Below are 57,671 nucleotides of genomic sequence, written 5' to 3' on the forward strand. Positions count from 1 at the left end.
GCCATTTTGCGGTCGGTGAGGTCCCGGGTGATCTTGGCAAACCCCAATAGATTGCCTGCCGGGTCGCGAATCGGATCGATCACCACATGGCACCAGAAGTGTGTTCCGTCCTTGCGAACCCGCCAGCCTTCACCCTCGAACCGTCCTTCGCGAATCGCCGTATCCAGCGCGCGTTGGGGCAGACCGGCACTGCGGTCTTCTTCGGTATAAAAGCGCGAAAAATGCTGTCCGAGGATCTCCTTCTCCTCATACCCCTTGAAACGTTTGGCGCCAGCGTTCCAGCTGGTGATGATGCCATCGGGGTCAATCATGTAGATCGCATAGTCCACCACGGCATCAATCAGCAGGCGAAAGCGCATTTCCTCGATGGCGTTGGTTTTGGACTGGTTATCACTCATCGATCACACCCGTGACTGTTGTTTTGCGAAGTATGCGTCAAACCGTGGGTTTGGTAAGCCAGAAAACGGTTGTGCACTGGAGCATAGCGCTCACTCCACCTATTCTCGATGCCAAACGCCATTTCTGGCGGTTCCAAGGCGCCCCGATGATCCTGATTCTGTTGCCCACTTCCGACTACGATCCCACTGAGAGCAGTGTTGCGTGGCAGGCCATGCGTCAGGCCGGCATCGAGGTGCGCTTTGCGTCGCCCGAGGGATTGCCCGCCTACGCCGATTCGCGTCTGGTGGACATCGGTTTCGGCCTGTTGAACCCGCTGCTGATGACGCGCAAGGCCGACCTTGCCAGCTACGCCCGGATGATCGAAGCCCCCTCCTTTCGCCGACCGCTGAACTATGACGATGTGGACCCCGGCGAGTTCCAAGGACTGCTGATTCCCGGCGGGCATGCCAAGGGCATGCGCAGCCTGCTGGAGTCCGAGCAGGCGCGACGGATCGCCCTGCACTTTTTCAAGACAGACAAACCCGTGGCAGCGGTCTGCCACGGCGTACTGTTGCTTGCCCGAACCCTCGACCCCGATACCGGGCGTTCGGTGTTGCAGGGGCGCAAGGTCACCGCCCTGGTCGCCAACACCATGGAGCTGCCTGCCTGGGCAATCACCGCCGCCTGGCTCGGACGCTACTACCGGACCTATACCCAAACCGTCGAAGCGGAAGTCACGGCCGCCCTGTCCAGCCCGACGGATTTCCTGCGCGGGCCCGTCCTCGCGGTGCGTGATTCGGCGGACCAGCCACAACGCGGGTTCGTCGTCCGTGATGGCCTGTTGTTGACCGCGCGCTGGCCGGGAGACTGTCATCGCTTTGCCGCCGAGTGGGTTCGCCTGCTTACCGGTTCACGTATTTGACGATGTAGGCGTACAGGTCGTTGTAAACGAAGTCAGGAACAACCTGGGCGTAAGTCTGGGTGTTGAGTAACGCCAGGTGGCATTCTTTAACTATCTCGTCACGCTCACTCAGGGTGTGGACATGATTATTGATGATGCTTTCATAGGCGCTGTATGCCGTTGGCGTCGTAGAGGGCGTCAAGCAAGCGGTTGTGGTGTAGGTGATATGAGCACGCGAGACGCGTTCCTTCAGCGCCCCGAACCCGCGTTCATACACCGTGATTTGTGAACGATCGACCGCCTTCGAGGCGGTTTCGAAGGCCAGGATCACCGCTTGCTCATTCCTCATGGAGCTCACCAGTGTCGATCGCGTGACAAACCTTTCCAGTTCGCGGTTTTCCAGGCTTTTAAAGGCTCTTTTGATGCACGAAACGTGAGCGAACTCCAGCGTGCAGCCAACGATATGCGTTTCGAACTGATAGCCGGCCGCCGTCGCGAGTGGTGGAAATGCCGCGAAATCGATGCTGTCGAACGCACACTCCATGATGATGTTGTATTTGAGTGTGAAGGCTTCGGTGAAGATTTTGGCGCAAAGCTCTCGTACGAAAGCTTCGGTATGTTCATAGGCATGCAGCACGCCGAGCTTGATCATCTCTGCGTATTGAGGATGTTTCTGCCGGTATTCGGGCAGGTAGAGACGGACATACTTGTCGTAGCGCCTGGTCGGCAGGAGTGTGTTTTCCAGCAGGAAGGTTTTACCCGAGCCTTGAAGCCCGGCAACCACCAGGATTTTCGGCGTTTCCTCGGCCGTGATACCGCGGAACAGCGTGGTTTTGATGGCATTGAACGCGGCGCTGACTTGTTCAGTGGTGTAGGTGTAGTTAGGTGCGGAGGACATGCCTTGATTTCCTTATCAAAGAGCCGGCTGAAATTGATTGCCTGCCCTTTGAATAAAGCGCTGTTTCACCGCTTGTTCAAATACGTCTGTCTTTCAAGATATGTACCTGTTTTAAAAGGTAAATAATCCTACGCACCAGAAGCCCAATGCGCCTGTTCGACCGACCACCAACGCGGCAGCAAGTGCTTGACCTTGCTGTCGCCGAACCGGTCATCGATCAACATCACCACCCCTTGATCCTGCTGAGTGCGGATCACCCTTCCTGCCGCCTGCACGACTTTCTGTACGCCGGGATACAAGTAGGTGTAGTCATAACCGGCGCCGAAAATCGCCGCCATTCGATGCTTCATCTGTTCGTTGACCGGATTGAGTTGCGCCAGCCCCAGGGTGGCAATGAATGCACCGATCAGGCGTGCGCCGGGCAAGTCGATGCCTTCACCGAACGCTCCGCCGAGCACTGCAAATCCGACGCCCTGGCTGTGCACGGTGAACTGGTCGAGAAAGGCTTGGCGTTGCCCTTCCGCCATGCCCCTGGACTGCGACCACAAAGTGATCTGCGGATGTCGCTCGGCCAGTAACTGCGCCACTTGCTGCAAATAATCGAAGCTGCTGAAAAATGCCAGGTAGTTGCCGGGGCGTTGGCTGAATTGGCGGGCGATGAGTTCGACAATCGGTTCGAGGGACGCCTGGCGATGGATGAATCGGGTCGATATCTGACTGACGATGTGCACTTTCAACTGGTCGGCATGGAACGGCGATTCGACATCAATCCACACTGTATCCGGCGGCGTACCCAGCAGGTCCGCGTAATAATGCCGAGGGCTCAGCGTCGCCGAAAACAGCACGGTGCTGCGCGCAGCCTTCAGGCGTGGGCGGATGAAACCGGCCGGCACCACGTTGCGCAGGCACAGTTGCGACAGGTTTTGTTTGCGTTCGAGGTCGCGCTTGCTGATGTCGAACAGGAACTGTTCATCGAAGAGTTCGGCCACCCGGCAAAACTGCAGCATGTCGAAGTAAAAACTCTGTAGGGCGCTGTCCAGGCCTTGGGGATGATCGTTGAGGTAATCGCCGATGCTCGCGCTGCATGACGACAGCGCCTGGAGAAGTTTTTCCGGTGCCTTGTCGTAGGCCTGATACGGCGCCAATTGCAGATTATGCAGGGCATTCCACTCACGATTGACCCGCTGCAACGGTTTTTTCAGGGCGTCCGGTGCGGTTTTTCGTACCCCGCTGAGGGTCGACTGATCGAGCGTGGCGCTGTACATCTGCCGGCCGCGTTCCACCAGGTTGTGCGCCTCATCCACCAACACCGCGACTTTCCAGTTATTGGCCTGAGACAAGCCGAACAGCAACGCACTGAAATCGAAATAGTAGTTGTAGTCGGCGACCACCACATCGGCCCAGCGGGCCATTTCCTGGCTCAGGTAATACGGACAGACCTCATGCGCCAGTGCCACTCGGCGCAAGGCGTCCTGATTCAGCAGGCTGAGTTCGCTGGCGGTCTGGCGGGCGGCCGGCAAACGGTCGTAAAAGCCCTGGGCCAACGGGCAGGATTCACCGTGACAGGCTTTGTCCGGGTGCTCGCAGGCCTTGTCCCGGGCGATCATCTCCAGCACCCGCAGCGGCGGCGCATCGGCGCTCTCCAGGATGACTTGCGCGGCATCCAGCGCCAGTTTGCGCCCCGGCGTTTTCGCCGTCAGAAAGAACACTTTGTCCAACTGCTGCGGAGCCAGGGCCTTGAGCATCGGAAACAGCGTGCCCACGGTCTTGCCGATGCCGGTTGGCGCCTGAGCCATCAGGCAACGACCGGTGCTGACCGCCTTGAACACCGATTCCGCCAGGTGCCGTTGCCCCGGACGAAAGTCAGCATGGGGAAACGCCAATTGCTGCGCCGCGTGATTGCGTGCTTCGCGATGGGCCATCTCCTGCTCGGCCCACAGCAGGAACAGCCCGCAATGATGCTCGAAGAACGACTGCAGCTCTCCGGCGCTGAAGGCCTCGACCAGGCAGGTTTCCTTTTCGCTGACAATGTCGAAGTACACCAGCGCCAGATTGATCTGCGCCAGTTCCAGCTTCTGGCACATCAGCCATCCGTAGACCTTCGCTTGCGCCCAGTGCAACTGCCGGTGGTTGGGCGGTTGCTTGCTCAGGTCGCCGCGATAGGTTTTGACTTCTTCCAGGCAGTTTTGCGCCGGGTCGTAGCCGTCCGCCCTGCCCTTGACCTTCAAGGTTTTATACAGGCCTTCGAGGGCGACTTCGCTTTGATAGCCCTCGCTTCGGCGCGAGGCGACAGTGCGGTGCCCGACGATGCCTTCCAGCGCAGTTGGCGACGGCGTGAAACGCAGATCGAGGTCGCCGACCTTGGCGGTGAATTCACACAGCGCCCGCACCGCAATGCTGTAACTCAAGCGCTCTGCTCCGCCCATTGCACGTAGCAGACGGCGATTGGCATCTGGTGTTCGTGACAGAACTCCAGCCAGCGCAATTGGTTGTCTTGCAGGCGATCGCCGGGGCCTTTGACTTCGATCATGCGGTAGGTCTTGTGCTGCGGCCAGAACTGGATCAGGTCGGGCATCCCGGCCCGGTTGGCCTTGATGTCCAGCAACAGGCGATTGAACCAGTGCTTGAGGTGTTCGGCGGGCAGGCAGTCAAGCGCCTGATCCAGCAGTTCTTCGCTCAGCGCGCCCCAGAATACAAAGGGTGACTGCACGCCCCACTTGGCGACGTAACGCTCACGGATGGTCTGGCTATAACGCCCGTCATCGAGTTCGGCGAGACAGGCCTGAAACACCTCCGCCCGACGTGCATGGAAGTCTTCGTTGAGCAGGTCCACCGGCCCGCGCTGGAACGGGTGGAAAAACGCCCCCGGCAACGGCGCAAAGATCGCCGGCCAGCACAACAGGCCGAACAGCGAGTTGATCAGACTGTTCTCGACGTAATGCACCGGCGCCGAATCCTCCGCCAGGTGCGCCTGAACATGAAATTCGACCGACAGCGCCGGATCGGTCCTGGGCAAGTGCAGGTCCAGGCGCAGCATTTCCCGGGGAGATGGCCGCTTCATTGCCGGGCCGCCCAGTTTGCGCCGCAACCTGGGCAACACACGCAGCACATGCTGATGCTCGGTGGCGCTTTCCGGCGATTGCTCCGCGTGCGTGGCCAGATGCAGGGCCAACTGATATTCACCACAGCGTTCGAGCACACGAATAAGACGCACCCGAGCGCCGGGGTAGGCGCAATCGCGATAAATCGACAGCGCCGTGGAGAAATCCGTCATGCGTTCACAATGCTGACCAATCTGGAACAGCAACTTGCCCCGGCGTCTTTGCAGCCAAGGGTTGTCGAGTTGCACCTCGTTGATCTGCTCGACAATGTCCGCCACCTCTTCACCGGCCTCGAAACGTTGCTGGCAGTGGTGCAGAAACAGGCAGGCGTCCACGTCTTCACGGCTGCGCAAGCCCCGGGATTCGGCGCAGAATTCGACTTTCTCGTAGGTAAAGATGCCGAGATCGGCCAGCACGAACTCCGACCAGTCCTGATAAAGGTTGCCGAAGAACATCAGCCGCAAGCGGTCGCACAGGTCCAAGATGGTCAGCGTGAACAGCCGGTCGTTCAGTTGCGGGCACCATTGCGCGAAGCTCTGCGACTCGCAGAACTGCTCGCTCAGGGTCGCCAGCCATTCGGTCTTCTTGCCTTTGGGTTGATCGATGGCGGCACCGAAGCAGTGAAGAATCTCGGCCTTGAGCAGAACGTCGAACAGTTCCTCGATCTGTAGCGGCGATTGCGCAGAAATCCAGCCTGCCGCCAGCAATGGCTCGGCAGCACTGGCAATGTCGCCAATCTCGACGTAACTCAATTTGCCGGCCCTGAAATGCAGGCCCTTGCGCATCACCATCCTGACCAGCAGCGCCCGGGACTCGCGGGGTTGCCGACGAAAATCGCGGATGAAGGCTTGCTCCTCGACGCTCAGCACGTCGGCATAACGATGCTCAAGCCAATCAAGCACTTGCATGAAGTTGTTCAAGTAATAGAACGGGTCGTCGAGAGGATTTTCAGTCACAGGAAAAAAGGGCCATGGCGAGCGAGTACTGGTTATGCGTACAGATACCAGTTACAGCGCGTTCGGTGCAAACGGAAAAGGATAAGCGGCGGCGCTATTTGGCTATTTTCAGGTGGCCATCGAACTTTCTGCCGTTCCACGGCACCAACCGGCATAGCGGCTTTTTTCACGCACTTGAGAGGTGGGTATGAATATCAAGACTCTGGGTTTGCCTTTGGCAGCGGCAGCCTTCCTGGCACTGGCCGGTTGCTCCACGCCAACGGTGGTGACGCTGCAGAACGGCACCCAGTATTTGACCGAGGATATGCCGAAAACCAAGACCAAGGACGGGTTTTACGAGTTTGAGGATATTTCCGGCGCGAAGGTGAAGGTCAATGCCAAAGATGTGGCCACGGTCCGCGAGGAAGACTGAGAACCTCATTATCGTTCTTCGCGGGCAAGCCTCGCTCCTACAGGGTTGTGCGATGTGAGGCTTGCCCGCGAAGAGGCCGAAAATCTACGGCATCCACGGCGTACTGTTATCGCAGGAGATGAACTTCCCTCCCCGCCTCCTCAGTTCTTCATGAATCTTCTGGCAGCGCTCGTAATCCTGCTGCATCGCGTGGTCGATGCTGATGTTGCCTGTCATCTCCGGCTGCTTTTCCCCCGAGCGAAATGTCACAAAAGGCTCTTCGGCTGGAGCTGGAAACGGCTTTTTTCTACCTGCGGGTCTGCGGGTTCCGACGGTGCCGGTGTGGGCAGTTGATCTGGCGTCATGCCATAGCGGCTCAAAATCGAGCTATGAGGCAACTCCGCGGCGGCACTTCCTGATAACAGGGCCAGCGCCAAACCGATGAGGTGCTTCTTGCTGTTACTCACGTTACGTAATCTCCTGATCCAGTACTCAATCCTGTTGTTGCAAGGTATTGGAGTCCGCAGGTGACTGTCGGGTCACGTGCTCAGGCAGGTTTACCGCGTTATTGTTCTTCGCGGGCAAGCCTCGCTCCTACAGGGTTGTGCGATTCCTTGTAGGAGCGAGGCTTGACCGCGAAGAGGCCCTTACCGGCGCCACATTACCCTCAGGCGATGACGATCCCGGCGCCAGACAAACTGTCCAGCCCAACCCCCACCAACGTCACCGAATCCCCGCCAAACGTCAGCACCGTATCCTGCCCCACCGTCGTGGCATGAGCCCGATAGTCATCATTCGGCGCGACCCCCTGAACCCCGAGGAATACCAGCTTGTCGTTTGCCTGATACCCCACCACCCGGTCCTGACCAAACGCACCGCTGAACAGGAACGTATCAATCCCGCCCCCCGATTCCATCAGGTCATTCCCCGCCCCGCCCACAAACACATCGTTGCCCTGGCCGCCGATCAAATGATCGTTGCCGTCCAGACCGAACAACCAATCGCCCGTCGTATGCGCCTTGAGCGTATCGGCCCCCGTGCCGCCCTTCACCGATGACGCGTATGACGTCAGGTTGTTGCCGACGGCAAGTCCATTGGCCGTCACGCTGTGTGTCACATCATCCTTGAACAGCCCCCACAAGAACCCCGGTTCCTTGGTGACAATACTGCCGATGTCTCGGGTGATGCTGATACCGCCATTGGTGTCACGAACATAGAGGGTGCCGGCGCCGTCATTGGCAAAGTCGACATTCTTCACCGACTGCTGCAAGTCCAGCACGTTGTTGCCATTGCCTCCCAGCAGGATGTTGTAGCCGCCGCCGTCACGGAAGGTGTCGTTACCGTCACGCCCCTCCAGGTAGTCGTTACCCTTGCCACCCTGAATCAGGTCGTTACCGTCGCTGCCGATGATGAAGGTACTGCCCTTGTGGGTCTCGGCGTTGCGATTGAGGTCCTGAACCCAGGTATTGGCGCGTGCCGGGTCCGAGAGATTGGCGACGACGATCGTCGAGTCCTTGCTGGTGAGGTCGTAGAACTTCGATTCGATCACCCGGTTCATGCCGTCGCCATAGGCGGTCGGCAAGTGCGAGATCCAGGTCGGGATGTTGAGGATGGAGAACGGCAACACATTCCATGCGGTCGAGGCGTAGTGATCGTTGAAGCTGACGATGTTATCGGTCGCCGAGGCCTTGGCGGCATCGTGCACACCCACCGACGACAGGTTGAAGGATGAACCGTCGAGGGCCCGAAACACCGGGTCGTTTTCATAGCCGACATTGAGCACTTTGTCGGTGCTGCTCTGGGTCGGGGACGCGTAGGCGATGTAGTTGGAATCCTGGTAGAACCCGGACCACTTCTCCGCGCTCAAGTCCGCCAGGCTGTTGACCGCCAGCCCGCCGAGGCTGTGGCCGCTGACCAGCACGTTTTTGCCCGACAGGCCATTGGCCTGGGCAAATGCCATGACGTCGCCGAGCAGATTGCCGAAGGCTTCGCCCACATAGTTTTTCGCATAATCCTTGGGACCTAGCGCCGCCAGCAGATCGTTGATCACATCGCCGATGGAATCGCCGATCAAGATTTCCCGCGGGCCGCTGGTGCCGCGAAAGGCGATGCCGATTTCGCTGAGATGGCCTTGAGCATCGTACTTGCCGAGGATTTCGACCTGCGCGCTGGTGTACCCGGCCTTCTCGCCGAAGAACGTTCCGCGGACGTCGACCTTGCCGTCATAACCCAGTTGCGAGGCCGTGATGGGCGTCCAGCCGGCTTTTTGCACGGCCTCCAGGGCGGCTTTTTCCGAATCGGGGTTCCAGGGAATGCCGGGGATCACGCCTTGAGAGTCGGTGCCGCCCAGCAGCGCGGTAACCAAAGTCGCCGGCAAGCCCAGGCCGAAGCCGTTGTGCTGGTAGCCGGTGGCAAAGCCATTGTCGAGGTTGTGATAGGAATACAGCGTGATCGCCATAGCGTCGGTGAATAACGCTTTGGAATCGGCTGTGCCGAAGTTTTTGTAGTCATACACACCCATTGGTATTGCCTCTCTTTTGTTGGAATTGTCAGAGATAGCTCACAACCAGGACGCCTCATTCACGAGGCGCCCCAGAGCATTTAGTGCATGCAGCCTTTACGCAAACGTGATGCCTGACGCCGACAGGCTGTCCAGTCCTACTCCCACCAGGGTGACGGCAAAATCGCCCACTTTCAGCACCGTGTCATGGCCCGACTGCGAAGCGTGTTGCTTGTAGTCATACCCCTGCCCCGCGCCCTGAACGCCGAGGAACACCAGCTTGTCGTTGCCCTGGTAGCCATTGATCGCGTCGAAACCGAAGGCGCCGCTGAACAGGAAAGTGTTGTGGCCTCCCGAGGCCTGCATCAGGTCGTTGCCCGCGCCACCGACGAGGGTCACCTGGCTTTTGTCGCTGCGCAGCAGGTCGTCGCCGGCATGACCGAACAACCAATCGCCGTCGACGCTGGCCGCCAGTGTGTTGCCGTAGGCGTCACCGTTGAGCGAGTGGTTGTAGTGGGTCAATTCACTGCCGTTGAGCAAGCCATTGGCGGTGACGCTGTAAGTCACCTCCTTGCTGCCCCACCATGAACCCGACTCCTTGCTCACCAGCGAGCCGATGTCGCGGGTCATGCTGATGCCACCATAGGCATCGCGCACGTACAGGGTGCCGTCGCCGTCGTTGGCAAAACTGAAGTTCTGCAACGGCTTCTGCAATTCGAAGGTGTTGCTGCCCTTGCCGCCCAGCAGAAGGTTGTAGCCGCCGTCGTCGCGCAAGCGGTCGTTACCGTCGCGACCTTCGATGAAGTCATTGCCGGCACCGCCCTTGAGCAAGTCGTCGCTGTCGGTGCCAATGATGAAGGTGCTGCCGGTGTGGGGTTCGCCGCTGCGTCCGAGGTCCTCGACCCAGGTGGTGCCCCGGGACGACTCCGCCAGGTTGGAGACGATCAGCGTTGAGTCCTTGTCGGTGAGGTCGTAGAACCGCGAGTCGATCACCCGGTTCAAACCGTCGGCATAGCCCAACGAGCCATGGGCTGACCAGTTCAGCGGATTGAGGATGCTGAACGGCACCAGGTTCTGCGCGGTGGACGCGTACTGGTCGTTGAAGTTGACGATGTTGTTGGTCGCCGAATCCTGATGACCGTCGTGCTTGCCCAAGGACCCACTGCTGAACGTGGTGCCGTCGAGCACCCGGAACACCGGGTCGTTCTCGTAGCCGATGTTCAACACGTTGTTGCCGGTGGCGCTCTGGGTCGGTGAGGCGAACGCGATGTAGTTGGCGTCCTTGTAGAAGCCGCCCCAGTTGTTGCCGCTCAACTCGGCGAGGCTGTTGACCCCCAACCCGCCGAGGCTATGGCCGCTGACCATGACATCCCTGGCGCTCAGGCCATGGGCGATGGAAAACGCGGCAACGTCCTTGAGCAAGTTGTCAAAGGCGTTTTTCGCGTAATTCGTCGCGTAATCCACCGGGCCGACGGCGGCCAGCAGGTTGTTCTTCATGTCGCCGAAGGTGTCGCTGTACCCCAGGCCTCCGGTGCCCCGGAAGGCAATGCCGATACCGATCAGCTTACCCGCCGTGTCGTACTTGCCGAGCACTTCGGCTTCGGCGCTGGTGAAGCCGTCCTTCTCACCATAGAACGTGCCCTGAGCACCGACCTTGCCTTGATAACCCAGTTGCTTGGCGCCAATTGGCGCCCACGCGGTGGCCGGCAGCGGCTGACCGGTTGGCGTGTACGCATACAGCGTCAGGGCGATGGCGTCGCTGTACAGCGCCTTGCCGTCAGCATTTTTGTAATCAAACAGTCCCATGTTGTTTGCTTCCTTTGCGTTAAATCAGAACTGCCAGTCGAGTGTCAGACCTACACCGTGGTCTTTTTCGTTGGAGCCCAGCAGTCCGTTGTAATCCAGGCTCACACGCACATCCTTGGCCACCGCCAGACCGGCGCGCGCACCAATGACGGCGGCGTTACGATCCAGGGACACGCTCTGCACGCTGAACCCGGTATTGCCGTTGGCGAAGGCCAGGTGGTCTTCGGAACGGGTGTTGCTCAGGTTGTGCTGCCAGCCCAGGGTGCCGGACAGTTCCAGTTGCTGTTTGTCCGACAGGGCAATGGCTTTGCTCGCCCGCACACCGAGGGTCGAGAGCACGGCGTCGCGGTTGTCTTCGCCCCCCTTGAGCGCGGCGGCATCGCCTTTCTCGGTGAAGCTGTCGCGGTTGAGGTGCACGTAAGCCAGGTTGGCAAACGGTTCCAGGGCCAGCGGTTGCAGGTCCAGGCGATACGCGGCTTCGGTAAACAGCTGGGCGGTGGACGCATCGCGTTTGGATTTCTGTTTGCCGCTGACGTCACCGAATTGCAGGTCACGTTTCACATCGATGCGATGCCAGCTATAAGCGCCGCCGACACTCAAGCGCAGTGCATCGATTTCATGGCCCAGGTAGGCGCCCAAGTGGTAGCTGTCGACCGAGGCCGACGAATGCGTGCCATCGCCCATGCTCAACGAGCTGTCGCTATACCCGGTGACGAAACCGAGCCGCGTATCTTCAGTGATGAGACCGTCGACACCGGCCAGCAAGCCGCCGATGGAGCTGGTGGAACTGGCGTTGTCATGCCCGCCGTCGCTCTTGCCCCAGGCGCCGAGGACTTTGACCCAGGCATTGCTGCGGTCATCGGTGGGTGCCGCGGCATCGAACAGATCACGCTCACGCAGGCGTTCGCCGACGGCATCGCGCAGGTAACGGCTGTCGTTGATCAGCAACGTGCCGATCGCCGGATGAATCTCACCGGACAGTTGCTGGAAGGCTTGTTGCGCGACGGCAGCGGTCGGCGACAGCAACAGGGTTTCATAGAGCGGATTGCCCGCGCCCAGTTGCTCGGCAGCGGCAGCGACGGCACGTTGGTTCGGGGTCTGGCCGACGCTGGCGAAGGACGCGGCGTTGCGCTCTACCGCCAGTTGGATGCCAGTAGCCGAGTAATCGAGCGCGCCGCCGATGAACAGGTAGTTCGGCAGGACTGCGCCAAACCGCCCTTCGATGCCGCCAGCTGCTTGCAGGATGTTGTATTGATTGCCAAGCAGCGATTGCACGTCGCTGGTGGTCAGCAAGGTCGGGCTGTTTTCCAGGGACAGGCTGACAGTCGCGCCTTCGATCACCGCTTTACCGCCCGCGATGATCTGGTCGCTGCTGGTCGGCGACAATTCCACGGCGTAGGTCGAGCCCGGCTCGAACGTCACGTCACCCGCGACCTGCAAGGTGCCGATGGAATTGCCGGGGGCCACGGTGCCGCCGCTTTTCGCGGTCAATGCGCCGATGCGGCCGTTACCGCCGAGGATTCCGCTGTCGTTGACGGTGACCGTCGAGAGCAGCGAGCCGTTGATCGCCAATCGCCCCTGATTGACCAGCGTCGGGCCGGCGTAAGTGTTGGCGCCGGTCAGCACCAGCGTGCCGATGCCCTGCTTGGTCAGGCCGCCGTGGCCGGAAATGTCGTTGCGCCAGACGTCCCGGCCACACTGCACGTCATTACAGACGCGCTCGGTCGGTTTGCCCGCATCGATAATCGCGCCGATGCCGGGCAAGTCCGCGACAAACTGGCTGGAGCCGTAGGCGCCCTGGATGCGGAACTCCTCGGGTATGTCTTGCTCGGTGACCAACATCGCCGGGCCATCGATGCCTTTGCGCAGGTTGATCATGCCCCAGCCATACAGCGCGTCGACACCCGGTGCGCCCATGTCGGTGGCCGTGGTGCGCAGCACGCTGGCAACCTGGGCGCCAGTCATGTACGGGAAGCGTTCCATCAGCACCGCCACCGCGCCCGCGACGTGCGGCGCCGCCATGGATGTGCCGTTTTTGTTGGCGTAGCCGATGGTCATGTTATCGGCATTGGTGCCGCCGATGACTGCGCTGAAGATCTTGCTGCCCGGTGCCGACACGCAGAAACTCGCGGTGTAGCCGCAACGCGACGAGAAGGTGCTGATGTTGTAGAGGTCCGGGCTGTTGAGGTCCGGGTTCTTCTGCAAGGCCGCGACGGTCATCCAGTTCGGTGCGATTTCGGGGACGAAATAACCGAGGCCTGCAATGGCGTCCGGGTTGTTGAGGTTGTAGTCGTTGCCGGCGGCGAAGATTGTCACGATGCCGCTGCGAGCGGCCGCGATCGCACCGTCATAGGCACCGCCCTGGCGCGTGCCGAGGATGGGCTGGATCTGATTGAATTGCAGTTGCGCGTCCTGCACGGTGAAGTGCGGATACGCCGGGTCGCGGCCCCCCAGGTCGAAGCGATCGGTGATGCCAATGCCCCAACTGTTGTTGATGATCCGCGCCCCGCTGGCGATCAATGCATCCCAACCGGCCTTGTACACCGCGCCGTCGTTGCCGAGAATGATCCCGTCTTCGGGGCCCGGGTCGCCGTTGTCGGCACTGATGATTTGCGCGTTGTACGCCACGCCGTGCATTGGATTGCCGTCACGGCTGCCCGCCGCGATCCCGCCGACGTGAGTGCCGTGGGAGCCGAGCTTGCCGTCGTAGCCGACCGAGGGCGAACCGTCATACACAAACGCATCGCCGGCTTTGACCGGGATGTACGGGTCGGTGTATTCGCGGATGCCGCGGGTGACCAGCGTGACGACCTTGTTGGCACCGGAAAACTCCGGATGCTGGGCGTAAACCGGTTGATCGAAGATCCCCAGTTTCACGCCTTTGCCGCTGTAACCGGCGGCGTAGGCATCCTGGGCATTGATGGCGCCCAGGCCCCAGTCAGCGTTGAACTCAGCGCTGCGCCAACTGTTGGGATCGCCTGCTTTGCCGCTTTCCACGTAGGGCACTGCTTGTGCGGTGCCTACTGAAGCCAGCGCACAAAGCAGGGCTCGGTTGAGTGCTTTCAAGGCGAATAAGTTGTTGTTCTTAACTTTCATACAGCGACCATCCTTAGTTGTCTTGCCAAAATCCCTGTGGCGAGGGGGCTTGTCGGAACGCCGCATCGTCCCGTTCGGCTGCGCAGCAGTCGCGAGCCCGGCTGATGCGTTTTGTCTGCCAAATCACCGCTGCCTGTTTTGGGGCGGCTTCGCCACCCAGCGGGAGCAAGCTCCCTCGCCACATTTAATGTTTGCCACGTTTTTTGTTCGTGTTTTTAAAACTGCCAATTGAGGCTCAGCCCTACGCCGTGGCTCTTCTCGCGGCTGGCCAGTTGGCCGGTGTAATCGAGGTTCACGCGAATGTCCCGGCTCAGGGCCAGGCTGGCATGCGCGCCTACCAGCGCCGCGTCACGCACCATTGGCGCCCCTTCTACCGAGAACGCCGTGCTGCCGCTGGCAAATGCCAGATGTTCTTCAGCATCGGTATTACTCAGGTTGTGCTGCCAGCCGAGACTGCCGCTCAGGTCTAGTTGCTGCTGGCCGGACAGATTCACCGTTTTCAATGCGCGCACACCCAGGGTGCTGAGCACCGCATCCCGCGTGTCGCCAGTGCTTTTCAGTGCAGCGCCATCACCTTTCTCGGTGAAACCCTCGGTGTCGAGGTGCACGTAGGCCAGGTTGGCGAAGGGTTCGAGCGCGAGCGGTTGCAGATTCAGGCGATACGCCGCTTCACCGAACACTTGAGTGGTGCCGGCATCGACCTTGGCTTTCTGCTTCGCGCTGACGTCGCCGTATTGCAGGTCACGTTTCACGTCGGCACGATGCCAGCTGTAGGCACCGCCGGCACTCAAGCGCCAGGCGCCCAGTTCGCGGCCGGCGTATGCACCCAAGTGATAGCTGTCGACCTTGGCCGATGAATGCGTGCCCGAGCCCATGCTCACCGAACTGTCGCTGTAACCCGTGACCAGGCCTATCCGGGTTTGCTCGTCGATCGCGCCATCGACACCGGCAAGCATGCCGCCGATCGAGGTGGTGTAACCGGCGGTGTCATGGCGGTCATCGGTCTTGCCCCAGGCCCCAAGCGCCTTGATCCAGCCATTGCTTTGCGCGCCTTTGGCGTCAACCAGTCGCCCACCGATTGCATCGCGCAGGTATCGACTGTCGTTGATCAGCACCGAACCCAACGCCGGGTAGATTTCCCCCGACAACTGCTGGAACGCCTGCTGTGCGGACGTCGCGGTGGGCGACAGCAACAGGCTTTCGTACACCGCATTCCCCGCCCCAAGCCCTTCCACGGCGGAAGCGACGGCGCGTTGGTTCGGCGTCTGGCCGACGCTGGCGAACGTCGTGTCGTTACGCTCCACGCTCAGTTGAATACCGGTGGCGGCGTAATCGAGGCTGCCGCCGATGAACAGATAGTTGGGCAACACCGCACCGAACTGACCTTGAATGCCGCCGGCCGCTTGCAGGATGTTGTATTGCTGACCGAGCAGGCTTTGCACTTGTTGAGTGCTGAGCAAGGTCGGGCTGTTTTCCAGTGACAGACTGACCGTCGCACCGCTGACCGTGGCCGTGCCGCTCGCAACGATCCGGTCGCTGTCGGTCGGAGACAGCTCCACCGCGTAAGTCGAGCCGGGCGCAAACGTGACGTCGCCGGCGACCTGCAAGGTGCCAATGGAATTGCCCGGCGCGACGGCAGCGCCGCGATTGGCCGTCAGATCCCCGACTCGTCCTGAACCGCCCAGCGTGCCGCCGTCATTGACGGTCACGCTGGATGCCAACGAACCGTTGACCGACAGCAGGCCGCCATTGACCGTGGTTGGCCCGCGATAACTATTGTCACCAGTCAGCATCAAGCGTCCGGCTCCTGACTTGATCAGGCTGCCTTCGTAGACCCGAGTGGTGGCGGCAAGATCGCGGGCCATGCCGACGGCGTAATCCGTCTGATCCTGCTGACTGGCACCGGCCGGTACGCCATTCTCCCAGCCCTTGGTCCTCAACGTCTGTTGCCAGGCACTGCGTTCGGCCGCGTCTTCACTCTGCCGCTGGATCAGCGCGTTGTCCGAGATGTCGTTGCTCCAGACATCGCTCTGCCCTGCCCCCAGATTGGCGTCGAAGCGCCCGAGCAATTGCCCCGGCCCGTGCATCGCCCGTTCGAGGTTGGCCACGCCCCAGCCGACGCGGGTGTTCGGCGCCTGGGTGACGGAACCGTCGAGTTGGGTGGCGGTGGTTAACAGGGTTTCCAGCGCCTGCTGGTTGGTCATATACGGATAGCGTTCCATCACCAGCGCCAGCGCGCCGGTGGCATGCGGCGCGGACATGGACGTGCCGGACTTGATCGCATAACCGGCGTCGGGAATGGTGCTGTCGATCTTCGCACCGGGGGTGGTGATGCACCAATACTTGGCGATTCCGCACTGGTTGTACTTTTGCTGGTTACTTTGATCCAACCCCGACACCGCCAGCCAGTGGCCTTCCAGGTCCGGCTGGAAGTAAGGCAAGGCTGAACGCACGCTGGCATTGGGGTAACCGCTGTTACCGGCGCTGAACACATTGATCACACCGCGACGGGAAACGTCAGCCGCCGCATCGAGCCAGGTGCCTTTGTTCCAGTGCTGGGCGTAGGCGGCGTGCAGATCGTCGAGGGTGCGATAGCTGACGTCCGGTGGCTGGCTGCCCCAACTGTTATTGATCGCCCGCACACCGGCGTCGGCCAAGGCGTTATAGACCGCTTTGAAGTAGCGCGGATCCGGATTGGGGCCGAACAGAAAACTGTCGTTCTTGTTGGTATTGCCGACGTAGACCTGCGCGTTGTACGCCACACCGTGCATGCCGGTGCCATCGCGGGAGGCGCCAATGGTGCCGGCGACGTGGGTGCCGTGGGAGTCGTTGTTGGCGTTGAGGGTGCCGTCGACATTGAACAGTGAGCCGTCGACGTAGCTGCCGCTGGCCAGTACCGCGTGGTAACGGTCGGTGGCGAATTCGGGATGGGCTGCATCGAAGCCTGAATCGAGTTCGCCGATTTTCACACCCTTGCCGGTGATGCCAGCGGAGTAGGCCTGGTCGGCCTGCATGCGGGCCAGTCCCCAGTCCCGCTGAAATTCTACCGAGCGCCAACTGGCCGCATCGCCCAGGGTGCCGTTTTCCTGATAAAGCGCCTGGGCCGAGCCTGGCGCTACTGAAATCCAGAGCAATAACGTGCCGACCGACATCGGCTTGTTCTGTACGTCCATGTCAACTTCTCGCTTTTTTGGCGTTTTTAGAATTCTGGTTGCCCACTAGGGGCTGCAACGCAACAGGTCAAATCATTGAGATCTCGGGCCTTGACCGAATGCCTCGTCCACCTTGGCCAGATCCTGCTCATTCAAGGTCCCGGCGTAGTAATGCAACTTGGTCCAGGCCATCAGGTAGTCATACCTTGCCTGAGCCAAATCCCGGCGGGTGGTAAATAGTTGTTGTTCGGCATTCAACGCATCCAGGTTCACCCGCTCACCGCCCAAGATGCTTTGCTTGGTCGAAACCACCAGCAATTCCGCCGATTTCAGGGCTTTCTGATAAGCGCGCAACTTGTTCACCCCCGACAGGCAGGCACTGAATTGCCGACGCAGCTCGATCAGGGTTTCCCGGGTCTTGCCGTCCAGTTCGTACTCGGCCTGTTCCATGGTGCGGCTGGCCTGACGGGTCGACGCCGACACCCCGCCGCCGGCGTACAACGGCACGCTGACTTCAATGCCGATGGTGTTGGTGTCGTAACGCTGGTTGTAGGTGTTGCCGCTTTCCGATTCGTTCTGGCGCACCGAAGCGTAGGCACTGACTTTCGGCAGGTGTCCGGCGCGGTTGCGTTCGACTTCATACCGCGCGACTTCCACCGCCTGACGCTGGGAGGCCAGGTTCGGGTTGTTGGCCACGGCCATCTCGTGCCAGGTGTCGTAGTTGGCCGGCAGCAGGCTGAAGGTCTGGAAGTTCTGGTCCAGCGGCGCCAGATCGGTGATGTCGACGGCCGGCACGCCAATCAGCGCGCCCAGTTCGCGCAAGGACGCGTCCTGCTCGTTGCGTGCCTCGATTTCCTCGGCGGTCGCCAGTTCGTAGCGAGACTCGGCCTCAAGAATATCGGTGCGCGTGCCCTCGCCCTGGCGGAACATCTGCTCGTTCTGCTGGAACTGCTGTTCGAAGGCCTTCTTCTTCGCCAGCGCGATGTCGATCTGATCCTGGGCGAACAGCGCATTGGTGTAGTTTTCCAGCACACGAACCAGCAATTCCTGGCTCTTGCCGCGGAACGCTTCGTCGGCAAACAGCGACTGCGCCACGCCTTTGCGATACCCCGCGTAGGCTTCGTAATCGAGCAACGGCTGTTGCAGGGTCAGGTTCGAGCCGTAGCTGCCGTAGTTGCGGTCCTCGGTGAAGTCCGGCCGACCTTCATTGATTTGGGTGACCTTGGAGGTGTTGCGCCCCTTGTTGTAGGTGTAACCGAGCCTGGGCAACAACCCGGCCCGGCCTATGATGCGGTTTTCAAGGCCGGCATCGCGTTCCTTCATGGCGCCAAGGAATACCGGGTCATTGCGCAACGCTTGCTCGTAGATATCGAAAGGCCCCATGGCGGCCATCGCACCGTTGCACGTCAGCAACGCCAGGGTGGCTGTGAGCATTGAAAGCTTATTCATACAGCCGAACATCCTTATTCCTCGGTCAACGCGGAGCCTGCCCGGTCGAGCAGCGGTTTGAACAAATAGTTGAGGAGTGAACGTTCACCGGTGCGCACGAACATTTCCGCCGGCATGCCGGGCTTGATCACCAGCCCGTTGAGTTTTTCCATGGCCTGATCGCTGACGCTGCTGCGCAGCACGTAGTACGGCGCGCCGGTTTTCTCGTCGACCATCTGGTCGGCGGAAATCAGGCTGACTTCGCCGGGTACGCGCGGTGTACGGCTCTGGTTGAACGCGGTGAACAAAATGTCCACCGGCAAGTGGGTGCCGACCTTGTCGATCAGGTTGATCGGCAAGTGCCCTTCCACTTCCAGGCGGGTGCCTTGCGGCACGATCTCCAGCAAGGTGTCGCCCTGGCGGACCACCGCACCTTCGGTGTGCACCCCAAGGTTGACCGCGATGCCGTCGGCGGTGGCGATGATCTCGCTGTGTTGCAGATCAAACCCGGCGGAAGTCAGCTGCTCTTCCAGGGTCACGCTTTTGAGTTGCGCATCGGCCAGTTGCGTGCGGACTTCTTTCTGGTATTCCTCGATGTGCTGTTGCAGCTTCAGGCGCGACTCGAGGATGCCCTGCTCGACCCGGCCGCTTTCGCCGCTGTTTTCCGCCAATTGCTGCTGCACCTGCGACAGCTGCCGCTGGAACTCCATCAAGCGATTGCGCGGGATGTAGCCGTTGTCTGCCAGGGGCTGAAGGTTACTCAGTTGTTGCTGCAAGGAGCTGGCCTGAGCCGTCAGATCGGTACGCGCGCGGCGCATGCCGGCCAATTGCGCGCTGGCGCCTTCGATGTTGGCGCGCAGCCCCGCCTGCTCGCGGGAAAACGCTTCGCGGCGGCTGCTGAACAACTGCCGCTGGCCTTCGAGGACCAGCGCCAGGCGTGGGTCGGGATCGTTGCTCAGTTCCGCGGGGAAATTCACCTGCTTGAGGTTGTCCCGCTCGCTCTGCCAACGCGCCAGGCTGGCCCAGGCCATGCGGTATTGCGCTTGCAGCGATTGCACATCGGCCGCGACCTGGGTCTGGTCGAGCTGGAACAGCGGTTGGCCCTGCTTTACCACCTGGCCTTCGCTCACCAGGATCCGGCTGACCACGCCGTTGCTCATCGATTGCACGGCCTTGCGCTTGCCCGAGACCACGACTGTGCCTTGCACCGGGATTCCTTGGTCGAGCGGCGCGAGGCTGGCCCAGGTGAAGAAACTGCCAGCACCGACAATCGCCAGAATCCAGCCCATGCGGGAGAAGAAACGTGCATCACGCTCAGGGCGTTCGGCGATGTAATCGTGTTCCATCGTCGCTTCGTTTTCAGTGTTCATGCGAGCGCTGGTCATACACCCGAATTCCTTGTCGTAGGCTGATACTGGCGACTCATGCTGAGCCCGCCCGGTGCTTGCGCCGGTTTTTCACGTTGCTGTTCCTGGGCGCCGGAGAGTGCCTTGAGCACTTCCTGGCTGGGGCCAAAGGCCTGTAAACGACCGTCGTTGAGCACCAGCAACTTGTCAGCCTGAGCCAGCGCCGAGGAACGATGGGTCACCAGAATCACGCTCGTGCCCTGAGCCTTCATTTGCGCGATGGCGCCGGCCAGCGCCGCTTCGCCCACGGTGTCGAGGTTGGAATTGGGCTCATCGAGCACCACCAGGCTTGGCTTGCCGTACAGCGCGCGGGCCAACGCCACCCGTTGCTTCTGGCCGCCAGACAAGCCACTGCCGTCCTCGCCCAGCACCGTGTCGTAGCCCTGCGGCATGCGCAGGATCAGTTCATGGACGCCCGCCTGTTGCGCCGCTTCGACAACTTTTTGCGGATCCGCTTCGCGAAACCGGGCGATGTTTTCCGCGATGCTGCCGCTGAACAATTCGATGTCCTGGGGCAAGTAGCCGATGTAGGGACCCAGATCGTCTCGGTTCCAGCGATGGATGTCCGCGCCATCAAGCCGCACCGTGCCGCCAAGGGTTGGCCAGACGCCAACCAGCACCCGGGCCAGGGTCGACTTGCCGGAGCCGGAGGCGCCAAGTACGCCCAACACTTCGCCGGCACTCAGGCTGAAATTGACCATGTGCAGGGTCGCCGCGCGTTGCCCCGGAGGGCCGGCGCTGACTTGTTCGAAGGTGATCTGCCCCTTCGGCGCCGGCAGCGCCATGGCTTCGTCACTCGGTGGAAAGGCTTGCAGCAGCGAATCAAGACGACGATAAGCGAGCTTGGCGCCGCTCCACTGTTTCCACACCGCGATCAGCTGATCGATGGGGCTCAGGACGCGGCCCATCAGAATGGAACCGGCGATCATCATTCCGGCGGTCATATCGCCCTTGATCACCAGTAACGCGCCGAGGCCCAGGACCAGGGATTGCAGGCACAGCCGCAAGGTTTTGCTCAGGGAGCTGATGATGGCGCCGGTGTCGCTGGCCTGATTTTGCAGGCCGAGAAAACGCGAATGCACTTGGAACCAGCGCTTGCGCAACACGCCGAGCATGCCCATCGCCTGGATGGTTTCGGCATTGTGCAGATGACTGGTGGCCAGTTGGCTGGACTTCTGGGAAAACCCGGCGGCTTCGCCCAAGGGCTTTTTGGTCATTGCCTCGTTCAGACACGCGAGGCCGATGAGCACCAGCGCGCCCACGGTCGCGAACACACCGAGCCAGACGTTGAACAGGTAGATCACGAAGAGGTAGACCGGAAACCACGGCGCGTCGAAGAAGGCAAACAGCGCAGGACCGGTGACGAATTGGCGAATATGGGTCAGATCGCCAAGGGACTGACCGGCGTTGCCCTCGCCCTTGAGCAGGTTGCGCTCGAACGCGGCCTGATACACCCGCAGGTTGAAACGGCGCTCCAGCTGGCTGCCGATGCGGATGACGATGAAGCTGCGCACGATCTCGAGCAACCCGATGAAGGCGAAAAATCCGACCACCATCAGCGACAACATGGCCAGGGTGGTTTCGTTTTGCGAAGACAGCACGCGGTCGTAGACCTGGAGCATGTAAATCGACGGGACCAGCATCAATACGTTAATTAACGCGGTGAAACAACCGACGCTGATCAGGATGCTTTTATAGTCGCCCAGTGCCTTGAATAACGGAGCGGTGGCTGGGGCCTTCGCCATCTTCATTGATTTTTCCTGAGATGATATTCCTCGCCCTGTTTTGGCGGGGTTTCAATTAACTGTCCGCACACGGGGCGAGACATTCTTTGCCAGTCAGTGCTTACAAATGAATAACAACTTTTTATGCTTTATAAAAAAGCCTGGTTATTGATCTGTCGCTTATAACGGCAACTACGGGCTTTATATCCAACACTTGCGTCGGTCGGCACTTTGCGCTTATGGCGCAACGCGCTGGAGCGTAATGACCAGACCCGACTTCAACGTGCGTTGATAAAGCCCTTCATGCTGTCGGCTGAATAACACGATTCTTGAGCCTTCTTTGCCGGTGATTGCGATGCCGTCCGGTTCCGGGAACCATCCAACCGCAGTGTCTTGCAGCCAGGCGCCGAGGCAGTCAGCGCCCTCGCCCAAGGTCTGGTTCGCTACAAGCTCAATGACGCAAACGTTCGATGGCTTGTCCTGCAACGCCTGAGACTCAGGCGAATCCGCTTTAGCCGTCAGGGTGGCCTGCCATTTCCCGGCGAGTTCCGAGGGGTCCGCTAATTTCAGGCTGCTTGCCATGGCTACATCTCCAAGAAACATCATCAGCGTCGCCAACAGCCACGCGGTCGTTCTGTAGGTAAACGCGTTATGGGTCATAGGACTTTCAACTCCAACGTGTAGCCTTACGCACAGTGCACATCGATGCAAGGACAGAGCGCGGCGCATCAAGCGTCGCGCTCCTATTAGCCTTGTATCAGGCCACGATGTCCGAGAACGCCGCCTGGCCAACGGTGCTGACCAGGAAATCAGCCACGCCATGCCCGGAGAAGTCCACTGCCAACTGGCTATTACCGCCCGAAGAGGTCAACACGGCATCGCCTGCCGCACCGGTGAACGAATTCACGAAGTGCAGGCCCGCGCCTTTGGTGATGGCGGTCAGGTCGATCTTGTCCAGGCCGCTGACAAAATCGAGGATCTGGTCGGCTACACCCGGCTTGGAGTCACTGCTGGCCGCGAACACAAAAGTGTCCGAGCCGGTACCGCCCCACAGCTTGTCCGCACCGCCCGCGCCGAAGAGGATGTCGTTGCCGGCACCGCCCTTCAGCTCGTTGGACACGCCATTACCAATCAGCAGGTCGTTACCCGAACCGCCAATCGCGTTCTCGATGGTTGCACCCTTGGCAATGGAAACGTTGCCAACCATGCCGCCAACATCGGAGAACGAGGCCTCATTGAGGTTGATCTTCTGGTTCTGGGTAAACCCGGAGAAGTCCAGCGTGTCTTTGCCGCCCGCATCCCACACCGAGAACACGACCTTGTCCGACGACGAAGACGCGCTCAGGAAATCGCGACCGGCATTGGAGTTGAAACCGTAGGTGGTGTCACCGGTGCGGGTGGTGGTGTTGGCACCGTAGAGCTTCTGGATGGCGGCAATATCGTCCAGCAACGGACCGGACGCATAGGCTTCGACGCCGGCCTTGCTGAAGTTCTGGTCGGTATTGCTTTCACTCCAGTAGCTCATGAGGCTGTAGCCGCGGGTGTCTTCCGCGTAGGTCGCGTCGTTGTAAGTCGGCGCGCCTTCACCGGCGTTGTAGTCGCCGGGGTGGGCCAGACCCAGACTGTGACCGATTTCGTGGGTCAGGGTCTGACGCCCGTAGTTGTTCAGGTCCGGTGTCTTGTTTGGCGTGTAGCTGCTGTTGGTCAGGTACCAGGAAGTACCGTCATAACCGGCACCGGTGCCAGGCAGGTAAGCGAATGCCGCTGCGCCGTCCTGGCCGCCGCTGTAGTTGCCGAAGGTCATGTGACCGTCGCCGCCCGTGGCCTTATCGGTAAAAGTGACTTTGGCCACATCGGCCCAGGATTGCATGGCGAGCACGGCCTGGGCTTTCTGCTGGGCGCTGAACTGACTGAAACCGGAAATCCCGTGTTTGTTCATGGTGCTCGACGACGCCGAGGTCAGGAACGTGTAGGTCAGTTCGATTTTGCCGCTGCCGTCCTTGTCCTGGTAGGCAGCGCCGTCGCGCAGCAATTGCGTCGCTGCCTCGTCGACGGAGTAGGACGGTTTGCCATTGACCGTGAGATTGCCACCCCGGTCATACTGATGGCTGAAGCTGTCGATCTGGTTGTACGCGGAACTGGGCGCAGCCAATGATTGCAATGGCGAAAAGGCCTGTTCGGCAAGATCAATAGCGTTGTTCTTAACTTTCGACATAAACACACTTCCTTGTTTAGCAATGGAACAGTTTTTGTCAGATAGCGACAATCTCTGGCGAGATCGTCCTATCACTCGCCCAATGAAGGCGAAAGAAAACTGACACAATTCGAAATCGAACGTCTACATTTTTTTTGACGTCAAATTGTTCTGCCCCGGCAAGTACCCGGAAACAATGCCTGCGCTGTCGAAATATAGTTTTTAGTTGAGGGTTTCGGACTAATTGTCTGACAATTGCGTATTTAAATATTAAATAGAGGTAAGTTGTTTTTTGTCGAGAGCGTCTCACTTTTCCGTGACTTGTTAATTTAAGTGCCAGGGCAATGCCATCAGCCAAATCAAACGCCCGATGAGGGGTAGTCAGCCGCGATGACTTCCAGGCGAACAGGAGCCAATGGTGAACACGTTGCGTGTTCACCATTGCATTTACCCACCGCCATCACTGCTTTCTAAACCTCATCAACAACGGACAAGACCGTTTCTCGACTGTCCAGAATCCCCAGTTGCTGGAGGATGTCATTGATGCCCCCCCATAGGCCGAGATCCTCAGGTGTCGGGGCTTCGACCAAGATACGACGCAAGCTCAGGTTGGCCTTCAACCTGCCATAGGCGATTTCATCGGACTGGGCGCCTTTATCGATGATTCGCTTGGCAGCGAGGTTAATCTCTCCTTCAACGTAAGCTTGCAAAGCTGATTTGTTCATCGCGATTCTCCTTTGCAGACGTTATGTCTGTGCCGGAAACGCTACAAAGGATTTTGCCAGCCATCTACTGTCAGAATTTACAGGTCCAGACGATCAATGACGCGATTGAGTTATGGCCTCAACTCCCCGTCCGAATCTTGTTCCACACCCTCGTCCGAATCCGGTCGATATTCAGCGGCATCGCCTCCAGGGCGAACAGCTTGCCCATCATTTCCGGGCTCGGATAAACCTTAGTGTCATTCTTGATGGCCGGGTCGATCAGGCTGTCGGCCTGCTGGTTGCCGTTGGCGTAGTGAACATAGTTACTGATGCTGGCCATGACGCCCGGGCGCAGCAGGTAGTTCATGAACGCGTAGCCGGCATTTTCGTCCGGGGCGTCGGCGGGCATGGCGACCATGTCGAACCAGATCGCGGCACCTTCCTTGGGAATGGCGTAGCCGATGTCGATACCGTTCTTGGCTTCTTTGGCACGGTTTTCGGCCTGCAGGATGTCGCCGGAGAAGCCGACGGCCACGCAGATGTCTCCGTTGGCCAGGTCGCTGGTGTATTTGGATGAGTGGAAATAGCTGACGTAGGGCCGGACTTTCATCAGCAGCGCTTCAGCTTTTTTGTAGTCTTCCGGGTTCTTGCTGTGATGCGGCAGCCCGAGGTAATTCAGCGCGGCCGGCAGCAGTTCGGGGCCGTTGTCGAGGATGGCGACGCCGCACTTTTGCAGCTTGGCCATGTTCTCGGGCTTGAAGATCAGGTCCCAGGAGTCCACTGGCGCGTTGTCGCCCAGCACGGCCTTGACCTTGGCGATGTTGTAGCCGATACCGGTGCTGCCCCACAGGTATGGGAAACCGTGTTCGTTACCCGGGTCGTTGGTCTGCAATGCCGTGAGCAATACCGGGTTGAGGTTCTTCCAGTTCGGCAGCTGGTTCTTGTCGAGCTTCTTCAGCGCCCCGCCCTGAATCTGCCGTGCCATAAAGTGGTTGGACGGGAATACCACGTCGTACCCGGATTTTCCGGTCATCAGCTTGCCGTCCAGGGTTTCGTTGCTGTCGTAGACGTCGTAGCTGAAGGCGATGCCGGTTTCTTTCTGGAAGTTTTTGGTGGTATCCGGCGCGATGTAGTCCGACCAGTTATAGATCTTGACGGTCTCGGCGGCATGGCTGAGGGACGCGACAAGCGCAAGGGGTGCCAGGGTCAGTGTCTTTCGGATCATGAGTCGATTCCTGTATGGGCCGTTTTTTTTGTTGGAGCGCTATTGGCAGGCAATCAAAGGATCAAAAATCAAAAAATCAAAAAATCAAAACGTAGGTCTTGCGCACGGTTTCCTGGATATCCCAGATGCCGAGGCTGTTGGCCGGCAACATCAGTGCGTCGCCGGCTTCGATGTAGAGGGTTTCACCGTCGTCCGGGGTGAACGTGCAGCGCCCCTGGATGAAGTGACAGAATTCCTGGGCAACGATCTGCCGACGCCAGCGGCCGGGCGTGCATTCCCAGACGCCGGTTTCGACGCCATCGTCGCGCTCGACGCTGGTGGTCGAAGCCACCGCCACCGGTGTTCCCAACGGCACGGCGACGGGGTTCGACTCCTCCAGTTCCAGTGTTGCGGTGTTCTTGAATTGCGTGATGCCCATGGGAGTACCTGTCGATTGAGCCTATAGATGTAGAACGCGGTGTTTACTGCATGAAACCTTCCATGAACCCCGCCACCTTGCTCGCCAGTTTCCGGCGCCAAGGGGCTGTCGCCGGGTTGGCCAGGGTCTGGTCTTCGTGGACGAAGCTGCGGATGATCGCGTTGTAACCCAGCCAGCGGCAGGGCTCTGGCTCCCAGGCCCGGAGCGTGTCCAGACCGCCTTGAGGCATGACCCAAGGCTGGTGAACCAGTTCGGTATCGCGCTCAAGAATCAGATCCGCCAGGGTTCGGCCGCCCAGGTTGCTGGCGCCGACGCCCTCGCCGCCATAACCGCCGGACAAGGCAATGCCGCTGGCCTGATCGCAGAGCATGTGCGGCTTGAAGTGCCGGGACATGCCCAGGTTGCCGCCCCATGCGTGGGTAATCTGCACGTTCTTGAGTTGCGGGAAGAGTTCGCTGAACAGGTAGCGCCGCAACTCCACTTCGCTGGTGGTCAGGTCAAAGTCATGGCGCAATTTTCCGGCAAACTGGTAGCCGCCCCGGGCGCCGAACACCAGGCGGTTGTCGGCCGTACGCTGGCCGTAGGTGACCTGTCGACTGCTTTCGCTGAACGCCTGGCCGCGGCTCAGGCCGATTTCGTCCCAGGTCGCGGCAGACAATGGTTCGGTGGCGACAATCAGGCTTTGTACCGGTAACTGATAACGGCCGAGGGGTGGCAACGTGACCGAATAACCTTCTACCGCCGGCACGGTCCAGCGGCTGCGGACCTGAGCCTTTGCCGTGCGCAAACTCCCCGACTGCCACTGCGTGACCGCGCTGTTTTCGTAGATTTTGACACCCATGCGCTCGACCGTTTCTGCCAGGCCTCGCACCAACTTTGCCGGGTGAATGGTCGCAACGTGCGGTGCATAGATACCGCCATAAGGCTTCGCCACTCTGATCTGTTGCGTCAGTTGCTCCGGGCTGAGCCAGCGGTAATCGCTTTCGGTCAGGCCTTGGCGGTAAAGCTTGTCCAGATAGTCGCGCAGGCTGGTTTCCTGCTCGGGATAACGCGCGGCACAGTACAACACCCCGCCTTTGCGATAATCGCAGTCGATGCCCTCCCGTTCGATGACAATCTCGACTTCATCAGGAATGCTGTGCAGCAGATCGAAAGAGGCCCGACGTTGGTCTGGCGGCAAACCCGCCAACAGACGGTCCTCGCCCAGCAAGTTACCCATCAGCCAGCCGCCGTTGCGGCCCGACGCGCCAAAACCGGCGGTTTGCGCTTCGACGATGGCAATGTCCAGGCCTGGCGCCAGGCGCTTGAGGTAATACGCGGTCCAGAGCCCGGTGTAGCCCGCACCGATGATGGCCACGTCGACGTCCAGGTCATGTTCCAGCGCAGGACGCGCCAGCAACGGCTCGTCGAGTTGATCCATCCACAAACTGATAGTGCGCCACGCCGACATGCCAGACTCCGCCACTCAAACTTTGATGGCGTCGATCCTAGTGCGTGACCTCAGGGGCTGTCGTGCGCGCGTGCACGCAAAGAAATTTGTTTGACGTAAGCCTTGGGCGACAGCCCTGTGTGCTGGCGAAAACAACTGTAGAACGCCGACAAGGAGTTGAAGCCGGCGGCAAACGCCAGCTCATCAATGCGCAGCGGTGGCATGGCGGCGTCCAGCGCCGCGAGTAAATGCTGCAGCCGCGCCTGATTGACATAGCGATAGAAGCTCTGGCCCAACACTTGATTCAGCAGATAGGAAATCTGATTGCGGCTGTACCCGCACTCCTGCGCCACCCGTTGCAGATCGAGCTCGGGATCCAGATAAGGCTGCTGGCGCTGGAAATACTGTTGCAGGTCCTCAGCCATGAAACTCAGCTGGCGCGGTGAAAGCCCAAGTCGGCTGGCGGCCGGGCGCGAATTCGTAGCGGTGTTGCGTCGGGGTTGTTCGCGCACCAGTGACGCGTATTCGTTGACTCGCCAGATCAACCCGTCGCGCACCGTGATCGCTTCACTGGAACGGAACGACACCAGCCCTTCGCCGCCGCGCAAGGTCATCTGGTACTGGATGAACGCAGTGTTGCCGTCCAGCCGTATGCGATCGGAATGCTCCAGCGCTTCGTCCGGGTTACGCGGCATGCTGCCGCGCACGTACTCACGCAACTCATCCAGGCCCATGACCCGGTTCTGGAAAAAGTCGTTGTACTGAATGTCCGGGTGATAAAGCGCCATCACACCGTCCAGATCCCGGTGTTTCCAGCACAGGTGGTAGCGCATGACCGTCTCGCCCGTGGCCTTTGTTTGCAGCGGGCCATCATCATCGGCGTGCATAAGGGACTCGACGAAAAAAGCCGAGCTTGCCGAAGTTCGGCCGCGGCTTCAATGACCACGCCTGATGGCCGGTAACGCCGAGCAAGGCCCGGCACGTGATCCATATCAAAAAAACGGTAGCAATCGCCAAACGGACTGAAAAAAATCACATGGTTTTCACATCCGGGTGCTACTTTTAAAGGCAGTCACCGGTTGAGCCATTGAAGGCTCTTCCCTCCTAACATGAGCTAAAGGAAGCGCTCGATGAAGAAGGCGGGCAACACATGAATAAAGGGTCTTTCAGCAAAGTTACGTTTCCAAACGCCTGTCAGCTGATGCGCTGGCATTTCCATCCCATGGGATTCGAGGCGAGCATGGACGCGCCGGGCAGCATGATTGCCCGCCTGTTTGACCGCGCCAGTGGCGAGACCATGATCGCCATTGCAGGCATTCCATGCGCAACCGTGATGAATGCCGCGGACGTAGAACGAATAATCGAAGCCGTGGAAGACGAGCTAGAGTCTTTCATACCTCCCCAGGCCTTCAAGAGTTATGCCTGAAGGCCAAACGCCCAACAAAAAGCCCACATCATGTGGGCTTTTTTGTGGGGCTCGGGTTCAGGCCAGTTTCTGACCCTGGCGATGATCAGCAAAGAATGGCTTGTCCTTGCCAATCCGGTCAGATGCCTTGGGCATGTTCGCCGCCTGAGTATCCTGCCCGTCGACATACCAGTAGCAATGACTCACCGCCCGAGTGATGCCGACGTAAGCCAGCCGCAGGATTTCGTCTTTCTGTGCGTTGTCGTATGGCTCGTTGTCGCCCGTCTTGCCAAGGCCCGCCATGCGATAGACCTGATTCTTGTAGGGAGAACTGGTCAGATGCTGACAATCACCCAGCAAAAACACCGCGTCAGCCTGCAAGCCCTTGGCGCTGTGATACGTCAGCTGTTTGATGCGCCGCGCTTCATACGGCAAGTTAGAATCCACATTAACTACAGACTGAATGTGATGTTCAATCAATAACTTATCGCTGCTTTTTCGATAAAGCATCAAGATTGAATCACCTTGTCGATAATGCTGGATCAGGCGTTGAGCCATGCCTTGATCATCCCGATCCATGACGTTCACCGGCAACAGCGCCTTGGGTTCACCGCTGGCCTTGGCCTTCTTCCCGGCGATCGACGGCGCTGCGCGGACGATATGCTCGGCCGCATCAATGATGTGCTGATGACTGCGGAAATTGTCGCTGAGCATCACTTTGGTCGTGCTCGGTGACGGGAATTCCTTGTTGAACTCCATGAAATACGCTGGAGAACTGCCGCGCCAGCCATAAATGGACTGCCAGTCATCGCCGACGCAGAGCAAGGACGAACGTTGCGCGCCTCGCCCCACATGCATCGCCGGGCCGCGACTGCGAATCTCGGCCAGACTGGCACGGATCCACAAGACAATTTGCGGCGATACGTCCTGAAATTCGTCGATCATCAGGTGTGACAAGGGCCTTAGCAGCTCATCGCTCAGCAGCTTCAGATTTTCCGGGGAATGCTCGCTAAACAAGGCAAACATCCGGTTGTAGGTCATCACCGGTGGTTTTTGATCAAGCAAATGATCTTCCAGGGCGCGCCAGAACAGGCTCAGAGCTTCGAAGAAATACCGGTCCGGGTCATCCTTGGCGAAACTCATCTGGCCTACGGCACTCGGAACATCCAGGCCGAGGTTTTCGATAAACCCGGCGGCGGCCACAAAACAATCCAGCAAGGGGGCTGATCCCAGCTCACCCTTGACCTTGTAATCGAAACCCGGACCGGCACTGGCATCCCCTGCCAGGGAAGCCAGCACGCGCTTTGATGATTTGTAACTATCCAGCCATATCAATGGTTTACGACAGAAAGCTTGAAACAGGGTGCGCTTCACCGCCCATTCCGCGCGGACAGTCAACTTGGCATTCGGGCGGCAGACCTGCGGATTTTCCCGTGGGTCAAAACCGAGTACCACCCAGGCGTCCAGCGTGGGAATGTAGCCGTGACAATGGAAAGTCGCACCATTGATATCGAAAGCCTGCCGATTGGGCTCGATGCCTTTTATTGGCCAGGCGCCGGCACGAAACCACAGGTCCTCAATCGTGTCGCAGAGCTCCTCGTCACGTTTGGCCGCCAACTCGGTCACCGCCACGCGCTTCTGCACGTCGGGGTGATCGCGCTCAAGCTCCTTGAGTTGCAAGGCATGACGGGACAATGGCTTGATCAGTTCGCGAAAACGCTCATCGCGGGTGTGCAGGCTGTGAAAACACGCATTGAGTTGCTGACGCTGCGCGTCATTGATGCGCAGGTCGAAGGGATTGCTGTCGACGTCCTCATCGCCGTTTTGCGCGCGATTGCTGAGGTTTTCGAATGCTTGCAGGCGCTCGAAGCCCGGCAGGCTGCGAACCATCGGCAGGATTCGCGAGTGGAAGGTGCGCACCAGGTCGCGCGCCTCCTTGAGGCTCAGTGCCCGGCCCCACACACCAAACAATTCGATCAGCTTATTAATGAAGTCCTTGCGCGACTCGCGGGTGAAGGTCACCACGGTCATCGAGCTCAGCTCGAAGCCCAGGTAATGGGTCAGCAGCAGGATACGCAGGACCAGTGTCGTCGACTTGCCTGCACCCGCCCCGGCAATCACCGACGTCGAAGGCGTGTCGCTGAAAATCATTTTCCACTGGGCGGCGCTGGGCTGGGCGTGAGGTGGCAGCAGTCGGGCGACATCGGCCTTCATGCGCTTCTTAAGCTCAGTGCCGAGTGGCAGGCGCCAATCGTCGAATAAGTTGTGATCGACATTAGGTGGCCGGTGCTCGGTGGAGCGCGAATCGCGGATCAGCAGGACCTGCCGGCCTTCTTCCAACCCCTCGGCTTTGCCTTCCTTATAGCCGTAATCGACCCCGGCGCTGTGACCACTGCGAAACCCATCGGCTTGCCCGTGCAACCACGAGGCACGGTGTTGCGCGCGCAGACGGGTCAAGCCATGGCCAAAGAACCGGGCGGCGAGGCGCTTGAGCAGTGGCATCTCGGCCAGGGGACGAAGTTCGGGAGGAAGATCGGGGGTGTGTTGCGGCACGCGGGCTGACTCCAGGGTGTGAGGCTGACGAGGGCTATGGTGTCCGTATTTGCCGTTGAGTTCTAGTGAAATGCTTACAGGTCATTGGCTTATACGATGAAGTGAAGGCTGGATGAGAACGTTTCGAGGTTATTTGATATCAACTTTTCCGATCATGATGAGGCATTTTTTACGCTTTTTATCGATTGGTGCCTGATAGATGATGCCCGCCATCAACCACCGGTTCTCGTTTCGTGGCTCAGGCGCTCTGCCCCATGACGAACCTTTTTCAGGAGACGATCATGCTTGAACTCAGACCTTTCAGCTCCCTGGGCGGCGCCCACCATGGCTGGTTGGATGCCCACCACCACTTTTCGTTCGCCGAGTACCACGACCCGAAACGCATGAACTGGGGCAACCTGCGGGTATGGAACGACGACGTGATTGCCTCCGGCACTGGGTTCCCTAAACACCCGCACCGGGACATGGAAATCATCACCTATGTTCGTGAAGGTGCAATTACCCACGAAGACAACCTCGGCAACAAGGGCCGCACCGAAGCGGGCGACGTTCAGGTCATGAGCGCCGGCACCGGGATCGCTCACAGTGAATACAACCTGGAAGCGAACGAAACCAGGATCTTTCAGATCTGGATCATCCCGAACGAATCCGGCCTGGCCCCCTCTTGGGGCGCCAAGCCATTCCCGAAAGGCCAGCGTGAAGGCTTCGTGACGTTGGCCAGCGGTAAGGCGGGTGACGATCAAAGCCTGCGAATCCGTGCCGATGCACGGCTGGTGGCCGCCAATCTGAAGGCCGGTGAGTCCGCCGAGTATCGCCTGGACAGTGGCCGTCGCGCTTATCTGGTTCCGGCTACCGGGGTCATTGAAGTCAATGGCTTGCGTGCACAAGCTCGAGACGGTGTTGCCGTGGCGGATGAGCAGGTGTTGCGGGTGACTGCGATTGAGGACAGTGAGATCGTGTTGGTGGATCTGGCTTGATCGGGTAAATGCAGGGCAAAAAAAGGGGCGACCGTTGATGGTCGCCCCTTTTTTACATCTGTGTCCCGTCCTGAATAAGGTTTACACCTTCTGATCTGTTTTTCAGGAGGACGTAATGGAATCAGCAAAAAGGCGTAGTCAGCGAGACTACACGCTGACCTTTAAATTGTCGGTAGTCGATCAGGTCGAAAAAGGCGAGCTGAGCTATAAAGAGGCTCAGGAGCGCTACGGGATTCAAGGCAAAACGACCGTTCTGACGTGGTTACGCAAGCACGGTCGGCAGGATTGGAGCCCAGGCACATACATTGGCTCGCCGAGGATGGGGTCTATGCCCGACAAAAACCGACCATTAACGCCAGAACAACGCATCAAAGAGCTTGAAGAACAGTTGGCGCTGTCCAATCAGAAAGCGCAGTTTTTCGAGGCGGTCGTGGATGTCTTGAAAAATGACTACGGTCTCTCTGTCGTAAAAAAGCGTCCCGGCAAGTCCTCGCGCAAAAACGAATCCAAAACCTGAGCATCAGCAGGGCTTGCCAGTTCATGGGGATAAGCCGCCAGGCTTACTACAAACGCAATCGCGCCGATGCAGCTCGTCTGGTTCTGGATCAGAAAGTTGCCGATTTCGTTCAACAAAAGCGCCTGCGGCAGCCGCGGCTGGGCACCCGAAAGCTGTATTACTTGCTGCAATGCCAGCCTCAACTTGAGCTGCAAGTGGGGCGAGATCGGCTGTTTTCGATTCTGCGTGAACGGCGTTTATTGGTGGCTCGCAAGCGGGCTTATCACAAGACGACCAATAGTCATCATCGCTTTCACCGCCACCCGAACCTGCTCAAACCAGGTCCTGATCAGGTTGTTCCCTGCGGCCCGGAACAAGTCTGGGTGGCTGACATAACCTATTTGCCAACTCAGGAAGGTGTGGCTTATCTGAGCCTTGTGACGGATGCTTTTTCGCGAAAGATCGTGGGCTATCACGTCCATGAAAGCCTTCATGCCGAGTCGGTAGCACACGCGCTGAGCTGGGCGGTAAAGCACCGTCGGACAGAGCAGCCGTTGGTGCACCACTCAGATAGAGGTATCCAATATTGCTCGGGGATGTACCAAGCGTTGCACGCGAAATACGGCATTCGATGTTCAATGACGGATGGCTATGACTGCTACCAAAATGCCTTGGCAGAGAGGGTCAACGGGATACTGAAGACAGAGCTTATGCTTCAGCGGCCGCAGGATTTGACGCAAGCGAAGAAGATGGTGAGTGAGTCGGTATCGATCTACAACGGCGAGCGACCGCACCTGTCTTTGAAATACAAAACGCCCGATGCGGTGCATCGGGCGTTAGGGTGAAACAGGTGTAAACCTATTTCAGGACTAGACACTGAATCCTGAGTGGCCGTGCTGGCGTCTTCGCGGGCAAGCCTCGCTCCTACTGGATAGATATCGCCCACAATCATGTGATCGACTCCGCCCATGCAGGAGCGAGGCTTGACCGCAAAGGGTCGCTCAATCACTTCGCAGAAATAGCGCCATCCACCAGGGTCTGAGCTTCTGCAACCAACTGCTTGAGGTGCTCGTCACTGACGAAGCTCTCAGCGTAGATCTTGTAAATATCTTCAGTCCCTGAAGGCCGTGCCGCGAACCAGCCGTTCTCGGTCATGACTTTCAAACCGCCGATGGCCTGGTCGTTGCCCGGCGCGTGGCTGAGGATGCTCTGGATCGCTTCGCCCGCCAGTTGGGTCGAGGTGACCTGATCCGGTGACAGCTTGCTCAACAAGGCCTTCTGTTCAGGGTTGGCCTTGGCGTCGACGCGCACCGAGAACGGTTCGCCGAGCTCGTCAGTCAACGCACGGTAGGCCTGGCTCGGGTCGCGACCGGTACGAGCGGTCATTTCTGCCGCCAGCAATGCCGGAATCAAGCCGTCCTTGTCGGTGCTCCAGACGCCGCCGTCCTTGCGCAGGAACGAGGCCCCCGCGCTTTCTTCGCCGCCAAAGCCCAGCGAACCGTCGAACAGACCGTCAGCAAACCATTTGAATCCGACCGGCACTTCGTACAGGCGACGGCCCAGGCGCTTGGCCACACGATCGATCAAGCCGCTGCTGACCACGGTTTTGCCCACGGCAGCATCGGCGCGCCACTGTGGACGGTTTTGGAACAGGTAATCGATGGAAACGGCGAGGTAGCTGTTCGGTGCCAGCAGACCACCGGACGGGGTCACGATGCCATGGCGATCGTGATCCGGGTCGCAAGCAAACGCTACGTCAAAGCGCTCTTTCAGACCGATCAGGCCTTGCATGGCATGGCTCGACGAGGGGTCCATCCGGATTTGCCCGTCCCAGTCGACTGTCATGAAGCGGAACGTCGGGTCGACCTGTTTGTTCACCACTTCCAGGTCCAGACGGTAGTGCTCGGCAATCGCCGACCAGTAGCGCACCCCTGCTCCGCCCAGCGGATCAACACCCAGACGCAGCTTGGCATCACGGATGGCATCGAAGTCGATCACGTTGATCAGGTCGGCGACGTAGGTGTTGAGGTAATCGTGACGATGGGTCGTGCCGGCCTTCAATGCCTGCTCGTAGCTGATGCGTTTGACGCCGGCCAGCTTGTTGCCCAGCAGCTCGTTGGCCTTCGCTTCGATCCACTTGGTAATGTGGGTATCGGCCGGTCCACCGTTGGTGGGGTTGTATTTGTAGCCACCGCTTTGCGGCGGATTGTGCGATGGCGTGATGACGATACCGTCCGCCAGGCCCGAGGTACGGCCGCGGTTGTAGCAAAGAATCGCGTGGGAAATCGCCGGGGTCGGCGTGTATTCGTCACCCTCGGCGATCATCACGGTCACGCCGTTCGCGGCCAGCACTTCCAGGGCGCTGGCGCCGGCCGGGGTGGACAGCGCGTGGGTGTCGATGCCGACAAACAACGGACCATCGATACCCTGGGCTTCGCGGTACAGGCAGATCGCCTGACTGATCGCCAGAACGTGCCATTCGTTGAAACTCAGATCGAACGAGCTGCCTCGGTGTCCGGACGTGCCGAAGGCTACGCGTTGGGTAGAGATGGCGGCATCAGGCTGGCCGGTGTAATAGGCCGTTACCAGTCGCGGGATGTCGACCAACAATTCTGCCGGTGCCGGTTTGCCCGCAAAAGGACTGAGTGTCATGCAAAACCTCTGGAATAGAGTGGTTCAGGAGTAGGAGCGCAGTTTACTGGCAGTTTGACCGCAGCGCGACGTTATCGATCCCGAGGGAAATGTTATCAATCGCCAAAGCCCACCCCTGCTCAATCGATCGATTCCAGGCGCAAGGCATCGCCCAGCAAACCCATGGCCGCCCCGAGGTCGTGGTCTCCGCCGAAGGTATGGCTCAGGCGCAAGTGTTGCGCGTGCAACCCTTGGAGGCTGAACAGCTCCCCTGGCGCAATCACCACCTGGTGCCTGAGCAGGCGCTGGAACACCCGACGCACATCGACCTGACGCAGCGATTGCACCCAAATCGTCGCACCGCCCAAGGGTTCGACAAAGTGCAAGGCATCCCCCAGACGCTCCTGCAACAGTTGGGTCATGTGCACCTTGCGGTCCTTGAGCAGCCGGCGCAATACCAACAAGTGCTGATCGATTCGTCCATTGCTGTAAAGCCGTGCGATGGCTTTCTGGCGAATCGGTGACAACCGGAATGAACGTAACAGGAAATGCCGCTGCAGTTCGACGCTCAATTGCCGCGAGAGCAGATAACCATAAGGCGCTTCCGGCCCGATGGATTTTTCGAAGGTGGAGAAAACGATCAGCCGGTCCGGGTTCAGCAGATCGCGAAACCGCAGGCCGTCGGGCTCGAATGCGAGCTCGCCATAGCAGTCGTTCTCCAACACCCAACTGCCATGACGCTCCAGCAGTTCAGCGGTTGACTGCCTGTTGCTGTGGGAAGCCACGCTGCCGCGCGGCATGTTGAGGCCGGAAGAAAGCATGACCAGCCGCACCGGCTTGGTCTCCAGCAGTTGCTTGAGCTGCTCAAGGTCCAGGCCGCCATTGGCTTGCAGAGGCAACTCGATGACCTGGACGTCAGCGTCCTGGAGCAAGCGCAGGATCATCCAGTCGCAGGGCGATTCGACGACTACCATGGCATCTTTGAGACACAGTACAGCGATCAGTATTTCCAGGACACCACGCAAATCGGCGCCAATGTAGACATTATCGGCGTGCCAGCAACGTGCCGGAGACGAGGTATAGCGTGCGGCCAGTGCGGCGCGCAGTTCCAGTTCACCACAAGGTTGTGAAGTCGGTTGCGGCTGACGCGGATATTGACGCAGCAGTTCTCTTTCAAGCAGCAACAACGGGCTGTCCAAGGGCTGCAACAACGCCGGTTCATCCGCGCTCAACACCAGCATCCCCGGTCGCCTGGCGTTCACATAAACCGTCTCGAGCAGGTCATCGCCGCTGCTGAGCGGGTGAATGGACGACACCGGCAGCGCGTAATAGCCGGATTTGGCGACCGAATACACCCGCCCTTCCTTTTCCAGCAGCGAATAGGCGTACTGAATCGTCGAAATCGATACGCTCAAACGGTCCGCCAATTGCCTTAATGAAGGGAGGCGGACCCGCGTTTCGCTGACGGGCTCGTTGATGAGGTTAGTCAGGTAACGGTACACCGCCTGATAGGCAAAGTCGGTTTCGCGGGGTCCTTTCATGGGTGATGACCAAGCACGCCACGCGCCGCGTGGGGTGGGCGGATGAGCGCGGTAACCCCGAGCATTTTCAACGACCCGTTGACCGTTCGCCATTTGCGGCGTTGCCCGCGTCGAGGTCCAGCGCAGGCTCATCCGCATTACCGACTGCCGGGCCCGGCCCTTCGCCCCTCGCAACCGGTCCCATCCGGTAAAGCGTGCCGATCAACTTGACGGTCAACCCGCTGACGTCGACCATCCATTGCAGCACCTGCTCGGGAACCGACTTGCCCTGCATCGCCCGGTGCAGATCAGGCAACGCCACGAGCATACCGGGATGGCATTGGCGTAGAAAACGCTCAAGCGAGGCGCCGTTCTCGACGAAGGGCGCGAACAGCAAGCACACCAGTTGAGCCTCACTCAAGCCCAGGCTTTTCTGGGCCTGCGCCGCTGCCAATGCACGCTGGTCAGACATTGTCGCCGGGTTAACGAACGTTTCCATTACCTGCTCGCAATAGCGCTCGGGAAGCTGTTTGCGACGCATCATGACCAAGGCCCGCTGTACGTACTCGGCGACGCCTGCTTCATAGGTGCGGCCATGAACAAAACACGCCTCCAGCCCCCGAACGTGCGCAGAAATCGTCAGGCTGACAAATTCGTTATCACTAAGCTGGGCCGCCAGTTCGTCAGGCTGAAACCCGAGGAAATCGGTGAGTAGCGGCCAGCGATCTTCCAGATTGCTGACCAGCATGTCGTGAATATCGATGAAGGTTGTGCGCCGACACGCCTCAAATGATTCGGCCGGCCGCCACTCAGCTTGCCCATGCTCAGAATAAAACTCGCGGTAGCAATCGCTGCCCAGTTCATCCAGTCGCGCGAACAGCTCCTCATAACCGGATTCAGGGTCATTCGATGCATTGAGGCCAGCCTTTTGCGCCGCACGGGTCAACCCATGCATGAACTGCTTTTGCTGACGAGGTGTATCGCTGCTGACCAACGCATCGACGCCTCGGTCCCAACGGCAGATTTGCCCATAAAACTCGCCCGCCGCCAGGTACCCGTCATCCCACAGGTCAAGCGGCCCGTTCCAGGTTCGCCGATGACCCACCATCAACAGATTGAGACGATTTGACTCGCGACCTGCATCGGAGACCGGCGCCAGATGGCTGAATGGCAGGACTTCCCGGTTATCGACCATCACCACTTCGACCCGAGGATCGTCGTAGAGAAACAGCGCACTGCAACTGTGGTGGATGTTTTCAAGGGCCGTCGGGCTTGCGCCATTCGTGCGCAAGGTCGCGACTCGCAGCTGGAACGTCGCAGGCGCCCGGCCAGCGATGCTCAATTGTGCGGCGCGCAGCAATGCCAGCGTGTAGCAACAGTCGCGGGTTCCGGACTGGATCGACAACACCTTGTATTCGCCGATCCGCTCCATGCCACCCGCGGAGACCACCAGGCGCTGAATCATCAGCTGCAGTGCCGTGCGCTCGGCGCGTGAAAAAAAACTCAGCAATCGCTGCAATACTTGCTGATAAACATAGTTCATTGCCTGTTCATGGGTATGGGTCATCATTGTTTACCTGTTACGCATAGGTTCGATGTCACGCAAACAACTGTGTGCATTGCGCAAACGGCTGACTGACATGATTAAAGTGTTTCGATTGATATGAAATCCTAACACTTAGTTTTGAGTAATTATTTGAAATGAATCGAGCTTACTTGTGACCCTGTCCGCACACGATGGCAGGAAAGCCCCGCAGGACAAGGGTCCTGCGACCACGCGAGGGATCCTAGGAAATGTCCGACAGCGTCCCACAGACATGTAGCACGAGAAATAAAGAAAGAAGTCGCGATTAATTTTTCGGCAATTGATCGATAACACGCTATTTGTTGAGCTTGTATTACCGGAGCGCGAAGAAAAGTATCTGTCCAATACCCAGCCATAGCTCATTCCTTGAGATGAAAGTAATCATTCAATTATCGGGGCTTATAGGGTGATTAGAAGATACAGATTGAGAGCAAAAACCAGTTCAGTTGCTGAACTGACTCGTCGCAGGTTGAGGGGACGTCTCGGAATTTCGGAGGGGGAAATGCAAAAGTCCGTGCAAGCACGGACTTTTTTCAGTGGTGTTACGCCGGATCGACCTGGAGCGCAACCCGTTCGCGACACGGGCATTCATCCATGTAGCGGTGCGCCTCGACAAACTCGGAAAACGGAAAGACCCGAGTCTTGAGTGGCAGCAACACGCGGTCTGCGGTCAGCTGGTTGATGTCGCGCAAGGCACGTTGCAGTGCGACCTGATCCTGGATGATGCCCAGCTCCGGCTTGCCAGTGAAGTTGCCGATGCAGTGAACGAAGAACTGAATGTTCTTCTGGAACGCTGCGCAGGCCGGGAACGGCGTCTGGTTACCACCTTGCAGGCCGTACAGCACCAGGCTGCCACGAGGCGCAAGCACATCGCCCAGCAGTGACATCTGCGGACCGCCGAGGCCATCGAACACCACATCCACGCCGCGGTTGTCGGTGATTTTGTTGATCCGCATGAGCAGATCCTCTTCCTCGGTGACGATTACTTTCTCGGCACCCAGTGACAGCAGGTATTCACGTTCTTCAGCGGTCTTGGTGGCGGCAATTACCCGCACGCCCAATGCCTTGCCCAGTTGCACAAACGAAGGACCGGCACAGTGGCTCGCGTCAGTCACCAAGGCAAATTGCCCAGGTTTGACACGCGCCAGATCGACATAAGCGAAGTAGGCAATCAGCAGCGGCGTGTAATGCACGGCCGCTTCAATCGGGCTGAGCACGTCCGGATAACGGGTCAATGCCGAGCGAGGCAGAACGATCTGCTCGCCGTAGACCGGATAGTCGTTGGGGCTTTCAGCCGGGAAGCTGGCGACCTTGTCACCGACTGCCAGGTCATCGACGCCCTCGCCGACTGCTGTCACGACGCCGGACATCTCATGGCCAAGGCCAGAAGGCAGACGAGCATGGGATGAGGCCAGGTTCTGGCGCCAGAGAATGTCGTACCAGCTGATGCCAATCGCCTCGACGCGCACCTGCACTTCGCCCGGCGCAGGGAGAGCGGCCGCATGCTCTTCGCATTTGAGCACCTCGGCTGGACCAAACTTGTGAAAACGGATCGTGCGGGACATCGCAAACCTCGTCAAAGAAACCTCTAATGCCCTGAACTCTATCTGGGCTTTCTACCCAAGACTATCAGTGGCTATTAATAGTCGACATGCCTGTCATTGATTCCGCAGCATCCATTGGATCAACGGTTATCGTAAAAATCCGGAGCATCCGTTCCAGGGAAACTGAATTATTCGGTGCAGAGTAGCAGCCTTTCCCCGTAATATTCATGCCGGCCATTGTTCTCATATGGCCGCTCTCGTCAAGCTTGATGACTCTGCCAGGACTCCAGATGAATCGTAATGACCTGCGTCGTGTCGACCTGAACCTGTTGATCGTTTTTGAAACATTGATGCACGAACGCAGTGTGACCCGTGCTGCGGAGAAATTGTTCCTCGGCCAGCCGGCCATCAGTGCGGCGCTCTCACGCCTGCGCGGGCTGTTCGATGATCCGTTATTCGTGCGCACCGGGCGCAGCATGGAGCCTTCCGCTCGCGCGGTGGAAATCTTCGCCCTGCTCTCTCCTGCCCTGGATTCGATTTCCACGGCAGTCAGCCGTGCGGCAGAATTCGACCCGGCGACCAGTACGGCGGTGTTCCGCATTGGCCTGTCGGACGATGTCGAGTTCGCGCTGCTGCCGATGCTGCTCAAGCGTTTGCGTGCGGAATCGCCGGGGATCGTATTGGTGGTGCGTCGGGCCAACTACATCCTGATGCCGAGCCTGTTGGCCTCGGGGGAGATTTCCATTGGCGTCAGCTACACCGCCGACCTGCCGGCCAACGCCAAGCGCAAAGTGCTGCGCCGCAGCATGCCGAAGCTGTTGCGCGCCGATACGGTGCCGGGGCCATTGAGCCTCGATGACTTCTGCGCCCGCCCCCATGCGCTGGTGTCGTTTGCCGGTGACCTGAGCGGCTTTATAGATGAAGAACTGGAAAAGCTCGGGCGCAAACGTCATGTGGTGCTCGCGGTGCCGCAGTTCAACGGGCTCAGCACACTCATCAGCGGGACTGATATTGTCGCGACAGTGCCTGACTACACCGCTGAGGCGTTGACGGCGGCTGGCGGGGTGCGAGCTGAAGATCCGCCCTTGCCGGTGCGTAGCTTTGAATTGCACATGGCGTGGCGTGGGTCGCAGGATAATGACCCGGGTGAACGTTGGTTGCGCTCCAGGATCCAGATGTTCTTCGGGGATCCGGATAGCCTGGCGTGATCCTGATCTTTTGTTGGGGCTGATGGCCTCTTCGCGGGCAAGCCTCGCTCCTACAGGGATTTAATCAGCGCCACAATTCCCTGTGGGAGTGGGCTTGCCCGCGACTCGGTCTCAAGCCAATCCCTTGCATTCTGCGCAACATAGAATTGTCATCAATCCAATTGATCGCCGTCCAATGTAAGGCGCATGCTAGAGGGCTGGCTTCAGACTTATATCATTACGAATGATAGTTACCTTTGCTTCATTCGATTCGTGCGATACCACCCCGCCGCTCATCATCCGCCCATCTCAATACATTGGCGGATGCATCCATGGAACAGTCACTCAAACATTTGCGCTTCCCATTGGCCATGTTGGCCGTACTGGTGATGAGCGCCTGCGGCAAGGCTCCGGAGTCTGCCGCTACCATGCCTGCGGCGAAAGTCAGCGTCGCCAAGGTCCTGGAACAACCGGTCAACGAGTGGGACGAATTCACCGGGCGCCTTGAAGCGCCAGAAACCGTAGAAATTCGTCCACGGGTCTCCGGCCAGATTGATGAAGTGGCCTTCACCGAAGGCGCACTGGTCAAGAAAGGTGACCTGCTGTTCCAGATTGACCCACGTCCCTTCCAGGCCGAGGTCCGCCGCCTCGAAGCACTGGTTGCCCAAGGCCGCGCCAACGCCACCCGCAGCGAAAACGAAGCCCAGCGTGGCGAACGCTTGCGCACCAGCAACGCGATCTCCGCCGAACTGGCCGATTCGCGCACCAGTGCAGCCCAGGAAGCCCGCGCCGCCGTCGGCGCTCTCCATGCTCAGCTGGACCTGGCCAAACTGAACCTGAGCTTCACCCGCGTCACCGCGCCTATCAGCGGTCGCGTCAGCCGTGCGGAAATCACCGCCGGCAACCTGGTGACTGCCGACACCACCGCGCTGACCAGCGTCGTTTCCACCGATAAGGTCTACGCCTACTTCGACGCCGACGAACGTGTGTTTCTCAAATACACCCAGCTCGCTCGCCAGGGCAAACGCGGTGCAACCACTCCGGTTTACCTCGGCCTGTCCAACGAAGACGGCAACCCGCACCAGGGCGTGATGAACTTCGTCGACAACCAGGTCAACCCGAAAACCGGCACCATCCGCGGTCGCGCGGTCTTTGACAATGCTGACGGACAGTACACCCCAGGCTTATATGCCCGTTTGAAACTGGTCGGCAGCGGCACTTACTCCGCCGTGCTGATCAACGACGAAGCGGTCGGAACCGATCTGGGCAAGAAATTCGTGCTGGTGATGGATGCCGACAACAAGACGGCCTATCGCTCCGTCGAACTGGGGCCGAAGATCGAAGGCTTGCGCATCGTGCGCAGCGGCCTGAACAAGGATGACACCGTCATCGTCAAGGGTCTGCAACGGGTTCGCCCTGGCTCGCCGGTCACCCCTGAAGTGATCCCGATGGCCAGCGAACAAACCCTCGCGGCACTCGCACAACAACGACAAGCGCTGGAAGCCAGCAACCTGCCCCAAGTCGCACCTGCCAAGGTCGCGCCGGGTTCGGTTGTGAAACTGGCTGCTGCGACTCCACGCGGTTAAGGGACGACAACTCCGATGAATTTTTCCCAATTCTTCATTTCACGGCCGATCTTCGCAGCGGTGCTTTCGCTGCTGATCCTGATCGCCGGTGCCATCTCGCTGTTCCAGTTGCCGATCAGCGAATACCCGGAAGTCGTGCCACCGACCGTTGTGGTCCGTGCGAACTTCCCCGGCGCCAACCCAAAAGTCATCGGTGAAACCGTGGCCGCTCCCTTGGAGCAAGCCATTACCGGCGTCGAGAACATGCTGTACATGTCCTCGCAGTCCACCGCTGACGGCAAGATCACCCTGACCATCACCTTCGCACTGGGCACTGACCTGGACAATGCACAGGTGCAGGTTCAAAACCGCGTGACCCGGACCGAGCCGAAACTTCCAGAAGAAGTGACGCGCATCGGTATCACCGTCGACAAGGCGTCGCCCGACCTGACCATGGTTGTGCACTTGACCTCGCCGGACAAACGCTACGACATGCTCTACCTGTCCAACTACGCCTTGCTCAACATCAAGGATGAGCTGGCGCGCCTGGGCGGTGTCGGTGACGTGCAACTGTTCGGTATGGGCGACTACTCGCTGCGGGTCTGGCTCGATCCGAACAAGACCGCTTCGCGCAACCTGACTGCCACCGATGTGGTAACCGCGATTCGTGAACAGAACCGTCAAGTCGCTGCCGGTGCACTGGGTGCGCCCCCTGCGCCGAATGCCACTGCGTTCCAGCTGTCGGTCAACACTCAGGGCCGTCTGGTTTCTGAAGAAGAGTTCGAGAACATCATCATTCGCTCCGGCGACAACGGTGAAATCACGCGCCTGAAAGACATCGCTCGCGTTGAGTTGGGCTCCAGCCAATACGCATTGCGCTCGCTGCTGAACAACCAGCCTGCGGTGGCGATCCCGATCTTCCAGCGCCCTGGCTCCAACGCGATCGAGATCTCCAACGAAGTTCGCGACAAGATGGCCGAACTGAAGAAAAACTTCCCGGAAGGCATGGACTTCAGCATCGTCTATGACCCGACGATCTTCGTGCGCGGCTCCATCGAGGCGGTGGTCCACACCCTCTTCGAAGCGCTGATTCTCGTGGTTCTGGTGGTGATCCTGTTCCTGCAAACCTGGCGTGCCTCGATCATTCCGTTGGTGGCGGTGCCGGTTTCGCTAATCGGTACGTTTGCGGTGATGCACCTGTTCGGCTTCTCGCTGAACGCCCTGTCACTGTTCGGCCTGGTATTGGCCATCGGTATCGTGGTGGACGACGCCATCGTGGTGGTGGAGAACGTGGAAAGGCACATCGAGCTGGGAGAAACGCCCGTAGAAGCCACCAAGAAAGCCATGCGTGAGGTGACCGGGCCGATCATCGCGACGGCGCTGGTGCTGTGTGCGGTATTTATCCCGGCGGCGTTCATTTCCGGACTCACCGGCCAGTTCTACAAACAGTTTGCCCTGACCATTGCCATCTCGACCGTGATCTCGGCGTTCAACTCGCTGACGCTGTCCCCTGCCCTGGCCGCCGTGCTGCTCAAGAGCCACCATGCGCCGAAAGATCGCTTTACCAAAGTGCTTGATAAACTGTTGGGCGGCTGGCTTTTCCGTCCGTTCAACCGGTTCTTCGAGCGCGCCAGCCATGGTTATGTCGGCACCGTAGCCCGGGTTATCCGCAGCAGCGGTATTGCCCTGCTGTTGTACGCAGGCCTGATGGTGCTGACCTTCTTCGGTTTCGCCCACACCCCGACCGGCTTCGTACCCGGCCAGGACAAGCAATACCTGGTGGCCTTCGCGCAACTGCCGGACGCTTCGAGCCTTGACCGCACCGAAGACGTGATCAAACGCATGTCCGACCTGGCCCTGAAACAGCCTGGCGTGGAAAGTGCGGTAGCGTTCCCGGGCCTGTCGATCAACGGTTTCACCAACAGCCCGAATGCCGGCATCGTGTTCGTGACCCTGAAACCGTTCGACGAGCGCAAAGACCCGAGCATGTCGGCCGGTGCGATTGCCGGTGCATTGAACGGCCAGTTCGCCGGGATCCAGGAAGCCTACATGGCGATCTTCCCGCCGCCTCCGGTACAAGGCCTGGGCACCATCGGTGGTTTCCGCCTGCAGATCGAAGACCGGGGCAACCTGGGCTACGACGAGCTGTACAAAGAAACCATGAACATCATCACCAAGAGCCACAACGTGCCGGAACTGGCCGCGCTGTTCACCAGCTACACCGTGAACGTGCCACAGGTCGATGCCGCCATCGACCGTGAAAAAGCCAAGACCCACGGCGTGGCCATCAGCGACATCTTCGACACCCTGCAGATCTACCTGGGTTCGCTGTATGCCAACGACTTCAACCGCTTCGGTCGCACCTATCAGGTCAACGTCCAGGCTGAACAACAGTTCCGTCTCGAACCGGACCAGATCGGTCAGCTGAAAGTGCGTAACAACAAAGGCGAGATGATCCCGCTGGCGACCTTCATCAAGGTCAGCGACACCTCGGGCCCGGACCGCGTGATGCACTACAACGGTTTCATCACCGCTGAAATCAACGGTGCGGCAGCCCCAGGCTACAGCTCCGGCCAGGCTCAGGCAGCGATCGAGAAACTGCTCAAGGAAGAACTTCCAAACGGCATGACCTACGAGTGGACCGACCTGACCTACCAGCAGATTCTGTCCGGCAACACCGCGCTGTTCGTGTTCCCGCTCTGCGTATTGCTGGCGTTCCTGGTGCTCGCGGCCCAATACGAAAGCTGGAGCCTGCCACTGGCGGTGATCCTGATCGTACCGATGACCCTGCTGTCGGCCATCATCGGTGTGATCGCTTCGGGAGGCGACAACAACATCTTCACCCAGATCGGCTTGATCGTACTGGTGGGACTTGCGTGTAAGAACGCGATTCTGATCGTCGAGTTTGCCAAGGATAAACAGCAGGACGAAGGTCTCAGCCCGCTGGCTGCGGTCCTGGAAGCATGCCGTCTGCGTCTGCGTCCGATCTTGATGACTTCCTTCGCGTTCATCATGGGCGTTGTGCCTCTGGTCTTCTCCAGCGGTGCCGGTGCCGAAATGCGTCACGCCATGGGTGTGGCGGTGTTCTCCGGGATGCTCGGGGTGACCTTCTTCGGACTGTTGCTGACACCGGTGTTCTACGTATTGATTCGTAACTTTGTGGAGCGCGGTGAAAAGCGCAAAGCGGCCAAGGCGCTAAAACTGGAAAAGCAACTGGAGGCGCAACAATGAGCCTGAAAGCCTTCCTGCCGAGCCTTCTGGTACTGGCCTTGAGTGCCTGTGCCGTAGGCCCGGACTACAAGACACCCGCCACTGAGCCGGCCAACATCACCACTGCCACTGACGGCGCTGCCGGCCAGAAAAACTTCGACCGCTCGCGTTTCGAAGGCATCTGGTGGCAGCAGTTCGAAGACCCGACCCTCAACCAGTTGGTGACTCAATCGCTGCAAGGCAACCGTGATCTGCGCGTGGCCTTCGCCCGCTGGAAAGCGGCCCGGGCGATTCGCGATGACGTCAGCAATGACGCCATGCCCACCATCACCAGCCGCGCCAGCAGTGACTTGGGCAAGGGTCAGATCCCGGGCCAGACCACCAAACGGGTCAACAGCGAACGTTACGACCTCGGCTTGGACATGGCGTGGGAGATCGACCTGTTTGGGCGTATCCAGCGCAACCTCGAGTCCGCCGATGCCGAACAGCAGGCGCTCGAAGCCGATCTGTACCAACTGCAAGTCACCATGATTGCCGAACTGGTGGATTCTTATGGCCAATTGCGCGGCGCACAGTTGCGCGAAAAGATTGCCCTGGCCAACCTGAACAACCAGCAGGAGTCGCGCAAGATCACCGAAGCCCTGCGTGATGCCGGCGTCGGCGATCAACTGGACGTCGAGCGTGCCGATGCACGCCTGGCCTCGGTCGAAGCCAGCGTGCCGCAGTTACAGGCCGAACAGGTTCGGCAGAAAAACCGTATCGCCACCCTGCTGGGCGAGCGTCCTGACAAGCTGACTGTCGACTTGAGTCCAAAAGACTTGCCGGCGATTGCCAAAGCATTGCCGATCGGTGACCCGGGGCAGTTGCTGCAACGTCGTCCGGACATCCTCAGCGCCGAGCGCAAACTGGCCTCCTCCACCGCCCGTATAGGCGTGGCCAAGGCTGATCTGTTCCCTCGGGTCAGCCTCAGCGGCTTCCTTGGTTTTACCGCCGGCCGTGGTTCGCAGATCGGTTCTGCGGCGGCCAATGCCTGGGCGCTCGGCCCGAGCATTACGTGGGCTGCGTTCGACCTGGGTAGCGTGCGAGCCCGTCTGCGCGGCGCCGATGCCGATGCCGAAGGCGCGCTGGCGACTTACGAACAGCAAGTGCTGCTGGCGCTGGAAGAATCGGAAAACGCATTCAGCGACTACGGTAAACGTCAGCAACGGCTGATCTCGCTGATCCGTCAAAGCGAAGCGAGCCGCGCCGCCGCAGACCTGGCGCAAATCCGCTACCGCGAAGGCACCGTGGACTTCCTCGTCCTGCTGGATGCCCAACGTGAGCGTCTGGCGGCTGAAGATACCCAGGCCTCGGCGGAAACCGACCTTTATCGCGGCATTGTCGCGATCTACAAAGCCCTTGGCGGTGGCTGGCAACCAGAGACGGTCGCCAGCAAGTAATTTTTAAAGAGCTCCTTTGGTTGGCCGCAACCAACCAACTTTTTAGCCCTGCGCCTCATTCGGTCGCGGGGCTTTTTTTTGTTCGTTCGAGAGGGCAACGGATATTACTGTGGGAGCGGGCTTGCCCACTCCCACAGAAATTAGCGGTGATTTTCAGTCCTGAGCGTTTCCAGAATGGTTACGGTGGCTGTGGTCCCGGCACGCAAGCGGTTTTTGGCGGCATAGTCGGCGTCAATCTGAATCCGCACCGGCACCCGTTGCGCAAGTTTGACCCAGGTGTAACTGGGGTTGATATTGGCCAGCAGACGATTGCCGGGCAGGTTTTCCCTGTCGGCAATTGCAAAGGCAATGCTTTGCACGGTGCCGCCGAACGATTCTCCGCTCATCAATTCAATCCTGACCCGATCTCCCTCCCCGATTCGCGGCAGCTTGGTTTCTTCGAAATAGCCGCTGACGTAAAAAGAGTCGCTGTCGACCAATGCCAGCAGTGCGCCCCCCGCTGTGGCGTAGTCACCCTGTCGGGTCAGCAGGTTGGTCACATAACCACTGACCGGGGCGATGACGCGGGTGCGTTGAAGGTCCAGTTCAGACTGAGTCAACGCCGCGACAGCCAATTGAACGTTAGCCCGCGCCAGCCCCAGATTGGCCTGGTTGCGCAGCAGTTCGGCCTGGGCCACCGCCACTTCGGTGCTGGATTTTTCCCATTCTTCCCCGGAAATCGCCAAACGCTGCTTGAGGGTGCGTCGTCGGCGTTCTTCGCTCTCACGCTGTTTGAGCTGCGCTTCGCTGGCGACGATGGTTGCTTCGGATTGACCAAGGGTGGCCTTGGAAACCTCAACGGAACGCTTGGCATGTTCTACCGCCAGTGTGTAGCGAGCCGGGTCGATCTCGAGCAGTAACTGGCCTTTTTCAACATGCTGGTTGTCCTGGACGCCAAGGCTGACGATGCGTCCCGATACATCCGCAGATAAAGTCACCACGTCGGCACGCACCCGTGCATCCCGGGTCCAGGGCGCGCGGGTGTAGTGTTCCCAGGCGAACCAGCCCAGCACAAAGGCGAGCAATACCACTGCAACAGTTGCGAGTCGGGAAAGGATTTTTTTCAAGGCATCAGGCTCCCATCACCAGGATCAGCATTGCGCACACGCAGGCGTACAACGCGCCCTCGAACAAGGCTTCGTGCCAGACGAAACGCAGCACGCCCAAGCGTCTCAACAACCAGTCCAGCAGCAGAAAAATCGGCAAGGCCAGCAGCAGGGCCTGGGCGATCGGCTGCAGGTAGACGCCACCTATTTCCAGATCAATGGGCAAGGGCCGGCACTCCTTCCGGTTCTTTGGCATCAAAGTATTGGCGATGTCGCTCCAGAAACGACACCACGATCAGCAGCGCCACGCGCATCCGAAACACCGACCACAGGTGTTCATGAACGACCAACTGCAAGTCGTCCATTTCATCACCCAAGGCGTGCAAGCGTCCGAGCAGCCGGTCAACATCAATTCGCGGGCGCCCGGCGATAAACCTGCCGGTCTCTCTGACCGAATCCTGCAAACGGTTTTGCTGCTCGGTCGTCAGCAACGTATTGCCTGGCCCCTGTTGCCTGAGCTGGTTTAACGCGACGCCCACCGCCATGCAACCGAGGCTGACTTCGAACAGCTCGCTGGACTGCTTGTCCTGGGTGGCCGGCAACAGGCCCAACATCATCGTCAGGCGATCAACCATGCGGCTTTCAAACGCGAATTGCTGCTCATCGGTGGCCGGCGTCTTCAGCAAGGTGTAGACCTGCTCGCAGTTTTCGTTGAACAGTCGCCGAATCCGCAAGGCGGGCCTGAATGGAAAGATCAACGCATAGACACTCAGTGCCAGCGAGGCGGCGCAGATATACGCGCCGGCAAACTCGAACCACTGGATGGCCGTGTTTTGGCCGACGCCCGCATTTTGCGGCCCCAGCAACAGCATGGTCGTCAGCCCAAGACCAATACCTGTGCCGGTGGTTGGCGGACTGGACAGCCCCACCGCGACGGCATACAGCAAGGGCGCTAACAACAAGGCGAGCAGCTCGAAGTCACTGATCATCGGAACCAGCAAGAACAGATAGAGCGCCGACACCACCAGTGCCAGCCCCAGTCCCCGGGCAAAACTCTGGGCGGCCAGCAACGGCCGGGGAAACGTCGCCATCAGCGAACAGAGAATCCCCACCACGATCATTCCTCCACGAGCCCCGTCCCAAGCGGTCTCGATCCAGATCAGACCGGCCACCATCAGCGCCGTAAAGGCGCGGATTGCGTTCATCGCCGCCAAGGTGAAGTCCAGATGCAGCGGGTTTTCCTGGCCGCGGAACACGCAACTGGCTTCACGTCCATCCTGGATCGCGTCGCTCAGCTCCAGGATCTGCCCCAGTTGCTCCAGCATCCGCGCCTGCTCCCAGCGCAGCGCCCAGGCCAGAGAACGCAACGTGGCAGGCATCGTCTCGGTGAGTTGCTCGGCCTTATAGGCCTGGTCATCGAAACGCTGTTGCAACGCCGTGAAATGATGTCGTGCCTCAGCCGACAACGTGCGCCCCTTCCCGGCCAACTCATCGAGAAAGGCCAATTCTTCGGCGCGCAAAAGCTGGATCTCTTCAGGCAAGTCGCCTTTCCAGCGCGCGGCCAGCAGTTCGCGCTGGTGTCGCAGCGCCGTCAGTCGTGAGGTCAGCAGCACCAATTGATTACCCAGCAATTGCACCAGGCCGTTGGCACTGCGTAAACGGGGAGCATCGAAGTACAAATGCCGCCGCAAACCCTCAAGGGCGCTTATTTCCCCCAGCAATTGCATCTGCCTGCGGTGAAAATCAGCCTCGCTTTCCTCGGTTCGGATGACTGCTGCAGCGTGCGTCGCGAGCAGCTTGATGACTTGATCGATCTTGGCGAAATAGCTCCGGGCTACGGCCTCCGGGCGTGCGGTCAGAAGGCTGACGACGCAGACGCACGCTACCGCCAACAGCGTCTCGGTGACACGGGTGACGGCCAGCAAGAACGTGCCGTCCTGATCCGGCACCGCCAGCAACGCAACCACAACCGCGGTGTAACCGCTCAGGACAAAAGCCTGGGAACTGGTGTAACGCAACAAGGTGCCACCCGCAGTACACAGTGCCAGCCACAAGCCCAGCGTAATAATGAAAGGAATCGGCGCCTGGGGAAAAATGGCCATGATCAACACCGCGACTGCCGCGCCCACAGTGGTGCCGATGACTTGGCCGAAACTGCGGGCCAGAGCCATGCCTCCCAATGGTTGGCTGACGATTACCACCGCCATGATTGACCACTTGGGCTGGTCGAGGTCGAACAGAAAGGCCAGGTACAGCGTCAGCAGCCCGGCCGCGATGGTTCTCAAGGCGAACAACAGCACCCCTTGCCCGGGGTTGATCATCGCCTTGAAGTACTGGAGCAGCGGTTGCATGGGGACACTCTTCGAGCCATCTCCAGCAAGCGTAGTCACTGCTTCAGGGCTTCGACGGGTTTCAACGTCGACGTGACTTGTAGGCAAAATCGCCGGCATCGGACTGAGTCAGGGTTTGACTCACACGCCTACCTGACCGAAGCTGACAGCTTTGCAAAAGCTGCCAGCCCCGGATTCCTGCATGCCCCAGTCCCGCCGCTACTTGCTCATCAGCCTCTGTGTCCTGTTCGCCATCGCTCTTGCCTGGTTTTTCCTGCGCAGCACGACGCCCGTGGTGCCGGAAGCCATCAAGCGCGGCTACAGCGAAGCGTTGACCCAGGCGCGCGCCGGGCAACCGGGGGCCGCACGGGTGCTCTACCAGCAGCTGGGTCGCCCTGACCTGTCGCCCAAGCGTCGTGTCTGGCTGCATGCCGAACTGCCGAACTACCCGAGCCCGCAAGCCTTGAAACTGGCGGATGCAGACCTGCAAAACCCGTCGGCCGACGTGCGCATCGCAGCCATCAAAAGCATTGGCGGACTGGTGCCCAGTGGGCAGCGCAGTTTGCTGATCGGACCATTACTCGACGACAGCGAACAAAGCGTCCGGTCTGCCGCGATCAACGCGCTGCTGGGTTTATCGCCGGATGACCTGGGCTTGTATTTCGGGCCGTTGCAGCAAGCCATCGATGCCTGGGAACGGGACCTGAAAAGTCTCCCGGAAAGCGCCGAAACCCAATACCAGCTGGCCCGTCTGCACTTGCACAATGCCGAACTGAAAGAAGCGCAGCAGGCGCTGGAACGCACGCTGCAACTGGAGCCGAGCAATCTGCCGGCGTTGGTGATGCAGATTGAAGTGCTGGATAAACAAGGCCAAAGCGACGCAGCCCGGCAATTGCTGGCGAAACAGTTGAAGGCTCAACCTGACTCTGCCTACCTGCAACATGCCCTGGGGCTTTGGTTGCTGCATCACGGGCAAAGTGAATTTGCCCTGCTTGGGCTGTCCAAAGCGGTCGAGATCGAGCCGAACAACAAGGATTACCGCTACGACCTTGCGACTACGTTGCACGGTGAGCAAGAGCTGGAGGCGGCGCAGAAACAGTTGCAGGAAATCGTCCAGCGCCATCCGGCGGATCGCAAGGCGCGGGTGCTGCTCATCAACTACTGGAAAGAAAGCGGACAATTGCAGAACGTGCAGATCCTTCTGGCGCAGCTGGAACAACTCAATCCAGACGATCCTGCATTGCAGCAGGGTTTATAACGCCACTGATATCACACCGGCAAAAAGGTTGAACCGTCGCCACGGCAAAAGGTCAAGTGATCAGGCAGTCCATTCAGGCACTTCAGGCCTGCTGCCTCGCTTCCCCTAGTCATGAGAGGGTTTTTTTTGTCTACATCTAACGAGTTGTTCAGTGCAAAAGCCGCCACCGGCATCGACGGTCTGGATGACATCCTGGCCGGTGGATTGTCCCGCGGCCATGTGTTCTTGCTGGAGGGTGAACCCGGAACCGGCAAAACCACCGTCGCTTTGCATTTTCTGTTGGCCGGCGCCCGTGCCGGCGAGCGCTCGTTGTACATCACGCTTTCAGAAACCGAGCGCGAACTGCGCCAAGGAGCGTTGTCCCACGGTTGGGAGCTGGATGAAAACATCCACATCTTCGAACTGACACCGCCAGAAAGCCTGCTCAATGCCGAGCATCAGCAGAGTCTGCTGTACTCCTCGGACCTTGAACTGGGCGAAGCAACCAAACAGATTTTCGAAGTGGTCGAACGGGTCAAGCCGACCCGAGTGGTCCTCGACAGCCTTTCCGAAATACGTTTGCTCGCCCAGAGTTCCCTGCGATATCGCCGGCAGATTCTGGCGATCAAGCACTACTTCGTGCGCTACGACGCGACCGTGCTGCTGCTCGATGACCTGACCACCGAATCCCTCGATAAAACCGTGCACAGCGTAGCGCACGGCGTGGTTCGTCTGGAAGAACTGACGCCCAACTACGGCGCCGAACGCCGGCGCATACGCGTCGTGAAGTATCGCGGTCAAAAGTACCGTGGCGGCTTCCATGACTTCACGATCATGGGCGACGGTGTGCACGTCTTCCCTCGTCTGGTCGCCGCTGAACACCGCGGCGGTTATATCCGCCAGCAGTTGACCAGCGGCATCAAGGAAATGGACGCCCTGCTCGGCGGTGGCATCGAGACCGGTTCGAGCACGCTGATTCTCGGCCCGGCCGGTACCGGCAAGTCGCTGATCTCGATGATCTTCGCCGCGGCGGCCGTCGCCCGGGGTGAGAAAGCCGCGCTGTTTATCTTTGATGAAGAGCTGGGACTGCTGTTCGAGCGCATGAAAAACATGGGCATCGACCTGCAGGCGCTGCAAGACACTGGCAACCTGCTGATCGAGCAAGTCGACGCCGCCGAACTGTCCCCCGGCGAGTTCTCGCACCGGGTTCGTCGTTGCGTCGATGAGCGCAACATCAAAACGGTGGTGATCGACAGCATCAACGGCTATCAGGCCGCAATGCCCGAGGAAAACGCGCTGGTGCTGCACATGCACGAGTTGCTGCTGTACCTCAATCGCCGAGGCGCCGCGACGTTCATGACCGTGGCCCAACATGGGCTGGTCGGGGACATGCAGGCCCCGGTCGACATTACTTATCTGGCTGACACGGTGATTCTGTTGCGCTACTTCGAAGCGGTAGGCAAGGTTCGCCGGGCCATTTCAATTATCAAGAAACGCACCGGCAGCCACGAATCGACCATTCGCGAATACCGCATCGGCAGCGCAGGCATGACCATCGGCGAGCCTTTGGATGCATTCCAGGGTGTATTGCGCGGCGTTCCAACCTATCTGGGTGCCAGCCAGCCACTGCTCAAGGATGATGAACGGTGAGTGTTGTCGAGGCGATGTCCGAGCGCGCGCTTATTCTCGCGCCGCTGGGACGTGACAGCCAGATTGCGCTGATGATGCTTAACGAGGCGGGATTCGAGGGTCTTGTGACACGGGATCTGGTCACGCTGTGCAGCGAGCTGGCACAAGGTGCCGGCCTGTTGTTGATTTCTTCGGAAGCCTTGCTGGGTTGCGACCTCGAACCGCTGCTGGGCCTGATCGAGGAACAACCGGCCTGGTCAGACCTGCCGATCGTACTGTTGACCCACCACGGCGGGCCGGAACAAAACCCCGCGTCACGTCTCGGACCGCAATTGGGCAACGTGACCTTCCTTGAGCGCCCGTTTCATCCGGTGACATTGATCAGCCTGGTCACTACCGCATTGCGTGGGCGACGACGGCAGTATGAAGCCAGGGACCGGTTGATTGACCTGAGCCAAAGCGAACTGCGTCTGCAAAATACGCTGGAAACCCTCGAACAACAGGTCGAGGAACGTACCGCCCAACTGCGTCATAACGAAGAAGCCCTCAGACAGTCGCAGAAAATGGAGGCTGTCGGCCAACTCACCGGTGGTATCGCCCACGACTTCAACAACATGTTGACCGGCATCATCGGCAGCCTCGAGTTGCTACGTCGACGCCTGGCCCGAGGTCGCACCGATGACCTGGACGGCCTGATCGATCTGGGGGTGACCTCGGCCAATCGCGCGGCCGGTCTGACCCATCGTCTGCTGGCGTTTTCCCGACGCCAGTCGCTGGATTCAAAACCCGTGAAAATGAATACCCTGGTGGTGTCCATGGGCGAACTCCTGCAGCGCAGCATCAACGAAAGCATTCAGCTGGACATGCAGTTGAGCGAGGACTTGTGGGTGGCCGAGGCCGACCCCAACCAACTCGAAAGCGCCCTCCTCAACCTGGTGCTGAACGCCCGCGACGCCATGCCCGAAGGCGGAAAACTGGTGGTCAACACCTCGAATCAGCATCTGGACAAAGGTTTCACGCAGGTTCACAGCAACCTGCAACCGGGTGATTACGTCGTGCTGCGCGTGACCGACACTGGCTGCGGCATGCCGGAAGGCACCATCACCAGAGCCTTTGATCCGTTCTTCACGACCAAACCGATCGGCCAGGGCACCGGTTTGGGCTTGTCGATGATTTACGGTTTTAGCAAGCAATCCCACGGCCACGTCACCATCGAGAGTGAAGTGGGCAACGGTACGACGGTGAGCCTGTATCTTCCGCGTTACAACGGTGCGCTAGTCGAGGACACGCTGATCGACATCGCACACGCGCCTCATGCTCAGGACGGAGAAACCGTGCTGATCGTCGAGGATGATCCGGCGGTACGGGTGTTGGTCAGCGCGGTACTGAGTGAGTTGGGCTACGCCTTCGTCGAAGCAGGCGATGCCGACAGCGCGGTGCCGATTCTCGATTCCGGCCAGCGTATCGATTTGTTGATCAGCGATGTGGGATTGCCAGGGATGAATGGCCGGCAACTGGCGGAGATCGGTCGGCAATACCGGCCTGACCTGAAAGTGTTGTTCATTACCGGTTATGCCGAACACGCGGCAGTGCGCGGTGGATTCCTTGACCCCGGCATGCAGATGATCACCAAGCCGTTCACCTTCGACCTGTTGACGGCCAAGGTGCGGGAGATGATCCGAATCTGAAAGCCCCCATGACGGGGGCTTCGGGGCTGTTTACGACAGCATGTCCTGCATCAGCTCTTGCAACACGTCCAGATCGAACGGCTTGCTTAGGATCGGCGCCTTGCGCGTGATCGGGCTGTCGGTCTCGCGGATCTCCTGCGGATAACCGCTGATAAATATCACTTTGAGCTCTGGTCGCAGCTTTACGGCAGGCTCGGCGATCTGCACGCCGGAGATGCCGCCAGGCAGGCGAAAATCAGTGATCATCATGTCCAGGTGCGGCTTGCTCGCCAATATTTCGAAGGCCTGCTCGCCGTTCTCGGCCTGCAGCACCCGGTAACCCTCACCCGACAAGTAAGCGGACAATACCATCAGAATCGAGGGGTCATCCTCGACAATGAGTACTACATCTTGTGCATCTTCACTCATGGGAAGCCTTTGTTCGGTCAATTGCTGCTGATACGACCATGGGGTCGATCAGAGGTTGCGTTTATCCGGCTGTTTTCCTACAACGGCAGACAAACGCGAAATAAGGCGCCCTCGTTGATCTTGCTCTCGACGGCGATGGAGCCGCCATGGGCGGCGACGATCTGCTCGGAAATAAACAGCCCCAGTCCCAGCCCCGCGACGACGGTTTTGGCTGACACCCGTTCGAACTGTTGAAAAATGCGCTTCTGGTTTTCTTCACTGATACCGATCCCGCGGTCCTGCACTTCGACCCGTGCCTGACCCTCGTGACTGTAGACCCTGACATCAATCAGGCTCTTGCCACCATAACGCAAGGCGTTGGTCAGCAGATTTGAAATCACTTGTTCGATACGAAATTCGTCCCAGTTGCCGACCACTGGCTGCTCGGCGGTAAACGCAACGGAACACTCGGCGGCGTCAACTTGCGGCGCGAAGTTTTGCAGCAAATTGCTGACCAACTGCACGAGGTCAAATCTGGTCGAGCGGATCGACAACTTGCCGGTGCGAATGCGTGACACATCCAACATGTCTTCAATGAGACGGATCAGGCTTTTGATCTGCCGCTCGTCACGGTCGACCATGGCGTGCATCTTGTCGAGGGTGAACGCCGACGCGTTGTCCCGGGCCAGATGCATCTTGCGCAGCTGGGTTTCGAGGATCAGGCCATTGAGCGGCGTGCGGACTTCGTGGGCGACGATCGACATGAAGTCATCGCGCATGCGCACCGCTTGCTCCAGTTCATTCTGGGTGGTCTGCAACTGCTTGAGCAGCGCTTCCTGCTCGCGGCGAGCCTGCTCCAGCTCTTCAACCTGTTGCTTCATCGCCTTGCTTTGGCGGTAGAGGTCGACGAAGACGTTGACCTTGCTTTTGACGGCGTGAATATCCAGTGGCTTGTGCAGGAAGTCCACGGCCCCGCTTTCGTAACCTTTGAACGCGTAGTTCAGCTCGCGGCCTGCGGCACTGACAAACACGATCGGGATGTTCTTGGTCTTCTCTGTACCGCGCATCAACTCGGCCAGTTCAAAGCCGTTCATGCCCGGCATCTGTACGTCGAGAATGGCCATGGCAAATTCGTGTTGCAGCAGCAACGACAAGGCTTCGTCGGCGGACAAGGCTTTGTAGACCATGCGGTCTTCACGCTTGATCAGCGCCTCAAGTGCCAGCAGGTTCTCCGGCAGATCGTCGACAATCAGCAATTTGGCTTGGATGTTACTTAGCATGCTATTCGTTCCAGCTCGACAAGCAGACGGCCGATGCCGCGTATTGGGAGAATGTGGTCAGGGCAGTGCAAATCCAGCGCCGCCCGAGGCATGGTCGCGACCTGGGCTTCGTCCGGGTCCTGCACGATGGTCAGGCCGCCACAACGTTTGACCCGCGCCAATCCGTGTGCGCCATCACGGTTCGCGCCAGTCAGCAGCACGGCCGCCAGGCCTGGG

The 57,671-nt window shown here is 59.3% G+C and carries 40 protein-coding genes and 2 pseudogenes (2 of these 42 only partly in view); 12 read left to right on the forward strand and 30 right to left on the reverse strand.

Annotated features, from left to right (window positions below):
- Positions 1 to 398 carry the 5' end (the start) of a PAS domain S-box protein gene (locus RHP74_RS15460; RefSeq protein WP_311100364.1) on the reverse strand. 1,525 nt of this gene lie to the left of the window's left edge, so only the first 398 of its 1,923 coding nucleotides appear in the window; the start codon lies at positions 396 to 398; its stop codon lies off the left edge, out of view.
- 146 nt (positions 399 to 544) lie between these two features.
- On the opposite strand from RHP74_RS15460, the gene RHP74_RS15465 reads away from it, so the two are divergent.
- Positions 545 to 1,300, forward strand: coding sequence for a DJ-1/PfpI family protein (locus tag RHP74_RS15465; RefSeq protein ID WP_311100495.1), 756 nt, complete (start codon positions 545 to 547; stop codon positions 1,298 to 1,300).
- Here the strand turns inward: RHP74_RS15465 and RHP74_RS15470 are convergent.
- The 3 genes from RHP74_RS15470 to RHP74_RS15480 form a co-directional block, all read right to left on the reverse strand.
- On the reverse strand, positions 1,281 to 2,177 hold the full coding sequence (locus RHP74_RS15470) for a zeta toxin family protein (protein ID WP_311100365.1): 897 nt from the start codon (positions 2,175 to 2,177) through the stop codon (positions 1,281 to 1,283). The genes RHP74_RS15465 and RHP74_RS15470 overlap by 20 nt on opposite strands.
- 128 nt (positions 2,178 to 2,305) lie before the next feature.
- A complete protein-coding gene (locus RHP74_RS15475; RefSeq protein WP_311100366.1) occupies positions 2,306 to 4,585 on the reverse strand; it encodes an ATP-dependent DNA helicase in 2,280 nt (759 codons plus the stop codon).
- Positions 4,582 to 6,186, reverse strand: coding sequence for a VRR-NUC domain-containing protein (locus RHP74_RS15480; protein WP_311100496.1), 1,605 nt, complete (start codon positions 6,184 to 6,186; stop codon positions 4,582 to 4,584). The genes RHP74_RS15475 and RHP74_RS15480 overlap by 4 nt, the downstream gene beginning before the upstream one ends.
- A 235-nt stretch (positions 6,187 to 6,421) precedes the next feature.
- Between RHP74_RS15480 and RHP74_RS15485 the strand changes: the two genes are divergently transcribed.
- Positions 6,422 to 6,646, forward strand: a complete 225-nt coding sequence (locus RHP74_RS15485) for a YgdI/YgdR family lipoprotein (RefSeq protein ID WP_010460381.1) — start codon at positions 6,422 to 6,424, stop codon at positions 6,644 to 6,646.
- Between the two features lie 84 nt (positions 6,647 to 6,730).
- Here RHP74_RS15485 and RHP74_RS15490 read toward each other — a convergent pair.
- The 15 genes and pseudogenes from RHP74_RS15490 to RHP74_RS15560 form a co-directional block, all read right to left on the reverse strand.
- Positions 6,731 to 7,092, reverse strand: a pseudogene (locus tag RHP74_RS15490) (hypothetical protein).
- 200 nt (positions 7,093 to 7,292) lie between these two features.
- Complete coding sequence (locus RHP74_RS15495) at positions 7,293 to 9,146, reverse strand: polyurethanase (RefSeq protein ID WP_311100367.1); 1,854 nt, start codon at positions 9,144 to 9,146, stop codon at positions 7,293 to 7,295.
- A 96-nt stretch (positions 9,147 to 9,242) separates the two neighbouring features.
- Positions 9,243 to 10,931, reverse strand: coding sequence for a polyurethanase (locus RHP74_RS15500; RefSeq protein WP_311100369.1), 1,689 nt, complete (start codon positions 10,929 to 10,931; stop codon positions 9,243 to 9,245).
- Positions 10,932 to 10,955: 24 nt separating this feature from the next.
- Entirely contained in the window at positions 10,956 to 14,027 is a 3,072-nt protein-coding gene (locus RHP74_RS15505) for an autotransporter domain-containing protein (RefSeq protein WP_311100370.1), read from the reverse strand.
- 215 nt (positions 14,028 to 14,242) lie between these two features.
- Positions 14,243 to 17,200: an autotransporter domain-containing protein gene (locus RHP74_RS15510; RefSeq protein WP_311100372.1), complete on the reverse strand. Its 2,958-nt coding sequence runs from the start codon at positions 17,198 to 17,200 to the stop codon at positions 14,243 to 14,245.
- A gap of 72 nt (positions 17,201 to 17,272) precedes the next feature.
- A complete protein-coding gene (locus RHP74_RS15515; protein WP_311100374.1) occupies positions 17,273 to 18,640 on the reverse strand; it encodes a TolC family outer membrane protein in 1,368 nt (455 codons plus the stop codon).
- Positions 18,641 to 18,642: 2 nt separating this feature from the next.
- Positions 18,643 to 19,992 (reverse strand): HlyD family type I secretion periplasmic adaptor subunit, encoded by a 1,350-nt coding sequence (locus tag RHP74_RS15520; RefSeq protein WP_311100376.1) that lies wholly within the window; start codon positions 19,990 to 19,992, stop codon positions 18,643 to 18,645.
- Positions 19,989 to 21,764, reverse strand: coding sequence for a type I secretion system permease/ATPase (locus RHP74_RS15525; protein ID WP_282410280.1), 1,776 nt, complete (start codon positions 21,762 to 21,764; stop codon positions 19,989 to 19,991). The genes RHP74_RS15520 and RHP74_RS15525 overlap by 4 nt, the downstream gene beginning before the upstream one ends.
- 210 nt (positions 21,765 to 21,974) lie before the next feature.
- Positions 21,975 to 22,397, reverse strand: coding sequence for an AprI/Inh family metalloprotease inhibitor (locus tag RHP74_RS15530; protein WP_304874189.1), 423 nt, complete (start codon positions 22,395 to 22,397; stop codon positions 21,975 to 21,977).
- Between the two features lie 97 nt (positions 22,398 to 22,494).
- Complete coding sequence (locus RHP74_RS15535; protein WP_304874191.1) at positions 22,495 to 23,952, reverse strand: serralysin family metalloprotease; 1,458 nt, start codon at positions 23,950 to 23,952, stop codon at positions 22,495 to 22,497.
- A 449-nt stretch (positions 23,953 to 24,401) separates the two neighbouring features.
- Entirely contained in the window at positions 24,402 to 24,656 is a 255-nt protein-coding gene (locus tag RHP74_RS15540) for a hypothetical protein (RefSeq protein ID WP_010460404.1), read from the reverse strand.
- Positions 24,657 to 24,774: 118 nt separating this feature from the next.
- The gene (locus RHP74_RS15545; protein ID WP_311100380.1) at positions 24,775 to 25,860 is read right to left on the reverse strand and encodes a polyamine ABC transporter substrate-binding protein; all 1,086 of its coding nucleotides are present in this window, start codon (positions 25,858 to 25,860) and stop codon (positions 24,775 to 24,777) included.
- 76 nt (positions 25,861 to 25,936) lie between these two features.
- A complete protein-coding gene (locus RHP74_RS15550; RefSeq protein ID WP_077747853.1) occupies positions 25,937 to 26,278 on the reverse strand; it encodes a cupin domain-containing protein in 342 nt (113 codons plus the stop codon).
- A gap of 43 nt (positions 26,279 to 26,321) precedes the next feature.
- Entirely contained in the window at positions 26,322 to 27,728 is a 1,407-nt protein-coding gene (locus tag RHP74_RS15555; RefSeq protein WP_311100383.1) for an FAD-dependent oxidoreductase, read from the reverse strand.
- Positions 27,729 to 27,778: 50 nt separating this feature from the next.
- Positions 27,779 to 28,594, reverse strand: coding sequence for a helix-turn-helix domain-containing protein (locus RHP74_RS15560; RefSeq protein WP_311100385.1), 816 nt, complete (start codon positions 28,592 to 28,594; stop codon positions 27,779 to 27,781).
- A 263-nt stretch (positions 28,595 to 28,857) separates the two neighbouring features.
- On the opposite strand from RHP74_RS15560, the gene RHP74_RS15565 reads away from it, so the two are divergent.
- A complete protein-coding gene (locus tag RHP74_RS15565) occupies positions 28,858 to 29,133 on the forward strand; it encodes a DUF1652 domain-containing protein (RefSeq protein WP_010460414.1) in 276 nt (91 codons plus the stop codon).
- Between the two features lie 57 nt (positions 29,134 to 29,190).
- Here RHP74_RS15565 and RHP74_RS15570 read toward each other — a convergent pair whose 3' ends face one another.
- Positions 29,191 to 31,665: a UvrD-helicase domain-containing protein gene (locus RHP74_RS15570; RefSeq protein WP_311100388.1), complete on the reverse strand. Its 2,475-nt coding sequence runs from the start codon at positions 31,663 to 31,665 to the stop codon at positions 29,191 to 29,193.
- 281 nt (positions 31,666 to 31,946) lie between these two features.
- Between RHP74_RS15570 and RHP74_RS15575 the strand changes: the two genes are divergently transcribed.
- Entirely contained in the window at positions 31,947 to 32,642 is a 696-nt protein-coding gene (locus tag RHP74_RS15575; RefSeq protein WP_077747847.1) for a pirin family protein, read from the forward strand.
- 115 nt (positions 32,643 to 32,757) lie between these two features.
- Positions 32,758 to 34,011 (forward strand): annotated as a pseudogene (locus RHP74_RS15580) (IS3 family transposase).
- 132 nt (positions 34,012 to 34,143) lie between these two features.
- Here RHP74_RS15580 and pgm read toward each other — a convergent pair.
- From pgm to RHP74_RS15600, 4 genes are all read right to left on the reverse strand, one after another.
- Positions 34,144 to 35,790, reverse strand: a complete 1,647-nt coding sequence (pgm, locus tag RHP74_RS15585) for a phosphoglucomutase (alpha-D-glucose-1,6-bisphosphate-dependent) (RefSeq protein WP_083376719.1) — start codon at positions 35,788 to 35,790, stop codon at positions 34,144 to 34,146.
- A 119-nt stretch (positions 35,791 to 35,909) separates the two neighbouring features.
- Complete coding sequence (locus tag RHP74_RS15590) at positions 35,910 to 37,310, reverse strand: PLP-dependent aminotransferase family protein (protein ID WP_311100391.1); 1,401 nt, start codon at positions 37,308 to 37,310, stop codon at positions 35,910 to 35,912.
- A 67-nt stretch (positions 37,311 to 37,377) separates the two neighbouring features.
- On the reverse strand, positions 37,378 to 38,856 hold the full coding sequence (locus RHP74_RS15595; RefSeq protein WP_311100393.1) for a hypothetical protein: 1,479 nt from the start codon (positions 38,854 to 38,856) through the stop codon (positions 37,378 to 37,380).
- A gap of 560 nt (positions 38,857 to 39,416) precedes the next feature.
- Positions 39,417 to 40,439 carry a zinc-dependent alcohol dehydrogenase family protein gene (locus RHP74_RS15600; RefSeq protein ID WP_010460426.1) on the reverse strand — a complete coding sequence of 341 codons (1,023 nt, stop codon included), beginning with the start codon at positions 40,437 to 40,439 and terminating at the stop codon, positions 39,417 to 39,419.
- A 269-nt stretch (positions 40,440 to 40,708) separates the two neighbouring features.
- Between RHP74_RS15600 and RHP74_RS15605 the strand changes: the two genes are divergently transcribed.
- The 4 genes from RHP74_RS15605 to RHP74_RS15620 all read left to right on the forward strand — a co-directional run bounded on the left by RHP74_RS15605 (position 40,709) and on the right by RHP74_RS15620 (position 47,819).
- Positions 40,709 to 41,626, forward strand: a complete 918-nt coding sequence (locus RHP74_RS15605; protein WP_008156370.1) for a LysR family transcriptional regulator — start codon at positions 40,709 to 40,711, stop codon at positions 41,624 to 41,626.
- 311 nt (positions 41,627 to 41,937) lie between these two features.
- Complete coding sequence (mexE, locus tag RHP74_RS15610) at positions 41,938 to 43,191, forward strand: multidrug efflux RND transporter periplasmic adaptor subunit MexE (RefSeq protein ID WP_311095770.1); 1,254 nt, start codon at positions 41,938 to 41,940, stop codon at positions 43,189 to 43,191.
- 15 nt (positions 43,192 to 43,206) lie between these two features.
- Complete coding sequence (locus RHP74_RS15615) at positions 43,207 to 46,401, forward strand: efflux RND transporter permease subunit (protein WP_145307624.1); 3,195 nt, start codon at positions 43,207 to 43,209, stop codon at positions 46,399 to 46,401.
- Positions 46,398 to 47,819, forward strand: coding sequence for an efflux transporter outer membrane subunit (locus RHP74_RS15620; RefSeq protein WP_282410271.1), 1,422 nt, complete (start codon positions 46,398 to 46,400; stop codon positions 47,817 to 47,819). The genes RHP74_RS15615 and RHP74_RS15620 overlap by 4 nt, the downstream gene beginning before the upstream one ends.
- A gap of 140 nt (positions 47,820 to 47,959) precedes the next feature.
- Here RHP74_RS15620 and RHP74_RS15625 read toward each other — a convergent pair whose 3' ends face one another.
- From RHP74_RS15625 to RHP74_RS15635, 3 genes are read right to left on the reverse strand one after another with little or no spacing between them, the layout of a single operon-like run.
- On the reverse strand, positions 47,960 to 48,925 hold the full coding sequence (locus RHP74_RS15625; RefSeq protein WP_288113890.1) for an HlyD family secretion protein: 966 nt from the start codon (positions 48,923 to 48,925) through the stop codon (positions 47,960 to 47,962).
- A gap of 4 nt (positions 48,926 to 48,929) precedes the next feature.
- Positions 48,930 to 49,130 carry a DUF1656 domain-containing protein gene (locus RHP74_RS15630; RefSeq protein WP_311095771.1) on the reverse strand — a complete coding sequence of 67 codons (201 nt, stop codon included), beginning with the start codon at positions 49,128 to 49,130 and terminating at the stop codon, positions 48,930 to 48,932.
- Positions 49,120 to 51,255: an FUSC family protein gene (locus tag RHP74_RS15635; protein WP_288113888.1), complete on the reverse strand. Its 2,136-nt coding sequence runs from the start codon at positions 51,253 to 51,255 to the stop codon at positions 49,120 to 49,122. Before RHP74_RS15635 ends, RHP74_RS15630 begins: the two co-directional genes overlap by 11 nt.
- 181 nt (positions 51,256 to 51,436) lie before the next feature.
- Between RHP74_RS15635 and RHP74_RS15640 the strand changes: the two genes are divergently transcribed.
- The 3 genes from RHP74_RS15640 (at position 51,437) to RHP74_RS15650 (ending at position 55,788) form a co-directional block, all read left to right on the forward strand.
- Complete coding sequence (locus tag RHP74_RS15640) at positions 51,437 to 52,492, forward strand: tetratricopeptide repeat protein (RefSeq protein ID WP_311095772.1); 1,056 nt, start codon at positions 51,437 to 51,439, stop codon at positions 52,490 to 52,492.
- A gap of 126 nt (positions 52,493 to 52,618) precedes the next feature.
- Positions 52,619 to 54,121: an ATPase domain-containing protein gene (locus RHP74_RS15645; RefSeq protein WP_010460440.1), complete on the forward strand. Its 1,503-nt coding sequence runs from the start codon at positions 52,619 to 52,621 to the stop codon at positions 54,119 to 54,121.
- 14 nt (positions 54,122 to 54,135) lie between these two features.
- The gene (locus RHP74_RS15650; RefSeq protein WP_154505554.1) at positions 54,136 to 55,788 is read left to right on the forward strand and encodes an ATP-binding protein; all 1,653 of its coding nucleotides are present in this window, start codon (positions 54,136 to 54,138) and stop codon (positions 55,786 to 55,788) included.
- Between the two features lie 30 nt (positions 55,789 to 55,818).
- On the opposite strand, the gene RHP74_RS15655 is transcribed toward RHP74_RS15650, so the two are convergent.
- From RHP74_RS15655 to RHP74_RS15665, 3 genes are all read right to left on the reverse strand, one after another.
- A complete protein-coding gene (locus RHP74_RS15655; protein WP_311095773.1) occupies positions 55,819 to 56,196 on the reverse strand; it encodes a response regulator in 378 nt (125 codons plus the stop codon).
- A gap of 77 nt (positions 56,197 to 56,273) precedes the next feature.
- Entirely contained in the window at positions 56,274 to 57,455 is a 1,182-nt protein-coding gene (locus RHP74_RS15660; protein ID WP_010460446.1) for a hybrid sensor histidine kinase/response regulator, read from the reverse strand.
- On the reverse strand, positions 57,449 to 57,671 hold the 3' portion of the coding sequence (locus tag RHP74_RS15665) for a chemotaxis protein CheB (RefSeq protein ID WP_311095774.1). It continues 371 nt past the right edge of the window; the window shows 223 of its 594 coding nt (coding positions 372-594); its start codon lies beyond the right edge, outside the window; the stop codon is at positions 57,449 to 57,451. Before RHP74_RS15665 ends, RHP74_RS15660 begins: the two co-directional genes overlap by 7 nt.

The sequence above is a fragment of the Pseudomonas sp. SG20052 genome, assembly GCF_031766055.1.
GTDB lineage: Bacteria > Pseudomonadota > Gammaproteobacteria > Pseudomonadales > Pseudomonadaceae > Aquipseudomonas > Aquipseudomonas mandelii.

Coding starts and splice junctions, on each gene's coding strand:
- RHP74_RS15465 (WP_311100495.1), top strand. CDS start 545: ATGATCCTGATTCTGTTGCCCACTTCCGACTACGATCCCACTGAGAGC.
- RHP74_RS15470 (WP_311100365.1), bottom strand. CDS start 2,177: ATGTCCTCCGCACCTAACTACACCTACACCACTGAACAAGTCAGCGCC.
- RHP74_RS15480 (WP_311100496.1), bottom strand. CDS start 6,186: ATGCAAGTGCTTGATTGGCTTGAGCATCGTTATGCCGACGTGCTGAGC.
- RHP74_RS15485 (WP_010460381.1), top strand. CDS start 6,422: ATGAATATCAAGACTCTGGGTTTGCCTTTGGCAGCGGCAGCCTTCCTG.
- RHP74_RS15495 (WP_311100367.1), bottom strand. CDS start 9,146: ATGGGTGTGTATGACTACAAAAACTTCGGCACAGCCGATTCCAAAGCG.
- RHP74_RS15500 (WP_311100369.1), bottom strand. CDS start 10,931: ATGGGACTGTTTGATTACAAAAATGCTGACGGCAAGGCGCTGTACAGC.
- RHP74_RS15505 (WP_311100370.1), bottom strand. CDS start 14,027: ATGAAAGTTAAGAACAACAACTTATTCGCCTTGAAAGCACTCAACCGA.
- RHP74_RS15510 (WP_311100372.1), bottom strand. CDS start 17,200: ATGGACGTACAGAACAAGCCGATGTCGGTCGGCACGTTATTGCTCTGG.
- RHP74_RS15515 (WP_311100374.1), bottom strand. CDS start 18,640: ATGTTCGGCTGTATGAATAAGCTTTCAATGCTCACAGCCACCCTGGCG.
- RHP74_RS15520 (WP_311100376.1), bottom strand. CDS start 19,992: ATGACCAGCGCTCGCATGAACACTGAAAACGAAGCGACGATGGAACAC.
- RHP74_RS15525 (WP_282410280.1), bottom strand. CDS start 21,764: ATGAAGATGGCGAAGGCCCCAGCCACCGCTCCGTTATTCAAGGCACTG.
- RHP74_RS15530 (WP_304874189.1), bottom strand. CDS start 22,397: ATGACCCATAACGCGTTTACCTACAGAACGACCGCGTGGCTGTTGGCG.
- RHP74_RS15535 (WP_304874191.1), bottom strand. CDS start 23,952: ATGTCGAAAGTTAAGAACAACGCTATTGATCTTGCCGAACAGGCCTTT.
- RHP74_RS15540 (WP_010460404.1), bottom strand. CDS start 24,656: ATGAACAAATCAGCTTTGCAAGCTTACGTTGAAGGAGAGATTAACCTC.
- RHP74_RS15545 (WP_311100380.1), bottom strand. CDS start 25,860: ATGATCCGAAAGACACTGACCCTGGCACCCCTTGCGCTTGTCGCGTCC.
- RHP74_RS15550 (WP_077747853.1), bottom strand. CDS start 26,278: ATGGGCATCACGCAATTCAAGAACACCGCAACACTGGAACTGGAGGAG.
- RHP74_RS15555 (WP_311100383.1), bottom strand. CDS start 27,728: ATGTCGGCGTGGCGCACTATCAGTTTGTGGATGGATCAACTCGACGAG.
- RHP74_RS15560 (WP_311100385.1), bottom strand. CDS start 28,594: ATGCACGCCGATGATGATGGCCCGCTGCAAACAAAGGCCACGGGCGAG.
- RHP74_RS15565 (WP_010460414.1), top strand. CDS start 28,858: ATGAATAAAGGGTCTTTCAGCAAAGTTACGTTTCCAAACGCCTGTCAG.
- RHP74_RS15575 (WP_077747847.1), top strand. CDS start 31,947: ATGCTTGAACTCAGACCTTTCAGCTCCCTGGGCGGCGCCCACCATGGC.
- pgm (WP_083376719.1), bottom strand. CDS start 35,790: ATGACACTCAGTCCTTTTGCGGGCAAACCGGCACCGGCAGAATTGTTG.
- RHP74_RS15590 (WP_311100391.1), bottom strand. CDS start 37,310: ATGAAAGGACCCCGCGAAACCGACTTTGCCTATCAGGCGGTGTACCGT.
- RHP74_RS15595 (WP_311100393.1), bottom strand. CDS start 38,856: ATGACCCATACCCATGAACAGGCAATGAACTATGTTTATCAGCAAGTA.
- RHP74_RS15600 (WP_010460426.1), bottom strand. CDS start 40,439: ATGTCCCGCACGATCCGTTTTCACAAGTTTGGTCCAGCCGAGGTGCTC.
- RHP74_RS15605 (WP_008156370.1), top strand. CDS start 40,709: ATGAATCGTAATGACCTGCGTCGTGTCGACCTGAACCTGTTGATCGTT.
- mexE (WP_311095770.1), top strand. CDS start 41,938: ATGGAACAGTCACTCAAACATTTGCGCTTCCCATTGGCCATGTTGGCC.
- RHP74_RS15615 (WP_145307624.1), top strand. CDS start 43,207: ATGAATTTTTCCCAATTCTTCATTTCACGGCCGATCTTCGCAGCGGTG.
- RHP74_RS15620 (WP_282410271.1), top strand. CDS start 46,398: ATGAGCCTGAAAGCCTTCCTGCCGAGCCTTCTGGTACTGGCCTTGAGT.
- RHP74_RS15635 (WP_288113888.1), bottom strand. CDS start 51,255: ATGCAACCGCTGCTCCAGTACTTCAAGGCGATGATCAACCCCGGGCAA.
- RHP74_RS15640 (WP_311095772.1), top strand. CDS start 51,437: ATGCCCCAGTCCCGCCGCTACTTGCTCATCAGCCTCTGTGTCCTGTTC.
- RHP74_RS15650 (WP_154505554.1), top strand. CDS start 54,136: ATGTCCGAGCGCGCGCTTATTCTCGCGCCGCTGGGACGTGACAGCCAG.
- RHP74_RS15655 (WP_311095773.1), bottom strand. CDS start 56,196: ATGAGTGAAGATGCACAAGATGTAGTACTCATTGTCGAGGATGACCCC.
- RHP74_RS15660 (WP_010460446.1), bottom strand. CDS start 57,455: ATGCTAAGTAACATCCAAGCCAAATTGCTGATTGTCGACGATCTGCCG.